The sequence below is a fragment of the Pantoea brenneri genome (assembly GCF_038594305.1).
Taxonomy (GTDB): Bacteria; Pseudomonadota; Gammaproteobacteria; order Enterobacterales; family Enterobacteriaceae; genus Pantoea; species Pantoea brenneri.
Genome location: NZ_JBCGBG010000004.1, coordinates 1 through 57671, shown reverse-complemented (window position 1 = coordinate 57671; position 57671 = coordinate 1). Strand labels below are relative to the sequence as shown.

Genomic DNA, 57671 nt, shown 5'->3' with positions numbered 1-57671 from the left:
ACGAGTTGGACGCTGAACTAACTCCACCACCACGACCGAGCCCATGCGGGCATTCATGGTTTCTTCCGGTGGGATCAGGATGTCAAAGCTCAGACGGCTGTCGTCCGGCACCACAAAGCCAGCACCGGCGTCGGTGAAGTAACGGCCAACGATCTGGTTATTGCGTGGTTCCTGTACCCGCACCACGCGCGCTTCGCGACGGCCTTTACGATCGGCACCCAGCGGCTGGGCCAGAATGACGTCGCCGTGCATGCAAAACTTCATCTGTTCGGCGGAGAGGTAGAGGTCGTCCTTCTGACCTTCTGCCCGCAGGAAGCCGTAGCCATCACGGTGGCCTATGACCTTCCCGCGTAGCAGATCCAGACGCTCCGGCAGGGCATAGCATTGACGGCGGGTGAACACCAGCTGACCATCACGCTCCATGGCGCGCAGACGGCGACGCAGCGCCTCAATATGCTCTTCTTCCTGCAGGTTCATCTCTTGCGCCAGCTCTTCGCGGCTGGCCGGTTTTTCGCGTTTTTCTAATAGCGCCAGAATAAATTCACGGCTTGGAATGGGGTTTTCGTATTTTTCAGCTTCTCTATCCTGAAAAGGATCTTTTGACATAGCGGTTCCTCCGATGTCATTGAGTATTTATTGCCACCGGCGGTTCGGACAATATGATTTCATAAAGTGGGGTATTCCCTTCAACCAAATCCGCCAGCGTGTAGCTATCCAGTTCCTGCAGGAAGCGCTGTACCGCGTCATGTAGCGCCTTCTTCAGGCGACAGGCGGGCGTAATGGAACAGGATGCGCAGTCCACTAATTGTAGCGGTTCCATCTTACGCACTACGTCGCCAATCACAATCTGACTGGCCGGCATGCCAAGACGAAGCCCGCCATTTTTGCCGCGCGTTGCTGCGATATATCCCGCCCGGCTCAGTTGATTAATGATTTTGACCATGTGATTACGTGACACACCATAGGTGTTGGTCACTTCAGTGATGTTGGTCTGCTGGCCTTCGGGCAACGCGGCCAGATAAATCAGGGCCCGTAAACCATAATCAGTAAAACTCGTCAGCTGCACAGTAACCTCAGTGAATCATCAAAAGTGGCATCGCATAACCCGCCTTGCGATTGATGTCAGGAATAAATCGGATCGCCATGCGAGTGGCTACGATGATAAACCAGAGTCTGATTAACCGTGCGTTTTTTTAAGCCAGCACCGGGTTGGACAAGCGAAGGGGAATTAAGTGGCATCAAAGAGTGGAAAAACAAAGGCCGGACAAGGTCCGGCCTGGGTGATTATGCGTCGAACGGATCGCGCAGAATCATCGTTTCACTGCGGTCCGGGCCGGTTGAGATAATATCAACCGGAACACCCGTCACTTCTTCTACACGCTTGATATAGTCGCGGGCAGCTTGTGGTAAGCCCTCCAGCGTCTTCACACCAAAAGTAGTCTCGCTCCAGCCCGGCATCGTTTCATAGATCGGCTCAATGCCTTCCCAGTTCTCTGCCGCCAGCGGCGTGGTGGTGACTTCACGGCCATCCGGCATCCGGTAAGCCACGCAGATTTTGACCTCTTTCAGGCCATCCAGCACGTCCAGTTTAGTCATGCAGAAACCGGACAGAGAGTTGATCTGCACCGCACGACGCACGGCAACCGCATCCAGCCAGCCGGTACGACGACGACGGCCGGTGGTGGCACCGAACTCGTTACCCTGCTTACACAGGAACTCACCGGTTTCGTCAAACAGCTCGGTCGGGAATGGACCAGCACCGACGCGGGTTGAGTACGCTTTCACGATACCCAGCACGTAATCGACATAGCGCGGGCCAATGCCTGAGCCGGTCGCTACGCCGCCAGCGGTGGTGTTGGACGAGGTAACGTACGGATAGGTACCGTGATCGATATCCAGCAGCGTACCCTGCGCACCTTCGAACATGATCAGATCGCCACGCTTACGCGCGCCGTCCAGCAGCTCAGAGACGTCAACCACCATGCTGGTCAGGATGTCGGCAATCGCCATCACATCGTTCAGCACTTTATCGAAGTCGACCGCTTGCTCTTTGTAGTAGTGCACCAGCTGGAAGTTGTAGAAATCGACCACTTCTTTCAGCTTGGCGGCAAAGGTCTCTTTGTTGAACAGATCGCTGACGCGCAGTGCACGGCGTGCGACTTTATCTTCATAAGCCGGACCAATACCGCGGCCAGTAGTCCCGATCGCCTTAGCACCACGCGCTTTTTCGCGCGCCATGTCCATGGCAACGTGATACTGCAGAATCAACGGACAGGCTTCAGAAATCAGCAGACGTTCGCGTACCGGAATCCCGCGCTCTTCGAGGCCTTTCATCTCTTTCATTAAGGCTTCAGGAGAGAGCACTACGCCGTTACCAATAATGCTGGTGACGTTATCGCGCAGAATGCCAGAAGGGATAAGGTGGAGGACGGTTTTTTCACCGTTGATGACAAGTGTGTGGCCCGCATTGTGGCCGCCTTGATAACGCACAACGTAATTCGCGCGTTCAGTCAGAAGGTCTACAATCTTACCTTTACCTTCGTCACCCCATTGGGTGCCCAGTACGACGACGTTCTTACCCATTTCTCAAAATCACCGATTGCTTAAAAAAGGATTCTACCATCTGATCCGGTGGTTTTCAGCACTTTTAGCATACGATTGCGCGCTTTTTTGCCAGCATTTTGATCACTACAACATGTTGGGGAAAACAGGCGCAGCAGGCACAATTTGTGCACCAGGCCAGCAGTTGTTACAGGTTGCCGTGCAGGCTAAGCATGCAATAGATTACCATTCCGGCTACCACCAGCCCGCCGCCAAAACGGTGCAACAGGCGATCGGGCAGCTGCGTCATCGCCAGAATCATGCGGCGCCAGGCGCGTGGCATGAACATCGGTCCCAACCCTTCCAGCACTAATACCAGCGCCAGTGCCATCCAGATGCTTGTTTTCATACTGATACCCAAAAAAAAGGCCGACAACATTGTCGGCCTGTAGGTTATATCAGTTCTTAACGTGTCGCGTTAGAGGGCGCCTTCATATATCGGAAGAAGTCGCTGTCCGGGCTTAACACCATCACATCCTGATTGTCATTGAAGCTGTTTTCATAGGCACGCAGGCTACGAATAAAGGCGTAGAAGTCCGGGTCCTGACTGAATGCCGCAGCAAACAGTCGCGCCGTTTCCGCATCACCGTCACCACGGGTAATCAGCGCTTCACGCTGGGCTTCGGCCAGCGTACGCGTTACCTGGTAATCAGCCTGGGCGCGCAGTTTTTCTGCTTCTTCCTGACCTTGTGAACGCTGGCTACGTGCTACGGCTTCACGCTCTGCACGCATACGGTTGAAGATCGCATCTGAAACTTCGGTCGGCAGGTTGATCTGCTTAATCCGTACATCTACGACCTGAATACCTAACGCCGCCATACTGTTCGGGTTCGGTGCCGGTTCGCTGCTGTTAGTTTCACGCTCTACGCGGGCCGCTGCACTGGCAATCGCATCATCGGCGGCCGGGGTGGCGATTTCGTCATCGCTGCCTGCACTACCGGTGTTCAGCGCATCACGCACGTCGGTGGTCAGACGACCACGCGAATCGGTCACAATGTCTTTAACATCCAGACGCCCCATTTCAGAACGCAGACGGTCACTGAACTTACGTTTCAGCAGTACTTCCGCCTGAGACACATCGCCGCCACCGGTGGCCAGATAGTAACGACTGAAGTCGCTGATACGCCATTTGATGTAGGAATCGACGATCAGATCTTTCTTCTCTTTAGTGACGAAGCGATCGGCCTGGTTGTCCATGGTCTGAATACGAGCATCCAGTGTTTTAACCGTTTCCAGGAATGGGATCTTGAAATGCAGACCCGGTTCAAACACCTGCGGTTTGTTTTCGTCATCGCGCAGAACTTTACCGAAGCGCAGTACGATGCCGCGCTGACCTTCCTGCACCACAAACAGCGACGCATAGAGCGCCACCAGCACGACGATGATTAATACTACTATTGGCTTACGCATCGATTACTCTCTCCCTTCGCGCTGGCTGTCGTTGCGCAGAGCGTTAGCCCGACGCTGATCCATGATGCTGTCCGGACTGTATGACGACGTGTCACTGCGGCTGGCGCTGCGATCGGAGAGCGCAGGCTGCGATGCGGCACTGCCCCCTTTCTGACCGTTGTGGCCGGTTGACGCCTGACCGCCACGCATCAGTTGATCGAGCGGCAGCACCATCAGGTTATTACCCCGATCGTTAACCAGTACTTTACGGGTATGGCTGAGCACGCGTTCCATCGTTTCGATATAGAGACGCTCTTTGGTGATTTCTGGTGCCGCTTTGTACTCAGGCAGGATTTTGGCAAACCGCGCCACTTCACCCTGCGCTTCCAGCACCGTCCGCTCTTTATACGCACGGGCTTCTTCCAGAATACGCTGCGCCTGACCGTTAGCTCGTGGCTGAACTTCGTTGGCGTAGGCTTCCGCTTCGCGGACATACTGCTCGCGGTTTTCACGTGCGGCAATCGCATCATCAAACGCAGACTTCACCTCTTCCGGTGGACGAGCCGCCTGGAAGTTTACGTCCAGCACCGCGATGCCCATATTGTAAGGGCGAATCGTTTCGTCGATTTCACGCTGGGTATCGCTACGGACCACAGTACGACCTTCGGTCAGGATACGGTCCATGGTGGAACGGCCAATGACGCCGCGCAGTGCGCTGTCGGTGGCCTGACGCAGACTGTCATCCGCGCTGGTAACGGCATAAAGATAACGTTCCGGATCGGTAACCCGGTACTGGACGTTCATCTCAACCCGCACCACGTTCTCATCCGAAGTCAGCATCACGCCTGACGCGGCCAGTTCACGTACCGCTTCAACGTTAACGGCACGCACCTGATCGATAAAGGTCGGTTTCCAGTTCAGACCTGGCTCAACCAGATGACTGAACTTACCGAAGCGCGTTACCACGCCACGTTCCGCTTCTTTGATGGTGTAGAAACCGCTTGCTGCCCAGATCACGACAGCTGCAACCGCTACGATGCCAACAATTTTGCCGCCGCTGCCGGAGCCGCGCTGACCGTTGTCGTTCTGTTTGCCACCGCCCAGACCACCAAGCTTCTTGCTCAGCTTACGGAAGATATCATCCAGATCAGGAGGCCCGGATTCCCGTCCTCCTTTATTCCCCCCAGAGTTGCCGCCTTGATTATTGCTGCTTCCCCACGGGTCGCGGTCCTGTCCGTTATTTCCGGGCTGATTCCACGCCATGTCTCTACTCCATTTATTGTATTTGCGGTTTTTACCCTTCATCTTTCGGATTGCAGCGGTGTTGGCTGCCTTCGCTCACTCCGGTCACTTACCTGCGTAAGCTCCCGGGGATTCACTCAGTTGCCGCCTTGCTGAAATCCGAAATACTCGGGTAACGCCTGCGTATTCGGGTCTGCAACGAAAGTGCGACAATCTTCAATTTTTAAGGTAAATGCGTTTGGGCAATATCAAACAATATAACTGGTCAGCGACGGTTCCTGTTTGCATAAGCGCAACCATTCAATGATTGGCATACGAATCTGCAATCCTACACTGCCGTCTTCCTGATTCCACTCTTTCTCAATCGCCTGCAACTGGTAGAAACGGCTGCGCAAGCGCCCCGCTTCGGGTGGCAGACGTAATTCGTATTGGGCAATTTCACCCGACAGCCGCTCAGACAGCGCCTGCCATAATAACGGAATACCGGCACCGGTCTGGGCAGACAGCCAGACGCGAATCGGCAGGTTTTCTTCGTTACGATCGATGCGTGGTTCAAAGCCATCGAGCATATCGATCTTATTCATGACCAGTAAGGTGGGAATTTCGTCAGCGTCGATCTCTTCCAGTACCGTATCAACGGCTTCAATATTTTCTGTGACGCGAACGTCAGCACCGTCAATCACATGCAGCAGCAACGTCGCCTGGCGCGTCTCCTGAAGGGTCGCTTTAAAGGCAGCAACCAAATCGTGAGGAAGATGGCGGATAAAGCCGACCGTATCCGCCAGCACCACTTCACCGACATCGGCGACATTCAGGCGGCGCAGCGTCGGATCAAGGGTCGCAAACAGCTGATCGGCAGCAAAGACGTTGGCTGAGGTCACGGCGTTAAACAGCGTCGATTTACCGGCGTTGGTATAGCCCACCAGCGACACGGTTGGCACATCGGCCTTGGCGCGTGCCTGACGTCCCTGCTCACGCTGTTTCTCTACCCGTTCCAGACGGGATAAAATCTGGCTGATACGGCCGCGTAATAAGCGACGGTCAGTTTCTAACTGCGTTTCACCCGGACCGCGTAAGCCGATCCCGCCTTTCTGGCGTTCAAGGTGCGTCCAGCCGCGTACCAGACGCGTGGCAAGATGGCGTAGCTGTGCCAGCTCAACCTGCAATTTACCTTCGTGGGTGCGTGCGCGTTGCGCGAAGATATCGAGAATTAAGCCGGTACGATCAATCACCCGGCATTCGCACAGGCGCTCGAGATTTCTTTCCTGAGCGGGCGTAAGGGCATGATCGAATAAGACGACCGATGCTCCTGTTGTTTTTACCGCATCGGCAATTTCAACGGCCTTTCCTTCACCGACAAAATACTTGGGATGTGGCGCTTTGCGGCTGCCAGTGATCACTTGCAGCGCGTCAACGCCAGCAGAAGAAACCAGGGTTTCAAATTCCTGAAGATCTTCTACTTCTTTGTCTTGGGAGAACCAGATGTGTACCAGTACGGCCTGCTCACCGGCATCATAACGGTCAAACAAGCTATAACCTCGCTAAAATAAAAGACCAGGACGGAAAACCATTCATGCTCTCCGGTCCTGGCTGTACGGCGACGCGTTATTCTGCGTTATCACCGTCTTGTTGTGGCTGTGGCTGCGCAGATGTGTTGCTGCCGCCATGATGGTAATTGTTGCTGCCGCCACCGGTATTATTGCTATGGTGAGAAACCGGGCGCGAAGGAACAACGGTAGAAATGGCGTGTTTATAAACCATCTGACTTACCGTGTTTTTCAGCAAAATTACAAACTGATCAAATGACTCAATCTGACCCTGCAGCTTGATACCGTTAACCAAATAAATCGAAACCGGAACACGTTCACGACGCAGTGCGTTCAAAAACGGGTCTTGTAATGATTGCCCCTTAGCCATTCTATCTTTTCCTTATATGCTTGTTGTTTGTTGCTTGTAGAACCTATGGTTCTGAAAAAACTGCGTAAAAATTTGCGCACGATAACCCGTCAATTGTACACAATCACCCATGCTTCGCACTAAGAACCTGTAGCACCCTGTCACGTGCCAGTTGGGGCTCGTCACTGTCTAACCAGTGAACGTTTTCCCAGCCGCGTAACCAGGTAATCTGACGCTTAGCAAGTTGCCGGGTTGCGCAAATTCCCCGATAAACCATCTCGTCATAATCGATTTCGCCCGATAAATAAGACCACATCTGGCGATAACCAACACAACGAATGGAAGGCATGTCCGTATGCAAATCACCTCGTGCAAACAGGGCCCGAGACTCCGCTTCAAATCCTGACGCCAACATCTGCTCAAAACGCAACGCGATGCGCTGGTGTAACAGCTCGCGGCTCGCAGGGGCGATGGCAAACTGGTACACATCGTAGGGTAACGCTTCACCGGACGTTTTTGTCAGTTCCGTTAAAGTTTTACCCGAAATGAAAAAAACTTCCAGTGCTCGCGAAAGTCTCTGCGGATCATTCGGATGAATACGACTGCCGGCAACCGGGTCGATTTCACACAGCTGGCGGTGTAAAGCTTCCCAGCCTTTTTCACGCGCCGTTTGCTCTATCCGCTGACGAACCTCGGGATCGGCCGAGGGCAACGGCGACAATCCTTCAAGTAACGCCTTGAAGTAGAGCATGGTTCCACCAACAAGCAACGGAATTCGTCCGGCCTGAACGATATCCTCCATTTCTGCTAACGCATCGCGTCGAAACTCGGCCGCCGAATAGGCTTCCGCGGGATCGCGTATGTCCAGCAACCGATGGGGCGCCACTGCTAACTCCTCAGCCGACGGTTTCGCCGTGCCAATATCCATCTGACGATAGATTAAGGCAGAATCTACGCTGATTAGTTCCACTGGCAAATGCTTACGCAGCTCAATCGCTAATGCCGTCTTGCCAGACGCCGTGGGTCCCATCAAAAATATAGCCTTTGGCCGGCCAGCCTGGTTTAGTTCACTCATGCTTCAACGCGTCAATCGCGCTCTCAATCTCTATGGCCTGTATCAGACCTGAAGGCGGCGATTTTAATAACTGTGGACAGAGCCGTTCCAGCTCAGCCAGCAGGTTAATCGCCTGTGAGTGATTCCAGTCAGATGACTCTGCATCCTGACGTCGCGCCAGCCACTGGGCCAGTTGCGTCGCAGAGTTATCTTGCTGCCGGGCGAGATAGCCTAACAGTTCAGGAATCAAGATTTGTAAATTTTGTGTTCGTAACGGTAAAGGAACCGCGCGCAGAGTCACGTGGTCGCCCTCCAGCTGCAGTTCTATTCCCATCTGATTGAGCAGACTGCTGTTTTTCTGTGCAGCCTGCCGCTCGGTCTGGGCAATTTTAAGCCGCACCGGGATCAATAACGGCTGCGGTTTTAAGCCGGTTTCGCCGGGCTGAAGCTGCGCCTGTTTTAACCAGCGCGCCGCCACCGGCAGAGACAGCAGCAGCAGTCTCTGGTCCTGCTCCAGCAACGCATAGTGGTGATGCAGCACCGTCAGTACCCGGCCAAAACTCTGGGCATGCGCCGCCAGCGGTGACGCCTGGACGACGGCTCGCGGTACCGGTTCAGCCGGCTTCGCTGGTGGCGCGCCCGTGGCAGGCGTTTTTAGCAACTGCTGATACACCGCGCCTTCCCGCTGACGATAACCGCTCTCTTTGTTCTGCCAGGCTGGCGCTGGTCCCGGCGTCGGTGCTGCCGGCGCTGACTCGCTGCGACGCGCGGCGGGCTGTGAAAAATGGTTCCCCCCGGCCGCCTGACGATTCTCGGGTTGCCAGCGCGGCGCGGGCTCCTCTGCCTGCAGCGTCGGCAATACCGGGGCCGCGCTCGCCTGTAACACACTCATCACACCCTGATAGATAAAATCATGCACCAGCCGCGACTGATGAAACCGCACCTCATGTTTTGCCGGATGAACGTTGACATCCACCTGGTGCGGATCGATTTCCAGATAGAGCACATAGGCGGGCTGCTGGTCCTCCTGCAGCTGGGTCTGGAAAGCCTGGCGGATCGCGTGATTGATCAGTTTGTCGCGCATCATGCGGCCGTTTACGTAGCAATACTGCAGGTCGCTGACCTGACGCGAACCGGTCGGATCGGCTACCCAGCCGCGCAGTGACAGATCGTCGTGCTGCCAGTCGATGCGTAACGCATGCTGCATAAAGGTCACGCCACAGATGGCTGCCAGCCGTCGTTCGCGCTGGCTCTCTTCACTCACCGCCCGATACTGACGCATCATTTTGCCGTTGTGACTGAGTGAAATCGCCACGTCAAAGCGGGCCAGCGCGATGCGGCGAATCACTTCGTCGATGTGACCAAACTCGGTTTTTTCAGTGCGCATGAATTTGCGGCGTGCCGGGGTGTTGTAAAACAGATCCAGCACTTCCAGCGTGGTGCCGCACGGATGCGCAGCAGGCTTGACCGTCACGGCCATATCTCGCCCTTCGGCATAGGCCTGCCAGGCTTCAGTTTGATCGGCGGTACGTGAGGTCAGAGTCAGGCGAGAGACCGAGCTGATACTGGCCAGCGCTTCGCCCCGGAAACCGAGGCTCATGATCGCCTCCAGGTCATCCAGTGAGGCAATCTTGCTGGTGGCATGGCGGGCCAGTGCCATCGCCAGTTCGCTTTTTACGATGCCGCATCCGTTGTCACGGATGCGTATCAGCTTCGCGCCGCCCTTTTCAATCTCAACATCAATGCGCGTTGCGCCAGCATCAAGGCTGTTTTCCACCAGCTCTTTCACAACCGATGCAGGACGCTCGACCACTTCACCCGCCGCGATCTGGTTCGCCAGTTGCGGCGGTAAAATTTGTATCGGCATGGTGGATATCCTTTTAGCTGATAGCCCGGCGCAGTGGCCGGGCAAACATTCAGGATGCAGGAATTTTCAGGTTCTGCCCCAACATTACGTTGGTCGACTTCAGATTATTGGTCTGCATTATCGCCTTCGGGCTGACGCCGTAGTGGGCGGCAATGCCGGTCAGCGAGTCGCCACGTACCACTTTATGACGGACCACACCGCGCGTGGTGGCTCGCGTGGTCCGGCTGACGGCAGCGCTGGCCGGGACTTTAAGGCGTTGCCCAACCCATACCACATCGCGCTTCAGCGTATTCATCTCACGCAGGGTGGCCATGCTGACGCCATACTTCGCGGCGATGCCAGACAGCGTCTCGCCGCGCGTCACCGTGTGGCGCTGAGTGGCACCGGTATATTGCGTCACGCCGGTCGCCGGGTTGCTGGCGACGCTAACCGCTGGCGACGAGCCCAGCGGCCGGTTTTCCTCCTTTGGGATGGATTGCAGCGGGTGCGCCAGGAAATAAGTGCGCAGACCTTTATAGATCGACTGCGCAATCTTATCCTGGTGTGCGCTACTGCCAAGCAGTCGCTCCTCCGAGGAATTACTGATAAAACCGGTTTCCACTAACAGCGAAGGAATATCCGGCGAACGCAGCACGCCAAGGCTGGCATGCTCTGGTAAGCGTTTATGCAGCGAAGTGACGCCGCGTAATTGCTGCAACACGCGCTGGGCAATGTCATAACCGACACGCTGTGAATGACCAAACTGCAGGTCGAGCACCGCCTGGCTGAGATAAGGGTCCGCCTGACTGTTCGCCAGCAGATCGCCTGCGCCGCCCAGCAGTTCAGACTGTTTCTCTTTCTGCTCCAGCCAGTTAGCCATTTCACTGTTGGCGCGACGGTTCGACAGCACCCAGACCGACGCACCGGTCGCCGCATGGCTTGGCGCGGCATCGGCGTGAATTGAGACCAGCACGTTGGCATTCGCTTTACGCGCCACGTCAGAACGGCCCATCACCGAAATAAAATAGTCGCCATCACGGGTCAGTACGCCTTTGAACATCGGATCGTTATTCAGTAACACCCGCAGCTTACGGGCGATAGCGATGGTGACATTCTTCTCTTTCAGCCCGCGCTGTCCGATAGCGCCGGGGTCCTGACCGCCGTGTCCGGCATCAATCGCCACGATCACCGTGTCGTTGCGGCTGACCGCGCTGCCCGGACGTACCGTGCTGGCTGTGCTGGTGACGGCGGTGACTGGATTGGCGTTAAACGGGTTCGCGGCGGCTGCGCTCTGAACCGGGGCGCGGACCGGCGCAGGATCGGGCGTCGGCGTCGGGCGGGTTACGGCCGGCCGTGAGCCGGTAATGGTAAACACCACGCTGTAGCTGCTGCCGTTACGCTGCGTCACCGCCCGGGTTTTGCCCGGCTGCGTCAGCTCAAACACCAGCCGTACGCTCTGTTTGTCTTTCGCCGTGCTGGTCCGGATGCGCTTTACAATGTTTTCTCCGCTGAAGTTCAGCGGCAGTCCCTGCACCACTCCGCTCTGGCGCACGTCCAGCACCACCCGGTCCGGGTTGCGTAGCGGGAAGAAACCATACACTGGCTGCCCGGCAAAGCTCAGGGTCACCGTGGCCTGGCTATCGCCGTTGGCGACTTTGATATCAGACAGGGTGGCCGCAAACAGCGGCGCGCAGACCAGCAACAGCAGGGTCACTAAGGCTAATTTCATCCGTGACTTCATGCCGGGTCCCTGTGTTGTGCGAGTGACGCAATCCACTGCTCTGCCAGCGGCGTATGGGCCGCCAGCTCCGCTTCACGCGCATCATCGACGTAGCGCAGCGTTAAGGAGAGATCGGGCGGCGGCAGAAACCCTTCGCCCTGCTGTGGCCATTCAACCAGACAGATGGCGTCACCGCTGAAATAGTCGCGGATGCCCATAAATTCCAGCTCTTCCGGGTCGGCCAGCCGATAGAGATCAAAATGATAAAGTGAGCGCTCACCCAGGGTGTAAGGCTCGACCAGCGTGTAGGTTGGGCTTTTTACGTTGCCCTGATGTCCCAGCGCCTGCAGAAAGCCGCGGCTGAAGGTGGTTTTACCCGCCCCCAGATCGCCATAGAGATAAATGACCGCCGCGTTGCCACAGGCACGCGCCAGTTGAGCGCCCAAACCGAGCGTAGCCGCCTCATCGGGCAAAGAAATAACACAGGTCTTCATGCTTCTTGATTCATCTCAGGATTAACAAATTGCCACAGCAGCTCAAGTAAATCAGTTGCCAGCATACCGCGCGTGCCACGTTGTGCCGCCACCGCATCGGCTGCGGCGCCGTGCGCGACGCAGCCGGCACAGGCAGCCTCAAACAGCGCCAGTTTCTGGCCCACCAGCGAAGCGATAATCCCACTCAGGAGATCGCCCATGCCGCCGGAGGCCATACCGGCATTGCCTACATCGGCAAACGCCATTTCACCCTGCTCGCTGGCGATCAGGGTTCCGGCACCTTTCAGTACCACCACGCCGCCGTAGCGCTGGGCTAAGCTCTGCGCTGCATGTAAGCGGTCACTCTCAACTTCACTGGTCTTGATGTTGAGCAAGCGCGCCGCTTCGCCAGGATGCGGCGTAATGATGCGATTCTGACGTTTCTCTGCACTGATTGCCAGCAGGTTAAGTGCATCCGCATCCCAAAGCATCGGCTTTTCGCATTCCGCGACCCGTTCCAGCGCCCGCTTGCCCCAATCCCGCTGCCCAAGGCCCGGTCCAATCGCAATCACATCCGCCCATTCCAGGGCCGCGCTGAGCTGTTCATCGGTTAGTTCATCGACCATGATTTCCGGCCGCGCCGTCAGGATCGGGATAATATTATCCTTGTGAGTAAGTACTCGCACTAACCCGCTGCCGCTGCGTAGCGCTGCTTCTGCCGTCATCCGAACCGCGCCGGCGGTACCGGCATCACCGCCCACCACCAGCAGGCGACCATGATCGCCTTTATGCGAGGTCGGCTTACGCGGTCTGAGCCACTGTGCAAGCGCGCTGGCATCATAGCGCGCCATCGGAGCGGTTTCCGCCGCCAGAAAAGCCTGCAGGCCGAGATCGGCATAGAACAGCTCGCCGATAAAGTCCCGCGCTTTGCCGGTAATCTGGCCCGGCTTAAGCGCCACCACGCTCAGGGTGTGCGTGGCCTGTATCACCTCGCCGGGCGCACTGCCGGTGCTGGCGACTAAGCCGGAAGGCATGTCGATAGCAAGGATCGGCGCAGCATGGGCATTCGCCTGCTGAATCAGGGTGCGGTAAGGTTCGCCCGGCGCGCGATTAATGCCGGTTCCCAGCAGCGCATCGACGATGACCCCGACCTGCTCTGGCCAGGCGGCATCGGCGGCATGAATTTCGCCGCCCGCATCCAGCCAGGCGTCGCGGGCACGTTGCGCCTCCTCGGGCAGCGGTTTCTCACCGTCACAGGCCAGCAGAGTGACCTGCCGGCCCGCCGCCTGCCCCAGACGGGCCACCACGTAGCCATCGCCGCCGTTATTGCCATGACCACACAGGATTAGCCAGTGTCTGGCGTCAGGCCAGCAGGCGTTAAGATGTTCATAGGCTGCCTGTCCGGCGCGCAGCATCAGTTCATATAAGGTGATGCCGAGCGCATCAGCGCCTTCACGCTCCAGCTGCGCCACAGCCTGCGCAGGCCAGACAGAATATGGTAAACTGCGGCTGTTTTTCTTCGAACCCTGGTCACTCATGTCATACCCTCTCGATCTTCATCAACTCGCACAACAGATTAAACAGTGGGGATTGGATCTCGGCTTTCAGCAGGTCGGCATCACCGATACCGATCTGAGTGCGGAAGAGCCGCGTCTTCAGGCGTGGCTGGACAAGCAATATCATGGCGAGATGGAGTGGATGGCGCGCCACGGTATGATGCGGGCGCGTCCGCATGAACTGCTACCCGGTACGCTGCGCGTCATCAGCGTTCGCATGAACTACCTGCCGGCCAAAGCGGCTTTTGCCAGTACGCTGAAAAATCCCCGGCTGGGCTATGTCAGCCGTTATGCACTTGGTCGTGATTACCACAAAGTATTGCGCAATCGACTGAAAAAGCTCGGAGAAATGATCCAGCAGCATTGCGGTGAGCTTAATTTCCGGCCGTTTGTTGACTCCGCCCCGCTGCTTGAGCGCCCGCTGGCGGCCAAAGCCGGACTGGGCTGGACCGGTAAACACTCTTTGATTCTTAATCGCGAGGCGGGTTCATGGTTTTTCCTCGGCGAGCTGCTGATCGATCTGCCGCTGCCGGTGGATACGCCTCAGCCGGAGCAGTGTGGACGCTGCGTCGCCTGCCTGACTATCTGCCCGACCAACGCCATCGTTGAACCCTATGTGGTCGATGCGCGGCGCTGCATCTCCTACCTCACTATCGAACTCGAAGGGGCCATTCCGGAAGAATTTCGTCCGCTGATGGGCAACCGGATTTATGGCTGTGACGATTGTCAGCTGATCTGTCCGTGGAATCGTTACGGGCAGCTCAGCGATGAAAGTGACTTTTCGCCGCGCGCCGCCCTGCATGCGCCCGAACTGATCGATCTGTTTCAATGGGATGAAGCAAAGTTTCTGCGTATTACGGAGGGATCGGCGATTCGGCGCATCGGTCATTTACGCTGGCTGCGCAATATCGCCGTGGCGCTGGGTAATGCGCCCTGGTCATCGGAGATTATTCCGGTGCTGGAGCAGCGGCTGGGTGAGAGTGATTTGCTGGATGAACATATCCGGTGGGCCATCGCCCGGCAGCAGGATAAGCGTCAGCAGGTGGTTATCGACGTGCAGCCCGCACAGCAAAAGCGCCTGGTTCGTGCAGTCGAGAAGGGATTACCGCGTGATGCATGAGTGTACAGCCAGCCGGCAGAATCGCGTTTTCCACATGCTGTGAATAAAAATAAAAAGCCGTTGTCTTTCAACTGCCATAAGGCTGATAACGCAGGTAAATAACAATCTGAAATATTTTCATATCGTTAATTATCAACTATTTACTGAAAAGTTGTGTTTATTTAATAATGAGTCTATCGCTTCGGTTAACAGATAAAGCTGTGGATAACTCTGTTCAAAAGCATTTTACAGATCGGGGAATAAGGCGTAAATGAGGGCATGCAGCGCTGTGGATAACCTTCTGGAAACTATCCGGGCCCGCAACAATTAATAACCTGATAATTACTTAATAGGGTCTGACGTAAAACTGGAGCGGGAAACGAGACTCGAACTCGCGACCCCGACCTTGGCAAGGTCGTGCTCTACCAACTGAGCTATTCCCGCATAGAAGGGCACTGCTAAAAAATCTGGAGCGGGAAACGAGACTCGAACTCGCGACCCCGACCTTGGCAAGGTCGTGCTCTACCAACTGAGCTATTCCCGCAAAGAGGGTACTGCTAATTAAATCTGGAGCGGGAAACGAGACTCGAACTCGCGACCCCGACCTTGGCAAGGTCGTGCTCTACCAACTGAGCTATTCCCGCGCCTTGTACCGTTAATAAATTCTTCACCGGTACGGGGTGCGCATTATACGAGAAATCGTTGCTGCTGCAAGCCTCTGAAAGCAAAATTTTGCGCTTTCAGCGCGATTGCCGATTAAAGCAGCAATCTGTCGATTTCCTGCGCACCCGTTGTCGATTAAAGCTGCAAGAAGTGCTCACGGTAGTAAGCCAGCTCCGCCACTGATTCGCGGATGTCATCCAGCGCCTGGTGCGAACCGCTCTTTTTAAAGCCGGGCAGGATATCGGGCTTCCAGCGGCGCGCCAGCTCTTTCAGCGTGCTGACGTCCAGATAACGATAGTGGAAGTAGGCTTCCAGCTCAGGCATGTATTTGAACAGGAAACGCCGATCCTGACCAATGCTATTACCGCAAATCGGCGAGGTGTTGGCCGGTACCCACTGCTGCAGGAAGGCAATGGTCGCCTGCTCCGCTGCCCGATCGTCAATCTGGCTCGCCTTCACCCGCTCCACCAATCCGCTGTTGGTATGGGTGCGAACATTCCAGTCATCCATCAGCGCCAGTTGCGCATCGGACTGGTGCACCGCCATCACCGGGCCTTCCGCCAGGATGTTTAAACTGGCGTCCGTTACCAGGGTGGCAATCTCAATAATACGATCGCGCTCCGGATCCAGTCCGGTCATCTCAAGATCAATCCAGATCAGATTCTGTTCATTTCCAGTAGCCATGCTGTTTCCTGCGGTTGCTGTAGTCGTCATTCAGGATGAATAAGGTGTATCATAGACGTTTTGCCCAGCCGGGCGAAATCTGGCTAACGCTGTGAGGGTGAGTGAGCAAAAATAAACTGTCGAAGGGCCAACAACGTCGCGTAAGCGCTAACCACGATCGCCGTCTCAACCAACGCAGAGAGCCTCCGGATGCGGATGATAATCTGTTTGGTGAAACTGCAGATGGGGTCGTTGTCAGCCGTTTTGGCATGCACGCCGATGTCGAGGACAGCGCAGGCGTCGCCCACCGCTGCAATATTCGCCGCACGATCCGCTCGCTGGTAACCGGCGACCGCGTGATGTGGCGTCCGGCGCTGAGCGGCGGTAAAGGCATTGTCGAGGCGGTACATGAACGCACCAGCGTGTTAACCCGTCCCGATTTTTATGACGGCGTAAAACCGATCGCCGCCAATATCGATCAGATCATTATCGTGTCGGCGATCCTGCCGGAACTGTCGCTTAACATCATCGACCGCTATCTGGTCGCCAGCGAAACGCTGGATATCGAACCGCTGCTGGTGCTGAACAAAACCGATCTGCTGGATGATAAGGCGCGCGCTTTTGTTGATCAGCAGATGGATATTTATCGCGAGATTGGTTATCGGGTGGTGATGGTTTCCAGCCGGGCGAAAAACGGCCTTGATGAGCTGGAAGCGGCGTTAACTGACCGCGTCAGCATCTTCGCCGGCCAGTCTGGCGTCGGCAAATCCAGCCTGCTGAATGCTCTGCTCGGCCTCGATAAAGAGGAGCAGGTCGCCATTCTGACCAATGAAGTGTCGGATGGCTCCGGACTGGGCCAGCACACCACCACCGCCTCGCGCTTGTACCACTTCCCGCACGGCGGCGATGTGATCGATTCGCCAGGGGTACGTGAGTTCGGTTTATGGCACCTTGAACCGGAACAAATCACCCGTGGATTTGTCGAATTTCGGGCCTACCTCGGCGATTGCAAATTCCGTGACTGTAAGCATGGCAGCGATCCCGGCTGTGCGATCCGTGAAGCGGTAGAGCAAGGTAAAATCAACGTTTCCCGTTTTGATAACTACCACCGCATTCTGGAAAGCATGGCGCAGGTAAAAACGCGTAAAAATTTCCCTGACGGCGATAGTTAACCGGTATAACCGCGTCCTGACCTCAGAGTTTCATCCGCCGCGCGGCGCGACCTACAGCAAAGGGTCGCCGGGCCACAGTGCCACGCGCGGATCGGCCTGCGGCCGATGATTCGCCGCGCGCCATAAATCGGCTATAGTCGCCATCTGACCGGGGCGCTGCTACAATCCGCTCCCTTTTTTATCAACGTCATGAAAATAGCCAGGAGGCTAAGGTGTTTGATCGTTTGAAACTCGGCTTGAATCATATTCTCCCGAAGAAATGGCTGACTGAACTCGCCGGTTGGGGCGCCAGTCGCCGCGGTGGTTGGTTGACCAAACTGGTCATTGACATCTTTGTCTGGTTTTACAAAGTCGACATGGCGGAAGCGCGCAAGCCTGACACCGCCAGCTATCGCACCTTTAACGACTTCTTCGTCCGTCCGTTAAAAGACGATGCGCGTCCGGTGGATGCTGACGCCAACCTGATCGCCCTGCCCGCTGATGGCGCAATCAGCCAGCTCGGCCACATTGATGGCGACCAGATTTTCCAGGCGAAAGGTCATCACTACACGCTTGAAGCCCTGCTGGCCGGTAATGAGCAGATGGCCGCCCGCTTTGTCGACGGCGAGTTCGTGACCACCTATCTGGCACCGCGCGACTATCACCGGGTGCATATGCCGTGCAACGGCATCCTGCGTGAGATGATTTACGTACCTGGCGATCTCTACTCGGTTAATCCGCTGACCGCGCGCAATATTCCTAACCTGTTTGCCCGTAACGAGCGCGTTATCTGCTATTTCGAAACCGATATCGGACCGATGGTGCAGATTCTGGTCGGTGCCACCATTGTCGGCAGCATCGAGACGGTGTGGGCCGGTACCATTACGCCGCCGCGTGAAGGGGTAATTAAGCGCTGGCATTATCCGGCGGCCGATGATGAAGGGGCGGTGGTGCTGCTGAAAGGCCAGGAAATGGGCCGCTTTAAGCTGGGCTCAACCGTTATCAACCTGTTCGCACCTGGCCGGGTTAAACTGGCTGAAAGCCTCGAAGCTGAGAGCAAAACCCGTCTGGGTCAACCGCTGGCAATTGCCCTGCCGGTAGCAACAGACGTTTCCGACGTTATCGTCGACTAAGTTGAGTATCTCCTGTGCGTTCGATTCTCCTCCTGCTGCTGAGCCTGTGGCTCAGCAGCCCGGCCCTTGCGGCCAGCCTGCCTGACGCCAGCCAGCTTAAACAGCAACTGGAAGAGACTAAAGCTGCCAAAAGCTCACCGGCCCAGGCGGAACAAATCCAGTCGATTGAAGCAGCGTTAAACTTCCTCTCTGAACGTGATGACTCGCTGGAGCGCGCCGCGCAATACCAGCAGGTTATTGACGATTTTCCGCGTCTGGCACGCGAGTTACGCCAGCAGATCGCCACGATGGGCGACAGCGCGAAAACCGTGCGCAGCAACATGAGCAGCGCCGAACTGGATCAGGAGATTCTGCAGGTCAGCAGCCAGCTGCTGGAAGAGGGTCGCCAGGCGCAGCAGGAGCAGGATCGGGCGCGCGAGATCAGTGACTCACTGTCGCAGTTGCCGCAGCAGCAGACCGAAGCACGCCGCGCCATGACCGAGAGTGAGCGTCGTTTGCAGGGTGCCAGCAACAGCACTTCGCCGCAGGGCCAGCTACAACTGGCGGCCCGTCAGGCGGAAAATGCCGCCAATAAAGCGCGCGTCGATGAGCTGGAACTGGCGCAACTCTCCGCCAACAATCGTCAGGAACTGGCGCGGATGCGGGCCGAAGTGCACCAGCGTAAGGCTGCCCAGCTGGATAACTATCTGCAGGCACTGCGCAATCAGCTCAACGATCAACGTCAGCGTGAAGCCGAACTGGCGCTGGCGCGTACCGAACAGCTGGCCGAAAACAGTGGTGATTTGCCACCGGCAATCAGCGATCAATTCCGCATTAACCGCGATCTCTCCGTCGCCCTGAATCAGCAGGCGCAGCGGATGGATCTGGTGGCGTCGCAGCAGCGGCTGGCCACCAATCAAATTATTCAGGTGCGTCAGGCGCTCTCTACCCTGCGCGAACAGTCCCAGTGGCTGGGTGCCTCCAATCTGCTGGGCGAAGCGTTGCGCGCCCAGGTGGCGCGCCTGCCGGAAATGCCAAAGTCTCAGCAGATTGATAATGAGATGGCCCAGTTACGGGTTCAGCGTCTCTCCTATGAAGATCTGCTGGAGCGCCAGGAGGCGCTTCGTAAGGGTCACCAGGCCGATGGCCAGCCCTATACCAGCGAGCAGAAGCGCATCCTTGATGCCCAGCTTCGTACCCAGCGCGAACTGCTTAACTCGCTGATCTCCGGTTGCGATACCTTGATCCTGGAGATCACCAAGCTGAAGGTCGGCAATACACAGCTGCAGGATGCGCTGACCGAAGTGAAAGATGCCACCCACCGTTATCTGTTCTGGACCGCCGACGTCAGCCCGATCGGCCTGAGTTACCCGCTCGATCTGGCTAAGGATCTGTCACGCCTGCTGTCGCTGGATACGCTGGGACAGCTCGGCAAAGCGATGGCAATGATGTTTACCAGCCGCAGCACCGTGCTGCCGATCATTGCCGCCCTGCTGCTGGTCGGCTTTAGCATCAGCTCACGGCGTCACTTCAATGCCTTCCTTGAGCGCTCCGCCAGTAAAGTCGGCAAAGTGACGCAGGATCGCTTCCGGCTGACCATCCGTACCGTTTTCTGGTCGATTCTGGTGGCGCTGCCGCTGCCGGTGTTGTGGGGGACGCTGGGTTATGGTTTGCAGAACGCCTGGCCCTACCCGATTGCGGTCGCCATTGGTGACGGGATTACCGCTACGCTGCCCCTGCTGTGGGCCTTTATGATCAGCGCCGCCTTTGCCCGCCCCAACGGTCTGTTTATCGTTCATTTCCGCTGGCCGCAGAATCGCGTGGCGCGCGCCATGCGCTATTACTCCCTGAGTATCGGGCTGATTGTGCCGCTGATCATGCTGTTAATCGCCTTCAGCAATCTGGAAGATCGCCAGTTCTCCTCGTCACTGGGACGTCTCTGCTTCATTCTGATCTGCGGCGCGATCAGCATCGTCACCGTCAGCCTGAAACGCGCCGGCATTCCGCTCTATCTGGATAAAGAGGGCAACGGCGACAACATGGTCAACCGCATGTTGTGGAACCTGATGATCGCCATGCCGCTGATGGCAGCCCTCGCCTCGGCGATTGGTTACCTGGCGACGGCACAGGCTTTGCTGGCAAGGCTGGAAACCTCGGTAGCCATCTGGTTCCTGCTGCTGGTGATCTATCACATCATCCGCCGCTGGATGTTGATTCAGCGTCGTCGTCTCGGCTTTGACCGCGCCCGTCAGCGTCGTGCTGACATGCTGGCTAACCGTGCGCGCAGCGAAGAAGAGAAAGAGCAAGGCGCACAAAATACCGACGCGATTGAAATCGAAGAGCCGGTAATCGATCTGGATGCCATCAGTGCCCAGTCACTGCGGCTGGTGCGCTCAATCCTGACGCTGATTGCGCTGGTGTCGGTGATCGTACTGTGGTCGGAGATTCACTCCGCGTTCGGCTTTCTGGAGAATATTCAGCTGTGGGATGTCAGCACCTCGGTGCAGGGCGTGGAGTCTATTCAGCCGATCACGCTGGGGTCGGTGCTGATCGCGATTCTGGTGTTTATTATCACTACTCAGCTGGTGCGTAATATGCCGGCGCTGCTGGAGCTGGCACTGCTGCAGCACCTTAACCTGACGCCCGGTACCGGCTACGCCATCACCACGCTGACCAAATATCTGCTGTTGCTGATTGGCGGGCTGATTGGCTTCTCGCTGATCGGCATTGAGTGGTCGAAGTTGCAATGGCTGGTGGCCGCGCTGGGTGTCGGACTGGGTTTTGGTTTGCAGGAAATTTTCGCCAACTTTATCTCGGGTCTGATCATCCTGTTTGAGAAACCGATTCGCATCGGCGATACCGTCACCATTCGCGAGCTGACCGGCAGCATTACCCGCATCAATACGCGCGCTACGACCATTACCGACTGGGACCGCAAAGAGATCATCGTGCCGAATAAGGCCTTTATCACCGAGCAGTTCGTTAACTGGTCGCTGTCAGATTCGGTGACGCGCGTGGTGCTGACCATTCCTGCGCCAGCGAAGGTGAGCAGTGAACAGGTGACCACCATCCTGAAACAGGCTGCTGAACGCTGCAGCTATGTACTGGATACGCCGCCGCCTGAGGCGTTTCTGGTCGATTTACAGCAGGGGATCCAGCTGTTTGAACTGCGCGTGCATGCAGCAGAGATGGGACATCGCATGCCGCTGCGTCACGAACTGCATCAGCTGATTCTGAGCGGATTTGAGCAGCACGGCATTGAGATGCCGTTCCCGCCATTCCAGATGCGGATGGAAACACTGGGCAAGAAGCTGCCGGCCAGCAATGGGGCACCGGCCGCACGCGCCTATAAATCGGGCGGCCTGTAAACGACAACGCCCGGCTTAGCCGGGCGTTGTTGGGTTTACGCGGTGATTACTGCTTCACGAACGTTTCGCCCTGCTCAATATCTTTCTTCAGCGTCTCCAGCATACCGTTCAGCGCCTGCTGCTCGAATGGGCTCAGGCTACCAATCGATTTGCGTTCGGCAATGCCATTTTTGCCCAACAGCAGCGGCTGTGAGAAGAAACGCGCATATTCGCCGTCCCCTTCAACATAAGCACACTCCACCACGTTGGACTCGCCGTTAAGCGCCCGCACCAGCGATAAACCGAAGCGTGCCGCAGCCTGTCCCATCGACAGCGTAGCAGAACCGCCACCGGCTTTGGCTTCTACCACTTCGGTCCCGGCATTCTGGATGCGTTTAGTAAGATCAGCCACTTCCTGCTCGCTAAAGCTGACGCCTGGCACCTGCGACAACAGCGGCAGGATGGTCACGCCGGAATGGCCGCCGATAACCGGTACCTCAATCTCACCCGGTTGCTTGCCTTTTAACGCCGCGACAAAAGTATTGGCGCGAATGATATCCAGCGTGGTAACACCGAACAGCCGATTTTTGTCGTAGACGCCGTGTTTTTTCAGGACTTCAGCCGCAATCGCCACCGTGGTATTGACCGGGTTGGTGATCACGCCGATTAACGCTTTTGGCGCGGTGGTCGCCACCTGATCAATCAGGTTGCGCACAATGCCAGCGTTAACGTTGAACAGGTCGGCGCGGTCCATACCGGGCTTACGTGCCACACCGGCGGAGATCAGTACCACATCGGCACCCTGCAATGCTGGCGTGGCGTCTTCTCCACTAAATCCCTTGATAGCCACCGCAGTAGGAATATGGCTGAGATCGACGGCAACGCCCGGCGTTACCGGCGCGATGTCATACAGTGAAAGTTCTGAACCTGCGGGAAGCTGGGTTTTGAGTAGAAGTGCGAGCGCCTGGCCTATGCCGCCAGCGGCACCGAGTACGGCAACTTTCATTCTTAACTCCTTATTAAGGTGGGGCAGAGAAGAGCCGGAATTCCATCTGTGTCAGACCTTAATCAACAGCTCAGGTGATGACGCGTATCCGTTGTTAATTCTACGTATTTTCACACGTGATCTCCGGATTCAAAAGTTACATATCATCTTAATACCTGAATGACCGACAACTTTGCCGTCGGCAGACAGAGAACGGCTACGTGCGTTTTCTGTTACTACACCACCAATAATATAACAACTTTGCAACCTTCGCCTTTCGGTGCTGTGACAGGGGTTTTGGTCTGAGACGATTTCTTTGCTATTATCGCCGCCCGCTAGCCGCCCGAACCCTGCTCATCAATCAACCGATTGCATAAAAATGCATTTAAATGCATAATCACCACTCTGCCGCGGGCGGATGTGCGGTTATTCCCTCTATTTATTGGTAACCTATGCGAAACCCATCGAAACAAGACGATCTGATCAAGGCTTTCAAAGCCTTATTAAAAGAAGAAAAATTCAGTTCCCAGGGCGAAATCGTTCAGGCGCTCCAGGATGAAGGCTTCGAGAACATTAACCAGTCAAAGGTTTCTCGTATGCTGACCAAGTTTGGCGCGGTACGCACCCGCAATGCCAAGATGGAGATGGTTTACTGCTTGCCCGCCGAGCTTGGCGTGCCGACCACCACCAGCCCGTTAAAAAACCTGGTTCTCGACATCGATTACAATGATGCGCTAGTGGTGATTCATACCAGCCCAGGCGCTGCGCAGCTGATTGCGCGCCTGCTCGACTCACTGGGTAAATCGGAAGGCATCCTCGGCACCATCGCTGGCGATGACACCATCTTTATCACCCGCGCGCGCGACTTTACGGTTAAGCAGCTGCACGGGGCGATTCTTAACCTGTTTGAACAGGAACTCTGATAACAGGGTGGTTGATCGGGCCTCACGCGACCGTTCAACCGCCCTTTCTGCTCGCCCTGCCACTTACCCTGCCCTATTCTCCAGTAGATCAAACAGTTAATCCGCACTCTGTCCTGCTTTCGCCAATGCGAATATTGGTCATACCTTTTGGTCTGCTTAACCTTTTGCGGTATTTTACACTGCTTTACATCACCACTCTGGCGACATTACCCAGATCTAAATCAAAGACCAGTCTGATCGACCACGTATTTTCGCACAAAAAGATAAAGTGATTTATCTGCCTGTTTTTGCAATAAAAAACAGCGAAAAGGTCATTTTTCCGCCGTTTTTTATAACGTTGAGTTATTAAAAGTAGCCATAAGGATAAAGAATCACAAAAAAACATTATTAGCGGGGTATTAATTTCTTCCGTTATTAGTTCTATACTTCTTTTCGTGATGCAAATCACACCAATTAAAAAGATAAAAATTGACGACGAGGAAAAATACATGAACGTAAAAACTACTATCGCAACCCTGAGCATTCTCTCTGCCCTCTCTTTTGGTGCTGTAGCAGCAGAATCTGTCACCGCTGCGCAGGCGCAGGATCTGCAACCGGCGGGTACCATTAGCGTCAGCGGCGTAGCGGGCTCACCGATGGAAATTAATCAGCAGCTGAGCGAAAAAGCCGATCAGCAGGGTGCAAAAGCCTACCGCGTGATTGAGGCTTACAACAACGGTAACTATCACGCTACCGCCCGTCTGTACAACTAAGCCCAGCGCAACCCAATATCGCCAGCAGCCCACTTTTTGACGCGCGGTTATGCGCCTCGGTGGGATGAGGCAACACAGTTTCAGGAGAGTTGATCATGAAAACTACATTTGCTATTGCCGTACTCAGTCTGGCCTCCGTGTTCTCAGTCGGTGCCAGCGCAGCCAGCCTGGTCTCAAACCAGCAGGCACAGAGCCAGAATCTGCAACCGATGAACCAGACCATCAGCGTCAGCGGTCGTGACGGCGATCAGACCAATATCCGTCAGGTCCTGTCTGAGAAAGCCGATGCGCAGGGTGCCAGCCACTATCGCATCATCGAAAACAACCAGGATGACACCTATCACGTCACCGCTGAGCTGTATAAATAATTAACCGTTATGACGCCGTGAAAGGCGCATGAGAGACAAGAGTCGACGACCCGCTTCTTCTTTTCACCGCAGGTTGTTGAACGTATTGAGGAGACGAAAAATGAAAATCAAAACAACCATCGCTACAGTCAGCCTGCTTTCCGTTATGGCGTTCGGCGCATCTGCCGCACAGCTGGTAACCGGCGAGCAAGCGCAGAATCTGCAGCCTGCGGGCACCGTAACCATCAGCGGTACAGCGGGTGCCCCCATGGATTATCGCGCTGAGCTGTCTCAGAAAGCCGATGAACAGGGTGCCAGCGCCTATAAAGTGATTGAAGCGCGCACCGGTGATAACTATCACTTCACCGCTCAGCTGTATAAGTAATTCCTCGTCAGATTTATGACGAACCCTTTGGCCCCGCTCGCCGGGGCCCTTTTTCATCTGACGTTAAAATGCAGCTGGCCTTCCAGCTCCTCTTCCGCTTCATCAAATAGCAGAATCAGCGCGCCATAACGTCGTCGCTGCCCTTTCCCCAGGTTCACAAACTCAATTTCCAGCGGCATCGGCAATGATTCGCCAGTGACCACATCCCATAATCCATCCAGGTCGCAGATCCGCCGCTCCTCCAGCGCAAAGCGCTCGCTGAACTGGCGAAAGAAGTGGGCCTGATCGACGATCTCATTGAAATCAAAACGCTCGGTTTTCATGCTGACGGCTCCCATCCTCCGTCTGCGGGCGACCCGCGCCGCCCGTTCATATCCGCTAGCCCAAACCGCCCAGGTGCAGCGCTTTGACCTCCAGATACTCTTCCATGCCCAGCACTGAACCTTCGCGGCCCAGGCCAGACTCTTTCACGCCACCAAACGGCGCCAGTTCGGTCGATACGGCACATTCATTAATGCCGATCATGCCGCTTTCCAGCGCGGCAGAGACGCGGAATACCCGCTGCAGATTCTGGGTGTAGAAGTAGGCCGCCAGACCGAATGGCGTGTCGTTGGCACGGCGGATCACCTCATCTTCTTCATCAAAACGGAAGCAGGCGGCGACCGGGCCAAAGGTCTCTTCCTGCGCCAGCTGCATCTCTTCGTGCGCCTCGGTAATTACCGTCGGTTGCCAGAAGTTGCCGCCCAGCGCGTGGCGTTCACCGCCTGCCAGCAGTTTACCGCCTTTGGCGACCGCGTCCTGCACGTGCTGCTCCACTTTTTCCAGCGCAGAGGCTTCAATCAGCGGCCCGACGATCACCCCTTCGTCCATGCCATTGCCGACTTTCAGCTTGTTCACTTCCTCTGCCAGCTGGCGGGTAAAACGGTCATAGATGGCGTTATGAATGTAGAAGCGGTTAACGCTGACGCAGACCTGGCCAGCATTTCGGAATTTGTTAGCGATGGCGCCCTGCACCGCCGCATCAATGTCCGCATCCTCGAACACGATATAAGGCGCGTTGCCCCCCAGCTCCATTGAAACCTTTTTCATGGTTTCTGCGGCATTGCGCATCAGTAGCTTGCCGACCGCTGTCGAACCAGTGAACGAGATTTTACGCACGGCTTTACTGGCCATGATGGCGTCGCTGATAGCATGCGTATCACCTGCCACCGCGTTGAGCACCCCATCCGGCACGCCCGCCTGTTTCGCCAGCGCCAGCAGTGCGAAGGCCGAGAGCGGCGTATTATTCGCCGGTTTGATGATGCCGGTACAACCCGCTGCCAGCGCCGGACCCAGCTTGCGGGTCAGCATCGCCATCGGGAAATTCCACGGCGTGATAGCGGCGACGACGCCAATCGGTTCACGCGTTGCCAGGATACGGGAACCCGGTTTGGCTGGTGGGATAATTTCCCCGTTGGCGCGTTTTGCCTGTTCAGCAAACCACTGGATAAAGCTGGCGGCATACTCGACTTCGCCTTCCGCCTCTTTCAGCGGCTTGCCCTGCTCGGCAGTCATCAGCTGGCCCAGCCAGCGTTTGTTCTCAATCATCAGCTGATACCAGCGATAAAGGATCTCAGCGCGCGCTTTGGCCGTCCGGGCACGCCAGCCGGGGAATGCCCGTTCGGCGGCAGCAATCGCCTGTTCGGTTTCTGCTTTGCCCGCTTTAGCGACCTGCGCGATCACCTCGCCGGTGGCGGGATTGGTGACGTCAAAAGTGGTGGAGGTGCGATGCCATTGACCATCGGCTAAATAGCCAGTCTGGAATAGTTCGCTTGATTGCAGTGATGTCATTGATTCGCTCCTGTCATTTTATCCTTCCGTCCGAAGAGTATAGTTGGCAAAAGCGACAGGTTTTGTGACGGGATGGCATTGAGCAGGCCGCTGCGGCGGGCAGCGGCCGGTTTCAGATTTGGATGAGGGTGTTCTGATACTTGTTCAGCATGGTCGCCAGCCGTTTTACCGGTTCGGTGACGCTAATCGGCGCGTCGTAATGCACCAGTTTTTCCTGATATACCTCCAGCTCCTGCAGCAGACGCTCGAAATAGTGGCGGCGCTTGTCGTCACTGCTGGCGGAGATCACCCGATCGGCGGTGTAGCGCAGTTGCCGGTGGTAGGCTGACAAATCATCATTCACCGGTATTTCCGCATTGCGTAACCGCTGATGTCCAATAATCAGCGTCAGCGCGATACGGTATTTGTCGATATCGCCGGGGAACAGATTCAGCAGCAGAAACAGTTGCTGATAGAGCGCCGGCAGATGGTTTTCACGGCGGCGCGCCTGATTGGTGGTCATCGCCGACACCGCAGCATACATAAAGCGGTTAAGCAGTTTGCGGCCGGTACGCGCTTTAGATTTATCGCGGATCAGCAGGATCACCATCATTGCCACGAAGCAGCCAATCACCTGGCCGAGCACATTATCGAGGAAGACGTTAAATTCGAACTTCATCGGATTATCCAGCACCAGCACGTTGATGGTACCGATTAACGCACCCAGGGTGCCAAGCTGCCGTCGCTGAATGAAGATCCCGCCAACAAAGCCCAGCAGGCCGATAGCGATACAGAGCAGCAGCGCGCTCTGCTGAGTATTGGGCAGCACATAGATGAAGTAGAGTGCACCGAGCGGCACCGCCACCGTCATGCCGTAGAGGAAATCTTTCGCCATCATCAGCGGATTCGGCATGCGCATCGCCAGCGCGGTAATCACTGCCAGCATCACCATGCAGCCGCTGCCGGAAGTCCAGCCGGTGTATAACCAGAACAGCGATCCCAGCGCGGTAGCCACAAAGGTGCGGATGCCGTTGATCATCGCATGATGGGTCTCAGCCGATCGCGCCTGAATCAGCACCTCGCGCTGCAGGATTTCCTCCTCCAGCGGGGTGATACGGCTGTTACTTTTAATGCCGTTACGCAGCAACAGGTATTCTGTCGCCGCACCGACCCAGCTCACCAGCGTAACCGGCGTGGTTTTGCCGCTGGCGCCAATCACCCGCCGCATTACTTTCATCCGCTTATGAACCTCGTCAGCCGTTGTGGCCTCTTTTTCAATCAGCAAACGGTACTGCGGTGGAATGTAGTCAGGTCGTGAGTTCTGGATCAGAAAGGTTTCTGCCGCCTGAGTAATCAGGGTCAGAGAGAGGGTGTTGAGCATCTGTAAGCGACGGTTGCTGTTCTGCCAGCGCGAAGATTCCATCATCAGCTGGCTGCGCATGCTGTTTAACGCCGTGGTACGCCGTACCAGCGCGCTCCAGGCTTTATCGACTTCCTCTTTATCGCCGTGCGCCACGCACAGTTGCAGCAGCTGATAATGCGCCACCAGCAGGGAATCCACTTCAGCGTCGATCACTTTTTTAATCGAGCGCGGCGAGAAGATCATATCCGCCAGAATGGCGCACAGAATCCCGAGCACGATCTCACTGCAACGCTCTACCGCGTACTGCGGTGCCAGCGTCAGGCCACCGCTGGCGTCGGCGGTGACCACGATAATCAGCGCGGTGTAGCCCGCCAGCCCCAGCGCGTAGGAGTTTTCAACTTTGATCAGCGAAGAGAGCCAGACGCAAAGCCCGGCCCAGATGCAGCAGAGCAGCAGCATCACCACCGGCGCGCGCACCGTGGCAATCATGATGGTCAGCGCGGCGATACAGCCGATGAAGGTCCCGATAATACGCAGAATGCCGCGATAACGCAGTGCGCCTGAATAGGGATCACCACCGGCTGCGAAGGCGGTACCGCCGGCCACAATGCCCGCGGTCATCACCGCCCAGCGGGGCGTTTCAAGATTAAGGTGAAAGCCAATCATCAGCGCTGCAAGCAGCGCGAAGGTCAGCTTCACCGGGAAACGCAAAAACTCGATCATATCGCCCTCTTAACCAAACTCACGCAGGCGATTGAACAGTCGGGTCATTGGCGAAACCTGCTCCGGCTGGCGATCGGCCTGACCGGTGATGACCACCGTTGCCGTCGTGCCTGCCGGGAAGCGGTTGCCTGGCTGTTGATCAAGACGAATACGTACCGGCACACGCTGCGCCAGACGGACCCACTCCAGATTAGAATCGATGGTTGCCATGCCTTTGCTGTCGACCGAGCTGCTGCTGTTGGTGACGCCGGCAGCCACGCTGTCTACCGTACCGCGCAGCACTACATTACTGCCAAGCGGCGTCACTTCAGCGCGGAAGCCGCGTTCAACGCCGTGCAGTTTGGTCTCTTCCAGGTAGGCCAGCACGTAGAAGGAGTGCTGCTGAACCAGCGCCACCGCCACCGAGCCGCGGGTGATGAACTCCCCTTCGTAGACATTCAGGTTCGTCACCCAGCCATCGGACGGCGCTTTCACGGTGGTGCGTTCCAGATCGATCTTCGCCAGATCGCGGGTCGCCACCGATTTCGCCAGCTGATGTTCGCTGGTTTGCAGATCGTTGTTAGCCTGGTCGATCGCTTCGCGTGACATGGCCGAGGTGCCCAGCTGGTTACGACGTCCCGCTTCACGGCGTTTCTCGCTGACCAGCGCCTGGTAATATTCGACATCAGCCTGTGCCTGATCCAGCGCTTTCTGGTAGCGCGGCCGATCGACCACAAACAGGGTATCGCCCTTCTTCACCAGCTGGTTGTCGTGAACCGGGACGTCGGTAATCAGACCGGTGACATCGGGTGAGATGGCGACGACATCGGCAGCGAATTTTGCGTCACGGGTCCAGGGTGATTCGGTATAAAACACCCAGGCACGGAAAATAATCACCACAGCAATGATGACCAGCAGGATCGTAATCGCGTAACGCGCGATTTTTCTTATGAGTGCTTTCACTTAAACCTCAGACAAATAAACGGGATACAAGGTAAAACACACAGCAGTAAAGTGCTGTATTAAAAAGTGCCGGATGCCAGACAAGATCATAAATACCGCTCGGCGTCAGCACGCGTTTCACTAACCAGAACAGCATTAGCGAGATAATTAATTCGATGAAAACGGGCGGAAAAGAGAGCCCAAACATGACAAATACCGGAAGCACACTCATCAGAAATCCTTAGTTCGACCTTGCCGGAAGACTCCTTTGCCTCGTCAGATGCCGCAGGAAAACCCACTGGCTGCTCTATCCGAACCCCAGCTGGCTTAATAATAGCGTATCATCGAAGGGCATCAGGCAATGAAGAATCACCGGGAGATACCCCGGCGCGCTTATAGTAACGCGCCTGACTATAAGTTTTCTACAGAATGTGATCTAAATCACTTTTAAGCCAGAGTAAATAATGGAACGACTGAAGGGCATGTCCATTTTCGCCAAAGTGGTTGAACTGGGTTCATTTACCGCTGCCGCGCGCCAGCTTCATCTGAGCGTCTCTTCTATCAGCCAGATAGTGGCAAAACTGGAAGATGAGCTGCAGGTTAAACTGCTTAATCGCAGTACCCGCAGCATCGGCCTGACCGAAGCGGGTAAAATTTATTATCAGGGCTGTCGTCGCATGCTGGCCGAAGCCACTCAGGTGCACGAGCAGCTTTATGCCTTTAACAACACGCCGATTGGCGTGCTGCGTATTGGCAGCTCCTCGACCATGGCGCAGAACGTGCTGGCCGGCATGACCAGCGATATGCTGCGTGAGTATCCGGGACTGAGCGTTAATCTGGTCACCGGCATTCCGGCCCCGGACCTGATCGCCGATGGACTGGATCTGGTGATTCGGGTCGGAGCGTTAAAAGATTCCAGCCTGTTTTCGCGGCGCCTTGGGGCAATGCCGATGGTGGTGTGCGCAGCTAAGAGTTATCTGGCGCAGCACGGCACGCCGGAAAAACCGGGGGATATCGATAATTTTGCCTGGCTGGAATACAGCGTACGTCCCGATAATAACTTTGAGCTGATTGCGCCTGAAGGTCTGGTGACGCGACTGGCGCCGCAGGGACGGTTTGTCACCAATGATTCCCTGACCCTGATTCGCTGGCTGAAGGCGGGTAACGGCATCGCTTATGTGCCGATGATGTGGGTTATTGATGAGATCAACGCCGGTGAGATCGATATTCTGTTTCCGCAGTATCAATCCGAGCCCCGTCCGGTCTATGCGCTCTATACCGAAAAGGATAAGTTGCCGCTTAAGGTGCAGGTCTGTATCGACTATCTGACCGGCTATTTCCAGCAGGTGGCGGAACAGTATCAACAGCAGCGTAAAAGCTAACAACCCGCCTGCCGGCGGGTTGTTAACAGACTATCAGGCGGTGCCGCCAATCGTCAGTTTATCCAGCTTCAGAGTGGGCTGACCGACGCCAACCGGCACGCTCTGGCCTTCCTTGCCGCAAACGCCAACGCCTTTATCCAGCGCCAGATCATTACCCACCATTGAGATTTGCTGCATCGCTTCAATGCCGGAACCAATCAGCGTCGCCCCTTTCACCGGTTTGGTGATTTTGCCCTTTTCAATCAGATACGCTTCTGAGGTTGAGAAGACAAACTTGCCTGAGGTGATGTCCACCTGGCCGCCACCAAAGTTGGGCGCATACAGACCATATTCAACGCTTTCGATGATCTCCTGCGGCGTCGACTTACCGGCCAGCATGTAGGTGTTGGTCATGCGCGGCATCGGCAGGTGGGCGTAAGATTCACGACGACCGTTACCGGTAGGACTGACGCCCATCAGGCGCGCATTGAGTTTATCCTGCATGTAGCCTTTGAGTACGCCGTTCTCAATCAGCATGTTGTACTGACCCGGAACGCCTTCATCATCGACCGCCAGTGAACCGCGCAGTCCTTCAATGGTACCGTCATCAACCACGGTACAGAGTTCTGACGCCACCAGCTGGCCCATCTTGCCGCTGAATACCGAGGTGCCACGACGGTTGAAGTCGCCTTCCAGTCCGTGTCCGACGGCTTCATGCAGCAGGACACCCGGCCAGCCTGCGCCCAGCACCACCGGCAAGGTACCGGCAGGTGCCGCCACAGCAGAGAGGTTAACCAGCGCCATCCGCACCGCTTCACGCGCCCAGGCATCAGCCCGCACATCGCCATTTTCATCGGCGAGGAAAAATTCATAACCGGTACGTGCACCGCCGCCGCTTGAGCCGCGTTCACGTTTACCCTGATCTTCAACCTGCACACTGATCGAGAGACGTACCAGCGGACGAACATCGGCTGCCAGCGTGCCATCCGTCGCGGCGACCAGCACCTGCTCGTACACACCGCTCAGGCTGGCGTTGACCTCCTGCACCCGCGGGTCGGCAGCGCGGGCCACCTGATCGACACGGTGCAGCAGGGCAATTTTATCTTCACGCGTCAGACTGCTGAGCGGATCAACGGTGGAATAGAGCGAGCGGTTCATCACCGCGGAAAGGGTATGCGCCTTACCGTTGCCCTGTTCGCGAACAATGCTGCGCGCCGCTTCCGATGACAGACGCAGCGCATTCAGCGTGATCTGATCGGCGTAGGCAAAGCCGGTTTTCTCACCGCTGACGGCGCGCACGCCGACGCCCTGGTCAATATGGTAAGAGCCATCTTTAATGATTTTGTCTTCCAGCACCCAGGATTCGTGGAAACTGGACTGAAAATAGAGATCGGCATAATCCAGACGACGTTCTGAAAGCTGCCCTAACAGGGAAAAAAGGTCCTGCTGATTAATGCCGTTAGCAGTTAGTAACTGCTCACTTACCAGGTTCAGAGTCATCGTTTCTCACTCATTATGTGCTCGGATAATCATAGCCTGCGGTAATTCCGGTACCGCGTCAAATTCACTTGTTGTCAGTTTCACGCGGTTTACGCAGTACTTCATTGATTTCCGGTTTATCCAGCGGGCCACTGATGTGATAACGCAGCAGCGATATCCGGTTCCATACCGGTCCCAGAACTTTACTGGCGGCGAACACCGCCGCGCCAATCACCGGATTAACCACGAACGCCGCCGCGACACCGACCGAGGCAGAAATTTCCGGGGTGATGACGGCTTCCATATCGATCCGACGCTTAACCAGGTCCATATTGCCCTGCATGGCGATGTCCGCTTCCAGTCCATCAACCTGCAGGTTATCGGTGCGCATCACGCCATTTTCGATCCAGGCGGTACCGTTAATCGAATCAAAATAGAAGCCATCGTTAAAGGTGTCACTGAAATCGAAGCGCAGTTTGCGCAGCAGCGCGTCGAAGCTGAACAGACGCAGGATTTGTCCGGCGGTACCGGTGTTCACATCCGCAATCTGGCCTTTGCCAAAGTGGGTTTTCAGGGTGCCGCTCAGGGTTTCGGCTGACGGCTGCCACGGTGCCGCACGCCAGTGCAAATCGTAATCGATATTGAACGGCGCATCGCGCAGCGGGGTATTCACGCCAAACCAGTTGGTGGCGTTATTGATATTAGGCCCTTTCAGCGTGCCTTTCAGTGAGGTGCGCGGGTCATCGTGACGGTTAACCCATTCACCCTTAATTTTCAGCTGCGAGCTGCCGGTATCTACCGTGCCGTTAGTCAGTGCTAACGTATCGCCTTTCGGTTGCAGCGTCGCCGCGACTCGTCCATATTTCTGTCCCAGCACCCAGCACTCCGCGCAGCGCAACTGCAAGGCTGGCCAGCCGCTGAAATTAATCTGGCTGGCTTGCTGAGAGCTGGCGTTGCCGCCCTGCTGTGCCTCATGGTCCCATTGCGGATTGTAATAGAGGTAATCCAGCCCGATCTGCCACGGCGCCTTCGCGGCTATTTCCAGCTTACCGCGTATTTCCTCGGCGTTAATGCTGACCTGCGCATTGCCACCGGCCGTTTCTGCCAGCGTCGCGTCTACCGCATGCCACTGCTGCCCCGCCAGCGTTACCGCCGGGCTGCGCAGTGTGAGGTTGCCCGGCAGCGTCACGCCGCCCAGCTGACGTTCTCCGCCGCTGCCGCCAGCGCTACCACTTCCGCCAGCCATCATCGCTACCCAGGCTTCGCCATCCAGCGGTGGCAGATTAAGCACCATACCGGCATGATCGGGAAGCGCCGGCGTTTTCGCTGCGTCATTCAGCCAGATGCCGCGATCAACGCGTAAGGTCGGCTCCAGCAGCCAGCGGCTGTTAAACCGATGGCGTGCAGCCACGCTGCCACTGAGATCGAAATGCTGCAGGTCGCCGCTGGCTTTGATAGCAATCGGCATCGCCTCACCGGCCTTTTTATCCAGCGGTGAAGGTAAGCGACTGCTCACTTCTTTGCCATCGCCGTTCAGCTCTACTTCGTACCGCGCGCCGCCGCGATGCGGCAGCGTGATATCCACGTCGCCCTGCCACGGCAGATGTCCAGCGAGCTGGCGGCTTACGGTGGCAGGAATCTGGCTGATTTTAGCCGGTTGCCAGTCCCCCAGCAGTTTCACCTTAACGCCAAAATCATCCGGGTTCTCTTTGGTGCTGAAACTGACGCCCAGCGGCTGACCGAACCACCGCGCCTGCATCTCTTCACTCTCCAGATTACCGTTGTTGTAACGGAAACGACCGGTAAGGTTGGTCAGCGTGGTTTTTAGCGGCTTGATAAACAGCGCGTTATTGTTCATGACCACGTTACCGCTGGCGTGGACCTGCTGACCATCAAGCGGGATATCGAGATTCAGGTGGCCCCGGGTGGTACCTTTAATTTCCAGCTGCTCCAGTGCTGCGCCGAGTGACGCTTTCAGCGGCGTCTGCTGGAAGTAATCGGCGATTTGTTTCCCTTCTCCGCTGATGTCGCCATCAATAATCAGCTTCTCTTTCAGGTAGTCCGGGATAACGGCGCTAACGTTACGCGCCTCAACGTCGCCAAGGCGAGCGGTCGGGGCGTTCATCCATAAGCCGTCGTTCAGGAAGTTAAGATCGATATCCAGATTGCTGAGCGCCGGCCATTTGGGCTGGAAGGCATAGGTCGCCTGCCGCAGCGGAACCCAGACCTGGAACATACCGTCGTTGTGCTTGAACGGGAATAGCGCCGGGTTACCGGCAAACAGCAGCGTGGCGTTATCCACTTTACCGCCCTTCACCGCTCCGCTCAGATAATGCGTCAGCCCGTTGCCCATCAATGGCACCGGGAAATAGCGCCAGGCATCGCCCGCATCGGTTATCCGGATACCAGCAAGAATGTCCAGCCGCGGCTCGCCTCCGCTGTTTTGCTGATAGCTGAAGTCACCCCGCGCCCACAACGAGCGCGCCTGCAGATCGAGGTTTTCGCCCGTCAACGTCAGGCCATGTTCATCGCGCTGCCAGCGCACGGCACCGGTAACCTGTTTAATCTCGAGCGGAGCCTGGAAAACATCGCCATAAGGCACGGTCGCCGCGCCCATATCAACGCTGACCTGGCCATGATTCAGGCTGCCACGCGCTTCGCCGCTTAAGTGACTGATGCCAGGCAGAAGCTTCCAGTGCTGCCAGCTGAAGTCGCGCCATTTCACCTGCAGACGGGTCTGGTCAGGCTGCTGTAACGGAATATCCAGGGCGAGGCCATCAATGGTGCCCTGCGGCCGCAGCGTACGCCAGTTCTCAAACAGCGCTGGCGAGAGCGGCGCAAACAGCGGCACGATCGGTGCAATATGATCCAGCGCCAGTTGGGTGGCGCGTACCCGCACTTCAGGCTGACCATTGGCACCCAGCATCTGCTTATCTTCCGGTCGCCATAACAGCGAGAAGTGACCGGCCGGCCACGGATTGCCATCGGTGCTGAGGCGGGTTTGTGGCACATTCACCACCCAGCCGTTCTGGAAGCGCGACAGGTGCGCCGTCAGGCCGTCCACCTGCAGCGTATGCTGGCCCGTTTCGCCCTGCCAGCTGGCACCGCCGCGGCTCAGCAGCAGGTCACCGGCATAAATATCGCCGTCGCGCAGGTTAACCCAGGCAGCCAGGCTAAAACGGGCGCTGTCCAGCCGGGTATTATCCCGCATCCAGCGGCCCAGCCACGGACGCATATCCACGTCATCGGCCTGCATCCAGATGCGGCCATCATTCAGCAGGCCGTTGCTGTCATTAAGATCGAGCCGTACCTGAACCACGCCGTGCTGGCCGGTAAAGCTCGACAGGCTGACTTCACCTTCTGCCCGATGGCGGGTTTTCTCATTCAGCCAGGTGAGTCGCGGAATAGCCAGCTCGGCATGCTGCCCGGAAGGCGTACGAAAACGAATGGTGCTGTCACGCAGGTCGAAGTGGTCAAACTGGCGCAGGAACAGTTCATTGATTTGCGCCGGCCGGAAGCTGTTCTTCTCTTTGTCGCTGTCCAGCAGCGGGCGGTTGCTGTCGAGATGCAGCTGCCAGAAAGTGAGGTCGCGGAATTGCCAGCGCCAGTGCAGCAGGGATTGCCAGACGTCGAGCGCCAGATTGATGCGGGCGATGGTCAGCTTGCCGTTTTCCTGCAGATCGACGCTGAGATCCCGGACCTGCAGAGTGGGGCCAAAATTCTCCCACTTTCCCTGCAGCTTACTGGCGTGAACCGGCACGCCGGTGCGATCCGAGACGAATTGCAGAAGGTTATTGCGATAGCTGTCGAGATGCGGCATCACCAGACGCAGCCCGCTGACCAGCAGCGCGACAATCACGATGATCGCGGCGACCAGCAGTAACAAGATCCTCGGCAACTGCCTCACTCACATCTCTCCTTGCCTTCCGTAAACGACGGATAGTTAGTTCTGTTACCCGGCCGTCTTCAGACAACTGCGCCGGAAAGACGCATGTTATCCCAGACAAGGGCGATTTTTTAGCCCGACGATTTGAGCAAAGCCGGTCGGGCTGACGGGTCTGATATTACATCATCACCACGTCAAACTGCTCCTGGGTATAGAGCGCTTCAACGTGGACTTTGACCTGTTTGCCGACAAAGATTTCGACCTCTGCCAGCGCATGAGACTCATCGGTTTTCAGCGCTTCGCCGACGGTCGGCGAGACGTAGACCAGGAAGCGGTCAGCATCATAGGCATGATGTACCCGCACAATCTCACGCATGATTTCATAACAGACCGTTTCAACCGTCTTCAGCGTGCCGCGTCCTTTACACACCGGACAATCCTCACACAGCACGTGCTCAATACTTTCACGCGTCCGTTTGCGCGTCATCTCCACCAGGCCCAGCGCCGAGAAACCACTGATGCCGGTCTTCACCCGATCTTTGCTGAGGGCGGTCTCCAGCGAGTGCAGCACCCGACGGCGATGCTCTTCGTTACTCATGTCGATGAAGTCGATAATGATGATGCCGCCAAGATTACGCAGTCGCAGCTGACGCGCTATCGCCTGAGTGGCTTCAACATTGGTATTAAAAATAGTCTCATCAAGATTGCGATGGCCGACAAAGGCACCGGTGTTGATGTCGATGGTGGTCATCGCTTCGGTTTGATCGATGATCAGGTATCCGCCAGACTTTAGTTCAACTTTGCGATCCAGCGAGCGCTGAATCTCATTTTCTACATCAAACAGATCGAATATCGGCTGTTTGCCATTGTAGAGCTCCAGCTTACCGGCCATTTCCGGAATATATTCACTGGTAAACTCCACCAGCATATCGCAGGTCAGACGCGAATCGACCCGGATGCGGTCCAGCGCTGCGCCGGCGAAATCGCGCAAAATACGCTGGGCTAAGGCCAGCTCACCGTAGAGCAGACAGCGGGTCTGGTTGCGCTTTTTGCGCTCGCTGACTTTGGTCCACAGACGCTTGAGAAACGCTGCATCCTGCGCCAGCTCCTCTTCGCCGATGCCTTCTGCGGCGGTGCGGATAATAAAACCGCCCAGATGATCGCAATAGTCGGCGACCACCGCCTTAAGACGTTCGCGCTCTTTTTCACTGTCGATACGCTGAGAGACGCCCACGTGCGACGCGCCTGGCATAAACACCAGATAGCGCGACGGCAGTGTAATATCAGTGGTCAGGCGTGCACCTTTAGTGCCCAGCGGATCTTTCACCACCTGCACCACCAGATCCTGCCCCTGACGCACCAGCTCAGCGATATCGCGTACGATGAAGTTTTTCTTTTCATCACCCGCCACACATTCGGTGTGCGGCATGATGTCTGAGGCGTGCAAAAACGCGGCTTTATCCAGACCAATATCGACGAACGCGGCCTGCATGCCCGGCAGCACCCGGCTCACCCGGCCTTTATAGATATTACCGACGATACCGCGTCGGGCTTCGCGCTCAATGTGGATTTCCTGCAGTATGCCACCATCAATATAGGCAACACGCGTTTCAGAAGGCGTGACGTTAACCAGTAATTCAGCCGTCATGTTGACCCCTTACGGCACGCAGTGACTGAAAATGGCTGAGCAACTCTTCGGTCTCAACCAAAGGCAGTCCAACCACCGCGTGGTAGCTCCCATTAATTTTGCGGACAAAGTTCCCGCCCCTGCCCTGAATGCCGTATGCGCCGGCTTTATCCATCGGCTCACCGGTTGCAATATAGTCGGTGATATCGGATGCGGTTAAGGTGCGAAATGTCACATCGGTGGTAACCACGCAATCCAGCGCCTGATGACGATCGGCCAGTGCCACTGCGGTCATCACCTGATGAGTCTGCCCGGAGAGCTTATGCAGCATTTCGGCCGCATGGGCCGCATCGTGCGGCTTTTCCAGTACTTCACCGTTCAGCACGACGATCGTATCGGCACCCAGCACTGGCAGATCCTGCGCGGCCAGCCGGACGCCCGCCTGCGCTTTGTCATTGGCCAGGCGACGAACATAGTGTTCAGCCACTTCATTTGGCTGCCGCTGTTCTTCAACGTCAGTCACGATGCGCTCGAAGGTCAGGCCAAGCTGCGTTAACAGCTCACGCCGACGCGGTGAACCGGAAGCAAGATAAAGGGTTACCATAAATTTCCTTATTGAACAGCAAACTGACGACGAATCTTTCTCATGAGTAAGAATAGCCATGGCCAGAGGATACCGTCGACGACACTGCTCCAGAAAATTTCAGGTCGGAATGAAACGTTGATAACCAGGAATTCCGCCCAGAAGACAATCACATCCATAGCCAGAGACAGCACCATAACCATTAACGCTTGCTGCCACAACGCTAAGTTGCGGAATAACTGGAACTTAAAGGCGATCAGGTAGGCGATGATGCTGAGCGCCAGCGCACGCACTCCGAGGGTGGAGCCGGCGATCAGATCCATAATGGCGCCCATCAGGAAGCCGCTGCCGACGTTAACCCGATGCGGCAGGGCGAGCACCCAATAGATGAGGATCAGTAATAACCATGAGGGCCGGAACATATAAATCTGATCCGGCCACGGCATGATTTGCAGGACCAGCGCAACCAGGAAAGAGAGCCAGATGACCCAACGTCCCTGGCTGCGATATCGACTCAAGGCTGACCTCCGCGTGAACGCGAAGTACTGCCCTGTCCGGCACTGCTGCCGTTCGCCGGTGCCGGCGGACCCATCTGGGCGGCTGGCGCTGGCGGTCCCATTTCTCCGGCTGGCGGCAGAACCTGCGGCATCATTTGCATCAGTCGTTCGTTGGCGACGCGATGCACTTCATCCTGCGGCAGCGGCATATCGCCATTACGGTCGGCGCCCCACAGCAGCAGCAGATAGCGCAGACGCTGCAGGCCGGCGGTCGGATGTGCCTGAATCACGGTATAAGCGCGTTGGGTATCGACTTTAACCGAGGAAACCACACCCACCGGATAACCTTCCGGGAAGCGGCCGCCAATACCGGAAGTCACCAGCACGTCACCGACCCGGATATCAGTATTACCCGGCAGATGCTCAAGCTGGAGATCTTCGGTACAGCCATTACCGGCGGCAATGACGCGAATGTCATTACGCAATACCTGGATCGGCAGCGCGTGCGATGCATCGCAAATCAGCAATACGCGGCTGGTCAGTTGACTGACCGCAATCACCTGTCCGACCACCCCTTTATCACTGATGACCGGCTGACCTTCATAGACACCGTTAACGCTGCCTTTGTCGATCACCACCTGGTCGGTATAAGGGTCAGTGCCGGTCGAGATGACCTGCGTTACCATCTTTTGCTCATCCTGACGCAGCGGTGAACCCAGCAGTTCACGCAGGCGTGCGTTTTCCTGCTTGTATTGCCCCAGCATTAGCAGGTTACTGTTTTTCAGGAAGAGCTCGCGACGTAAGGCTTTGTTTTCCTGCTCAAGCTGCTGACGTGACGCCAGCGACTCCGACACGCCATCCAGAATCTGGCGCGGCCCATTGGCCAGGAAGTAAAACGGACTGACCGACGTATCCAGATAGTTGCGTATTTGGGTAAAAGAACCCACACGGCTGTCAGCAATGATAATGGCAATCGCCACGATGACGGCCAGGAAAAGACGCAACTGCAGGGATGGTCCCCTGCTAAAAATCGGCTTCATATAATCTGCGTGATCCTCGACGACAGGTAAGGAAACCCGGTATGACACCGCGCTTCCCTGAGCTGGACGCATTGCACCGGCGCATAGTGCGCCGGTTGACACGCGACTCCCTGCGCATCGTCATGACGTTCTCAGCCGGTTGAGGCAATTATTCTTCGCTGAACAAATCGCCGCCATGCATGTCGATCATTTCCAACGCCTTGCCACCACCGCGTGCCACACAGGTCAGCGGATCTTCAGCGACAACCACCGGAATGCCGGTCTCTTCCATCAGCAGACGATCCAGATTACGCAGCAGCGCACCACCGCCGGTCAGCACCATGCCGCGCTCGGAGATATCCGACGCCAGCTCTGGCGGACACTGTTCCAGGGCGACCATCACCGCGCTAACGATGCCGGTTAACGGCTCCTGCAGCGCTTCGAGAATTTCATTGGAGTTCAGCGTAAAGCCGCGCGGTACACCTTCAGCCAGGTTACGGCCACGAACTTCAATTTCGCGAACTTCATCGCCCGGATAGGCTGAGCCGATCTCATGCTTGATACGTTCTGCGGTAGCTTCACCAATCAGTGAACCGTAGTTACGACGCACATAATTAATAATAGCTTCATCGAAACGGTCACCACCAATACGCACCGACGAGGAGTACACCACGCCGTTCAGCGAGATCACCGCCACTTCTGTGGTACCGCCACCGATATCGACTACCATTGAACCGGTCGCTTCTGATACCGGCAGGCCAGCGCCAATCGCCGCAGCCATTGGCTCTTCAATCAGGAAGACTTCACGTGCGCCAGCACCCTGAGCAGACTCACGGATGGCGCGACGTTCTACCTGCGTTGCCCCGACGGGTACGCAGACCAGCACGCGCGGGCTGGGACGCATGAAACTGTTGCTGTGAACTTGTTTGATGAAGTGCTGCAGCATCTTTTCGGTGACGAAAAAGTCAGCGATTACGCCATCTTTCATCGGGCGAATAGCTGCGATATTGCCTGGCGTTCGGCCAAGCATCTGTTTTGCGTCATGACCAACGGCCGCGACACTTTTCGGTGAACCGGCACGATCCTGGCGAATAGCGACCACGGAAGGCTCGTTCAGCACGATGCCTTGTCCTTTCACATAAATCAGGGTATTCGCGGTACCCAGGTCAATGGACAAGTCATTGGAAAACATGCCACGAAATTTTTTAAACATACTAAGGGATAATCCTGCAAGCTGGGGGCGGAAAATAAAATCCGCTTACTTTACCAACCACACGAAGCTGCCACAAGGCGCAAAAACGTTCTGCTTCGGTGAAAAAAGACGCCAAATTGCGTTTAAGTCATCGGAACCGGCCATCATTGACAGCGGAATGGCGATAAGACGCCATCGGTGCCGGTTTTTATCGCCTTTCAGGCCTGGGTTTCCGACATAAAATCTAACATTTCCGACAGCCAGTTTTGCGACCCGACCCGGACTCAAGGCTAAAAAAAGCCTGCGTCACCGTCAAAAAGGGCGCAATCCACTAAATACGGTAACGTTGAGAATACTTTTTCACATTACTGTTTACCGGCTGCGAAGGGGCAAAGAAGTCGCCCTGTCCACCTGCCACTCCTAACGCCACCAGCGTTTGCCACTCCGCTTTAGTGCGGACGCCGGCAGCAAACACCTGGGTATTGGTCGATTTACACACTTCCAGCAGGCTCTGTACAAACAGCTGATTTTCAGTGCGACGCTCAATATTGCGTACCAGACCGGCATCAAGTTTGATCAGTTCCACCGGCAGCTGGCGAATGTAGGCACTGCTGACCACGGTTAAACCGGCCTGATTAACCGCGACACGACAGCCAAATGCCTTAAGGGCGCGGAACACCGGCGTTAAACGGCTGATGTGTTGACAGACATCTGCCTCGGCAAGTTCAAATAAAAATCGCTTTCTTTGTCCTTTGGGGCATTGCAGCAACATATTCTGCAACCAGAGCACGAAAGATCGGTGCAGCAGCGAGTCGATAGTGACCGGTATCACCAGCGTCTCTTCCGGCCAGAGTTCAGATAAGGCGGCAATGCGGGTGACCAGCTGGCGATCCCAGCTATCGGCCATGCCGAGCTGCTGGACCAGCGGCATATATTCTGCTGCCAAAACCTCTTTATCACCGTCAAAGATACGGGTCAGCATCACGCGATGCTGCACCTTGCCTTCCATATTGACGGCTGGTTTCTGGTACAGGCGCGGACCACCGCGACTGAGGGTGTTTTCCAGCAGGGTACGCCAGCGCACGCTTCCACGTCCGGCATCCTGAGGATTACCGGCTCCGTTGGTCCAGTTGTTGCCCCCTAACAGCGCCGCGCGTCGGGTCGCCATTTCGACATTTTCCATCACCTGCGGCACCGTCTGCCCGCTGTGCCAGGCGCTGATACCAATGTGAATAAGATCATCGCGATTGACCATTCGCATCGGCGGCAGCGAATCGACGGCGTTGATCAGCTGATCGGCGATGCTGTTGGCCTCTTTCAGGCTGCGATGCGGCAGTAGCACCGCAAAATCACTGCGGAAATAGCGCGCCAGCAGAGCACCGGGATAACGCAGCACAAAGGTGGAGAGCATGTTGACGATGTTAAACAGATACTCATCGATCAACCCTGGCTCCAGCGTTTCGCTCAACGTGTCCAGATCCGGCAGCCGTACCATCATGACCACGCCATGGGTACCGACATCCTCCTGATCCTCCAGCAGCGTGGCGAGCTGACTGTCAAAGAACAGGCGATTATTCAGACCGGTACGGCTATCCTGAGCAGCAAAGGTGCGGATCAGCGTATCGATACGCAAACGCTGTTCACCCGCTTCCTGTAAATCGGATAGCAGTACATCCAGCGCGCGGCTCGCCCTGGGCGGCCACTCATCCAGATTACGTTTCGGTACTACCCCACGCTCACCGTCAATAATCGCCTCTGCGCGTATTTCCAGGTGCTCCATGCCGCGCCACTGGCGACGTAACCAGCGGTGCAGAATAAACAGCAGCAGGCTCATCACCAGCACCACCGTTGATACCGTGCCCATCGCATAGGTCCCGATAATGGAGCGCAGCCAGGTGCGGGCAGGATCGAGGGTGACCACCCGCACATGCACTCCAGGCTGATGGATTAACGGCACATCAAACTGGACGAAGCGATTGGGCTGATGGTCGAGCATCAGGTTTTCGTGACGGGAGAGAGAGAAAAAGATGTGGTCGCCGCTGTAGAGTTGAATCTGCTCGGCGTTGATAATCGGCATTAATCGGGTAATCCAGCTGTGCAGCTGGTCGGGCGACTGGATAAGCAGCGCCTGATCCACTTCGGTTGCCAGCACCTGCGCGCGCTGTTCGACCCGCTGATGACTGAACCAGAAAACGCTAAAAGCACAGCCCACCAGCATTAATAACATTGCCAGTATGCTAAGAAAGGTAATAAACGCAGATAGTTTTGTGGTTAATCGCATCCCTGTGCCTGTGTTACTGCGGTGATAACCGGATCACCCACCCTTGTACCGTCAGCCTGACGAAAACGCGAGCAAAATAGCATAATTTGCGTTTAGCGACAGCGCCGTGACGACTGAAGCGGAAGTATATCGTCGGGAAAGGGGCGCTGGCGTTGATCCCAGCGCTTTTCGGTGCATTCTCATCGTCTCCGGCAGCCAGGAAATTTCACATTTTAACGGCGAAACTGGCTGCAATCGGTAATAGTCATCATGCTGGTCAATAAGACCACGGCTGGAGAGTGCACTATGAAGCGCAACACTGATCTGACGGAAGCCGACGTAACGCCGGAAAACATTTTTAATATGAAGCGCCGCCAGGTGCTGAAAACGCTGGGACTGAGCGCGGCGGCGATCGGTCTGCCGGGCGTAGCCAATGCGGACATTCTCAGCTGGTTCAAGGGCAACGATCGCCCGCCCGCCCCCGCCGGTCGGGCGCTGGACTTTAGCAAACCGCCACAGTATCAGGCCGACCTGACCTTAACGCCGGCAGAGAAGGTTTCTGGCTATAACAACTTTTATGAGTTTGGTCTGGATAAAGCCGATCCCGCGGCCAATGCCGGCACGCTGAAAACCGATGGGTGGAAACTGACGATTGATGGCGAAGTGGCGAAACCGATCACCCTGGACATGGATGACATTTTCAAACGCTTTGCCATGGAGCAGCGTATCTACCGCATGCGTTGTGTAGAGGCCTGGTCGATGGTGGTACCGTGGGTCGGCTTTGAACTGAATAAGCTGATTTCTCTGGCCGAACCCACCAGCAAAGCGCGTTTCGTCGCCTTTCAGACGCTGTACGATCCTGAACAGATGCCGGGCCAGAAAGACCGTTTTATCGGTGGCGGGCTTAATTATCCCTATGTTGAAGGGCTACGGCTGGATGAAGCGATGCACCCTCTGACACTGCTGAGCACCGGCGTTTACGGTAAGGCGCTTCCGCCGCAGAACGGCGCGCCAATTCGCCTGACGGTGCCGTGGAAATATGGCTTTAAAGGAATTAAATCGATCGTCAAAATCACCCTGACCGGGAATCAGCCACCGACCACCTGGAATCAGATTGCGGCAGATGAGTATGGCTTCTATGCCAACGTTAATCCGCACGTCAATCATCCGCGCTGGTCGCAGGCTACCGAGCGCTTTATTGGCCCCGGCGGCAGCCTGAAAGTGGAGCGTCAGCCTACGCTGCTGTTTAACGGCTATGCAGAGCAGGTCGCTTCACTCTATCGCGGACTCGACCTGCGGGAGAATTACTGAGTGGTACGCCTGTCGTTAAAACAGATCACCTGGCTCAAGGTGATCCTGCATCTGGCGGCCCTGCTGCCGCTGGTTTATCTGATCCTGGCTGCCCTGCAGGGCGGATTAAGTGCGGACCCGGCGAAAGATATTCAACATTTTACCGGGCGCATGGCGCTGAAACTGCTGCTGGGCACGCTGCTGGTGTCGCCTCTGGCGCGCTATGGCAAACAGCCGCTGTTGATCCGGACCCGCCGTCTGCTGGGTGTCTGGACCTTTGTCTGGGCCTCTCTCCATCTGCTGAGCTACTACCTGCTGGAACTGGGTGCCGATAATCTGCGACTGCTCGGCAGTGAGTTAATTTCTCGTCCCTATCTGACACTGGGGATTATCAGCTGGCTGATACTGCTGGCCCTGACGCTGACCTCCTTCCAGCGGGCGCAGCGTAAGCTCGGCAAACGCTGGCAAACTCTGCATAACGCCGTCTATCTGGTGGCGATCCTGGTGCCGATTCACTACATCTGGTCGGTCAAAACCTTGTCGCCCCAGCCACTTATCTATGCCGGACTGGCCGCCTTGTTGTTAGCGTGGCGTTACAAAAAGTTCCTCAAATGGTGGCCTCGCTAGTCCTTCTGTGGTTGTTTTCCTCCCTGACTATCTGCTAAAAGATGTGGCCTTCGGGTCACATCCGATCATCTTCGCAGATAAGACCAGTATTTTGCTGCGAAATGACACGAAACGGATATAATGCCCGGCTTTATTGCAAAGCGGGTCTTGTTTTTCATCGTGAAAGGTGACAAATGGAGATTGGCAAGGTATTTTACGCGATGCCTCAATGATTGCGGGAGATGGCAGCAAGATGGCGCATAAATTACATATTCTGCTTTTAAACGGACCCAACCTGAATTTGCTGGGAAGCCGTGAACCTGACAAGTATGGTCACACCACGCTGCAGCAGATTGTGGATGATCTTACACGTCAGGCAGACCAACTGAATGTGGAGTTAAGCCACTTGCAATCCAACGCTGAGTTTCAGCTGATTGATCGCATTCATGAGGCCAAAGGCAATGTGGATTACATCATTATCAATCCTGCCGCGTTTACCCATACCAGCGTCGCGCTGCGTGATGCCCTGTTAGCGGTTTCGATTCCGTTTATTGAGGTTCATCTCTCAAATGTGCATGCACGCGAGCCCTTCCGCCATCACTCCTATCTTTCTGATGTATCTGCTGGCGTCATCTGTGGGCTTGGCGCTGACGGCTACACATGGGCTTTACAAACGGCAGTAAAACGCCTGTCTCAAACTAATTAATCAAACTGAGTACGGAACCCCACTCATGGATATTCGTAAAATTAAAAAACTGATCGAACTGGTTGAAGAATCTGGCATCTCCGAGCTGGAAATCTCCGAGGGCGAAGAGTCCGTTCGTATCAGCCGTGCACCTGCAAATGTTGGTTATCCGATGATGCAGCAGGCGTATGCTGCGCCGGTACAGCAACCTGCCCTGGCGACTGCCGTGGCACCGGTGGCTGCCATCGCAGAAGCAGCGCCCGCGGAAATCAGCGGCCACATCGTGCGTTCGCCGATGGTCGGGACTTTCTATCGCACCCCGAGCCCGGACGCAAAAGCCTTCATCGAAGTGGGTCAGAAAGTTAACGCCGGCGATACTCTGTGCATCGTCGAAGCCATGAAGATGATGAACCAGATCGAAGCCGACAAATCTGGTGTGGTGAAAGCCATTCTGGTCGAGAGCGGTCAGCCGGTCGAGTTTGACGAGCCACTGGTTGTCATCGAATAACGGGGCGGACCATGCTGGATAAAATTGTTATTGCTAACCGCGGTGAGATCGCGCTGCGCATTCTGCGTGCCTGTAAAGAACTGGGCATCAAGACTGTGGCGGTACACTCAAGCGCGGACCGTGACCTGAAGCACGTGCTGCTGGCGGACGAAACCGTCTGCATCGGCCCGGCGCAGTCAGTCAAAAGTTACCTCAACATCCCGGCGCTGATCTCCGCAGCGGAAATCACCGGCGCGGTGGCGATTCACCCTGGCTACGGCTTCCTGTCTGAGAATGCCGATTTTGCCGAGCAGGTTGAGCGCTCTGGCTTTATCTTTATTGGCCCGAAAGCCGATACCATTCGCCTGATGGGCGATAAAGTGTCCGCAATTAATGCGATGAAGAAAGCCGGTGTGCCAACCGTTCCTGGTTCCGACGGCTCGCTGACCGATGACATGGAAAAGAACCGTGCCTTCGCTAAGCGCATCGGTTATCCGGTGATCATCAAAGCCTCCGGCGGCGGCGGCGGTCGCGGTATGCGCGTGGTGCGCAGCGACAAAGATCTGGAACAATCCATCAACATGACGAAAGCGGAAGCCAAAGCGGCTTTCAACAACGACATGGTTTATATGGAGAAGTATCTGGAGAATCCTCGTCACATCGAGATTCAGGTACTGGCCGACGGTCAGGGCAACGCCATCTATCTGGGCGAACGCGACTGCTCAATGCAGCGTCGTCACCAGAAAGTGGTGGAAGAAGCGCCAGCGCCAGGCATCACGCCGGAACTGCGTAGCTTCATCGGCGATCGCTGTGCTAAAGCTTGTATTGAGATTGGCTACCGCGGTGCAGGTACTTTCGAGTTCCTGTATGAAAACGGCGAGTTCTACTTCATTGAGATGAACACCCGTATTCAGGTAGAGCATCCGGTGACCGAGATGATTACCGGCGTCGACCTGATCAAAGAGCAGTTGCGTATCGCTGCCGGTCAGCCGCTGTCGATCAAACAGGAAGATGTGATTATTCGCGGACATGCGGTTGAATGCCGTATCAATGCTGAAGATCCGGTCTCTTTCCTGCCAAGTCCGGGCAAAATCACCCGTTTCCACGCGCCAGGCGGTTTTGGCGTGCGCTGGGAGTCGCATATTTACTCCGGTTACAGCGTGCCGCCTTACTACGATTCCATGATCGGCAAGCTGATCACCTACGGCGAAACCCGTGAAGTGGCGATTGCCCGCATGAAGAATGCACTGGCGGAACTGATCATCGACGGTATCAAGACCAACATTGAACTGCAGATGAAGATCATGTCCGACGAAAACTTCCAGCACGGTGGAACCAATATCCACTATCTGGAGAAAAAACTCGGCTTGCACGAGAAGTAATCGCAACGCTGAGATAGTCTGAGGCCGGTTAATCCGGCCTTTTTCTTTTGCCGCTGGCGTTAAGGTTGAAACATGGATGCTCGTTTTATACAGGCGCATAAAGAGGCCCGCTGGTCACTCTATCTGACCCTGCTCTGGCTGGCCGTTTGGGGGTTTTCCGCCTGGCTGGGCGGGAGCGAAACGGGGATCACCGGCTTGCCGCGCTGGTTCGAACTTTCCTGCGTGTTTGCTCCCCTGCTGTTCATTTTTTTATGCTGGCTGATGGTCCGCGTGATTTTCCGCGACATGTCGCTGGAGGATAAAAATGAATTTTGAAATTATCCTGCCTTTATTAATTTATCTGGTGCTGATTGCCGGACTGTCCGTCTTCGCGGTCCGTAAACAGCGTCAGGGCAACTTTCTGACCGAATACTTCCTTGGCAGCCGCTCCATGGGCGGGTTCGTTCTGGCCATGACTCTCACCACCACCTATATCAGCGCCAGCTCGTTTATTGGCGGGCCCGGTGCCGCCTACAAATATGGTCTGGGATGGGTTTTGCTGGCGATGGTTCAGGTTCCTGCCGTCTGGCTATCACTCGGCGTGCTGGGCAAGAAATTCGCTATTCTGGCGCGTAAGCACAATGCGGTAACGCTGAATGACATGCTCTATGCGCGTTATCAAAGTCCGCTGCTGATCTGGCTGGCCAGCCTGAGCCTGCTGGTCGCGTTCATCGGGGCCATGACGGTGCAGTTTATCGGCGGCGCGCGGTTACTGGAAACGGCAGCAGGCATCCCGTATGACACCGGCTTACTGATTTTCGGTGGCACCATTGCGCTCTATACCGCCTTTGGCGGTTTCCGTGCCAGCGTGCTTAATGACGCGATGCAGGGCGTGGTGATGCTGATCGGCACGTTCCTGCTGCTGTTCGCCGTGATCCACCAGGCAGGCGGACTGGGCACCGCAGTGCAAAAGCTGCACGCTATTGATCCGCAGTTGCTGTCGCCGCAGGGACCGGGCGAGATCATTACCCCGACCTTTCTGAGTTCGTTTATCGTGCTGGTCTGCTTTGGCGTAATTGGCCTGCCCCATACTGCTGTGCGCTGCATCTCCTATAAAGACAGCAAGGCGGTGCATCGGGCGATCATTCTGGGCACCATCGTGGTGGTGGTCCTGATGCTGGGTATGCATCTGGCGGGTGCGCTGGGCCGGGCCATACTGCCCGATCTGACGGTGCCGGACCGGGTGATCCCGACGTTAATGATTACCGTGCTTCCGCCGCTGGCGGCCGGGCTGTTTCTGGCGGCGCCAATGGCGGCGATTATGTCGACCATCAATGCCCAGTTGTTGCAGGCATCCGCTACGCTGATTAAAGATCTCTATCTGCGCGTGGCACCGCAGCAGATGGAAAATGAGCCGCGGCTGCGACTGTTGTCTGGTGCCATTACCTTTGCGCTCGGCATCCTGTTGCTGATCGCCGCCTGGAATCCGCCCGATATGATTATCTGGCTCAATCTGCTGGCGTTTGGTGGCCTGGAAGCAGTCTTCCTCTGGCCGCTGGTGCTGGGCCTTTACTGGGAACGCGCCAATGCTGCGGGCGCGATTACCGGCATGGTCACCGGCGGCGGCTGTTACGCGTTTCTGGCGAGCCTTAACCTGCAAATCATGGGATTCCACCCGATTGTGCCTTCCCTGCTTTTAAGCCTGCTGGCATTTTTAGTCGGCAACCTGTTTGGACGCGCGCCGCAAACTGCCGACGCGCCGCAACACTGAATGTAAGAGAGACGTTATGCCGTGGATTCAAATCAAGATAAACAGCTCGGGTGAGCACGCTGAAACGCTGAGCGATGTGCTGATGGAGACCGGTGCTGTTTCGGTCACTTTTCAGGATACCCATGACAACCCGGTCTATGAGCCGCTGCCGGGTGAAACCCGCCTGTGGGGCGATACCGACGTTATTGGCCTGTTCGATGCAGAAAGCGATATGGCGGCCATCGTCGCTGAACTGGCGCAACATCCGCTGTTAGGTGCCGATTTCCGGCACAAGATCGAACAAATCGAGGATAAAGACTGGGAACGCGAGTGGATGGAAAACTTTCACCCGATGCGTTTTGGCGAGCGGCTGTGGATCTGTCCAAGCTGGCGCGATGTGCCGGATCCAGAGGCGGTGAACGTGATGCTCGATCCGGGCCTGGCGTTCGGCACCGGCACGCATCCGACCACGTCGCTGTGCCTGACCTGGCTGGATGGGCTGGATCTGACCGGTAAAACGGTGATCGACTTTGGCTGTGGCTCCGGGATCCTGGCGATAGCTGCGCTGAAGCTCGGTGCGGCGCAGGCGATTGGTATCGATATCGATCCACAGGCGATCCAGGCCAGCCGCGATAACGCTGAGCGCAATGGCGTCTCCGATCGTCTGTCGCTCTACCTGCCCCACCAGCAGCCGGAAAACCTGCAGGCGGATGTGGTGGTCGCCAATATCCTGGCAGGCCCGTTACGCGAGCTGGCACCGCTGATTAGCGTACTGCCGAAGCCAGGTGGCCATCTGGGACTTTCTGGTGTACTGGAGAGCCAGGCGGAGGGCGTCTGTGAAGCCTATGCAGCGCAGTTCGCGCTTGACCCGGTGGCCGTCAAAGAAGAGTGGTGCCGGATTACCGGTGTGAAAGCCTGAATCCGCGAAGTGCGGTCGTCGCCTGAACGCTCTTCAGGTCAATGCTGTTAGGGCTTAACAGCATATTCAGCCAGCCCGTAGCGTAAGTTGCGGGCTTTCTGCATTCTCAATGGTTGCTTGTATCGTTAATCACGGCATGTGACGTTTATTATCTGGCTAACGCATCTGCTTTTTCGGAAAAACGTTTGCTCACAATTTCAGCATAAATCTCTAATCCAATGATATTTAAGCTTAATTTGTAAGTCGAGTGGTAATGACCCGGATTTCATTGATCTTTCTTGCCAATTGTTCAAAGTTTGGCCTTTCATCTTCCGGAAAAAATGCGTAATATACGCCGCCTTGCAGACACAGTATGGCCATTCTGACTTCATGCGTATTGGAAACCTCCAGCTGAGAAATCGACTGATTGCAGCACCGATGGCCGGGATTACCGACAGGCCATTCAGGACGCTGTGTCATGAAATGGGTGCAGGCATGGCGGTCTCTGAGATGTTGTCTTCGAACCCGGAAGTCTGGGCCAGCGACAAATCTCGTTTACGTATGGTGCACAGCGATGAGCCAGGCATTCGCGCCGTGCAAATCGCCGGTTGCGATCCCAGCGAAATGGCGCAAGCTGCACGGATTAATGTTGAGGCCGGTGCACAGGTTATCGACATTAATATGGGCTGCCCTGCCAAGAAGGTTAACCGCAAAATGGCGGGTTCAGCCTTGCTGCAATATCCCGCCGTGGTGGAGTCAATCCTCTCCGCAGTGGTCAATGCAGTGGATGTGCCGGTAACACTGAAAATTCGTACTGGCTGGGATCCTGAAAACAGGAACTGTGTCGCGATTGCCCAATTGGCTGAACGCTGTGGTATTCAGGCTCTGACGATACATGGCCGCACTCGTGCCTGCCTGTTCAACGGGGAAGCTGAATATGACAGCATTCGGACAGTTAAGCAGAGTGTTTCTATTCCGATTATCGCGAATGGAGACATAACTGACCCGCATAAAGCCAGAGCGGTGCTCGACTATACAGGGGCCGATGCTCTGATGATAGGACGCGCTGCTCAGGGAAGACCGTGGATCTTCCGGGAAATCCAGCATTATCTGGACACTGGGGAGCTGCTTGCCCCGCTGCCAATGGCAGAGGTCAAGCGCTTGCTTGTTTCGCATATACGTGAGCTGCACGACTTTTACGGTTCAGGCAAGGGATACCGTATAGCGCGAAAGCACGTCTCCTGGTATCTGCAGGAGCACGCCCCGAATGACCAGTTTCGGCGCACATTCAACGCCATTGAGGATGCCAGCGAACAGCTGGAGGCGTTGGAGGCATACTTCGAAAATCTTGCGTAACGAAATAAAGAGCTGAAAGAACTATGTTCGAACAACGCGTAAATTCTGACGTACTGACCGTTTCTACCGTTAACTCACAGGATCAGGTAACTCAAAAACCTTTGCGTGATTCGGTTAAACAGGCACTGAAGAACTATTTTGCTCAACTGAACGGTCAGGATGTCAGTGACCTGTATGAGCTGGTTTTGGCTGAAGTCGAGCAGCCTCTGTTGGACATGGTGATGCAGTATACCCGTGGCAACCAGACCCGTGCTGCCCTGATGATGGGTATCAACCGCGGTACGCTGCGTAAGAAATTGAAAAAATACGGCATGAACTGATTCTGGTTCTGTCTGTTAATTACGCCAGCCTTCGGGCTGGCGTTTTTATTTGTGCGCTGTTCCACAAAGCGTCGGGAAAACGAGTGAAACAGTTATCGTCAATATGGTAACTATAGTTGCAATCGCTGACGTGATATTTCACTGCCTCGCTTTCTTAACCTTCTCTTCTGACGCCTCCGGCCCGCCGCGTCTGCCCGCCAGCTATTCCCGGCCAGCACTGGCTTCTGTGATCCTGTACACCTTTCAAAGCAAAGCCTCTTCTACGTACATTTCCGCCTGAGCGATGGCTCACATTGCTTCCATATAGTGAAACTAATTGCACTAAATGTGATCGGGTCGACTCGCATTGCTTCCTTTTGGTGCGCGATATTAGCGGAACTTTCAAATCACTTCCGATTATTAACCGTACTTTCATGAGAATTCAGGCTTCTGCAAACTTGGCATCAGCTTTGCAGAGTCGTGAATGGCTGACCGCCACAGACAGGAAAAACGCACATTAAAGTGCGCAAACATAACAACATGATTCTCCTCCACACAGGATGCTTTATGAAAAAGATGATGCTCTCTACGCTGGTTGCTGCGGCCTCGCTGTTGGCCGTTGCTCAGCAGGCTCACGCCGGCACGACGCTGGATGCGATAAAGAAGAAAGGCTTTGTCCAATGCGGTATCAGTGATGGCTTACCTGGCTTCTCCTATGCAGATGCCAGCGGCAAATTTACCGGTATCGACGTTGACGTCTGCCGCGCGGCGGCCGCAGCCGTGTTTGGCGATGCGACCAAAGTGAAATATACCCCGCTGACAGCCAAAGAACGTTTCACTGCGCTGCAATCCGGCGAAGTCGACATCCTGTCGCGCAATACCACCTGGACCTCCTCACGTGATGGCGGCATGGGTTTCCTGTTTGCGGGCGTCAACTATTACGACGGCATTGGCTTCCTGACTCACCAGAAAGCCGGGCTGAAAAGTGCTAAAGAGCTGGACGGTGCCACCGTCTGTATTCAGGCAGGTACCGATACCGAACTGAACGTGGCTGACTTCTTCAAAGCCAATAAGATGCAGTACACGCCGGTGACTTTTGACCGCTCTGACGAGTCCGCCAAGGCGCTGGACAGCGGTCGCTGCGATACGCTGGCCTCTGACCAGTCTCAGCTCTATGCGTTACGCATTAAACTGGGCAAACCTGATGAATTTATCGTGCTGCCGGAAGTGATCTCAAAAGAGCCGCTGGGCCCGGTAGTCCGTCGCGGTGATGATGACTGGTTCACCATCGTTAAATGGTCGCTCTACGCCATGCTGAACGCTGAAGAGATGGGCATTTCATCGAAAAATGTTGATCAGATGACCGCCAAACCAACCACGCCAGATATGGCACACCTGCTGGGTGCTGAAGGTGATTTTGGTAAGGATCTGAAGCTGGACAATAAGTGGGCCTACAACATCATCAAGCAAGTGGGCAACTATCAGGAAAGCTTTGATCGTAACGTCGGTAAAGACAGCGCCCTGAAGATCGCTCGCGGTCAGAATGCGTTGTGGAACCAGGGCGGCATTCAATACGCACCGCCAGTACGTTAAGTCTCCCTCGCCAATCGGGCACCGTATTCTGCGGTGCCCTACCCCAGCTTTCGTTACTGAGGTTTCAACATGTCACAACGCCCAACCGTGAAAAGGGATTTTTCATTCGGTAATCCCACGGTTCGCGCCTGGCTTTATCAGTTAATAGCGATAGTCGCGGTGCTTGGTGTGGTGGGTTATCTGGTTCATAACACCATTATTAACCTGGCTAACCGCGGTATCACCTCCGGGTTTGGATTTCTTGAGCGCACTGCCGGTTTCGGTATCGTTCAGCATTTGATTGATTACACCGAGGGAGATACCTACGCCCGCGTGTTTATGGTCGGATTAACCAACACCCTGCTGGTCTCTGCGCTCTGTATCGTTTTTGCTTCTATTCTCGGTTTCGCTATTGGTCTGGCGCGCCTTTCCGACAACTGGCTGCTGCGGAAACTCTCGAATATCTATATCGAAACCTTCCGTAATATTCCGCCGCTGCTGCAGATCTTCTTCTGGTACTTTGCGGTGTTACGCAATCTGCCGGGCCCGCGTCAGGCACTGAATGCCTTTGACCTGGCGTATGTCAGCAATCGTGGCTTATACGTCCCGTGGCCAACCTATGCGCCCGGCAGCTGGCCGTTTGTGATCGCGCTGCTGCTGGCGATAGCCGCCAGCTATGGGCTGTACCGCTTTAACCGTAAGCATCAGTTGAAAACCGGCCAGCTGCGTCGCTCGTGGCCGGCGGCTATCGTGATGCTGATTCTGTTCCCGCTGATTGCGCATCTTGGTTTTGGCGCGGCGACCCACTGGGACGTGCCACAGCTACGCGGTTTTAACTTCCGCGGAGGCTCGGTGATGATTCCTGAGCTGGCGGCGCTGACCCTGGCCTTGTCGATCTATACCTCGTCATTTATTGCTGAGGTGATTCGCTCAGGAATTCAGTCGGTGCCGTACGGGCAGCATGAGGCGGCCCGATCGCTGGGCCTGCCTAATCCGGTGACCCTGCGACAGGTGATTATCCCGCAGGCGATGCGTGTGATCATTCCTCCGCTGACCAGCCAGTATCTGAACATCGTGAAAAACTCCTCACTGGCTGCCGCCATCGGGTATCCCGATATGGTGTCGCTGTTTGCCGGGTCGGTACTCAATCAGACCGGACAGGCGATTGAGACCATTGCTATCACCATGGGCGTTTATCTGATTATCAGCCTGCTGATTTCACTGCTAATGAACCTCTACAACCGCAAAATCGCGCTGGTTGAGCGTTAAGAGAACGGGATGACTATGTCTGTTACTACACATGAAACGCCCCCCGTCCCGACGAATCTGGCGAGTCGCGCCTGGCGTTGGGCGCGTAAGAATTTATTCTCCAGCTGGTTTAATTCCCTGCTTACGCTGTTTTGCATCTGGGTCATCTGGCACGTGATTCCGCCTGCGCTGAACTGGCTGATCTTTCAGGCTAACTGGTTCGGTACTACCCGAGCCGACTGTACCAAAGAGGGTGCCTGTTGGGTGTTTATCCATGCCCGTTTCGGTCAGTTCATGTATGGACTCTATCCGCATGAACTGCGCTGGCGAATTAACCTGGCGCTGGTGATTGGGCTGCTGTCGATCGTTCCGATGTTTATTAAAAGCCTGCCGTATCGTGGACGCTACATCGCGCTCTGGGTGGTCGTTTATCCGGTGATTGTCTGGTTGCTGCTGTATGGCGGCTATCTGGGACTGGAGCGGGTCGAAACCCGTCAGTGGGGTGGATTAACCCTGACGCTAATTATCGCTTCGGTCGGGATTGCCGGCGCCCTGCCGCTGGGGATTTTACTGGCGCTGGGACGTCGTTCAAAGATGCCGGTGGTGCGTACGCTGTCGATTATCTTCATCGAGTTCTGGCGCGGCGTTCCCCTGATCACCGTGCTGTTTATGTCATCGGTGATGCTGCCGCTGTTTATGGCTGAAGGCACCACCATCGACAAACTGGTACGTGCGCTGGTTGGGGTGATTTTATTCCAGTCCGCCTATGTCGCTGAAGTGGTGCGGGGCGGTTTGCAGGCGCTGCCGAAAGGTCAGTATGAGGCCGCCGAGTCACTGGCGCTGGGCTACTGGAAGACGCAGATGCTGGTAATTCTGCCGCAGGCCCTCAAGATGACCATCCCGGGTCTGGTGAATACCATCATTGCGCTATTTAAAGATACCAGCCTGGTGATCATCATCGGCCTGTTCGATCTGTTCAGCAGCGTCCAGCAGGCTACCGTCGATCCGACGTGGCTGGGCATGTCGACCGAAGGTTATGTCTTTGCCGCGCTGGTCTATTGGATTTTCTGTTTTAGCATGTCGCGCTACAGCCAGTATCTGGAAAAGCGCTTTCACACCGGGCGTAAATCGCACTGAGGTTTTACATGACACACTCTATGACACACTCTTCCGACGCGTTGATGATTTCGCTTGAGAACGTGAATAAATGGTACGGGCAGTTTCACGTACTGAAAGACATCAACCTGCAGGTTAAACCCCGCGAGCGCATCGTGCTGTGTGGCCCATCGGGCTCCGGTAAATCGACCACCATTCGCTGCATAAACCATCTTGAAGAGCATCAGCAGGGACGCATTGTCGTCGATGGTATTCATCTGAATGATGATGTGCGCAACATTGAACGGGTTCGAACCGAAGTGGGCATGGTCTTCCAGCACTTTAATCTGTTTCCGCATCTGACCGTGTTACAGAACTGTACGCTGGCCCCTTCCTGGGTCAGAAAGATCCCGAAGAAAGAGGCCGATGAGCTGGCGATGCATTATCTGCAGCGAGTGCGTATTGCCGAGCATGCGCACAAGTTTCCTGGCCAGCTCTCCGGTGGTCAGCAGCAGCGTGTAGCCATTGCCCGATCGCTCTGCATGAAGCCAAAAATTATGCTGTTCGATGAACCGACGTCAGCGCTCGATCCTGAGATGGTGAAGGAAGTGCTGGATACCATGATCGGCCTGGCTGAAGATGGTATGACCATGCTGTGTGTTACTCACGAAATGGGCTTTGCCCGCACCGTTGCCGACCGGGTGATCTTTATGGATCGGGGTGAGATCGTTGAAGTAGCGCCACCGCAGGAGTTCTTCGCTCATCCTAAATCAGAACGTACCCGCGCCTTCCTGTCGCAGGTGATTCACTGATTTAGCGTGCAAGCTCTTATCACCCGGCCTGGTGCCGGGTTTTTTATTGCCGGCAAAACAGGCTTTTGCTGAATGCGGTGGTTAGCAGCGGGGAAAGAGGAGGTATTCTGGCGGTTGCCACAACGAAAAAAGCCCTTCGCATACGCGAAGGGCTTTCTCTTATTTGATGCCTGGCAGTTCCCTACTCTCGCATGGGGAGACCCCACACTACCATCGGCGCTACGGCGTTTCACTTCTGAGTTCGGCATGGGGTCAGGTGGGACCACCGCGCTACAGCCGCCAGGCAAA

Annotated in this window: 51 protein-coding genes, 3 tRNA genes and 1 rRNA gene (1 of these 55 running past the window's edge); 23 read left to right on the top strand and 32 right to left on the bottom strand. The window is 55.8% G+C overall.

Annotated features, from left to right (window positions below):
* The 13 genes from rnr to nnr all read right to left on the bottom strand — a co-directional run.
* On the bottom strand, positions 1 to 606 hold the 5' portion of the coding sequence (gene rnr / locus AABB92_RS16360) for a ribonuclease R (protein ID WP_046289271.1). It extends 1887 nt beyond the left edge of the window; only the first 606 of its 2493 coding nucleotides appear in the window; its start codon is at positions 604 to 606; the stop codon falls past the left edge of the window.
* A 16-nt stretch (positions 607 to 622) separates the two neighbouring features.
* The gene (nsrR, locus tag AABB92_RS16355) at positions 623 to 1066 is read right to left on the bottom strand and encodes a nitric oxide-sensing transcriptional repressor NsrR (protein ID WP_031376416.1); all 444 of its coding nucleotides are present in this window, start codon (positions 1064 to 1066) and stop codon (positions 623 to 625) included.
* Positions 1067 to 1284: 218 nt separating this feature from the next.
* The gene (locus AABB92_RS16350; protein ID WP_031376417.1) at positions 1285 to 2583 is read right to left on the bottom strand and encodes an adenylosuccinate synthase; all 1299 of its coding nucleotides are present in this window, start codon (positions 2581 to 2583) and stop codon (positions 1285 to 1287) included.
* 166 nt (positions 2584 to 2749) lie between these two features.
* Entirely contained in the window at positions 2750 to 2950 is a 201-nt protein-coding gene (locus tag AABB92_RS16345; RefSeq protein ID WP_031376418.1) for a DUF2065 domain-containing protein, read from the bottom strand.
* Between the two features lie 56 nt (positions 2951 to 3006).
* The gene (gene hflC / locus AABB92_RS16340) at positions 3007 to 4011 is read right to left on the bottom strand and encodes a protease modulator HflC (RefSeq protein WP_031376419.1); all 1005 of its coding nucleotides are present in this window, start codon (positions 4009 to 4011) and stop codon (positions 3007 to 3009) included.
* Positions 4012 to 4014: 3 nt separating this feature from the next.
* Positions 4015 to 5253, bottom strand: a complete 1239-nt coding sequence (gene hflK, locus AABB92_RS16335) for an FtsH protease activity modulator HflK (RefSeq protein WP_046289272.1) — start codon at positions 5251 to 5253, stop codon at positions 4015 to 4017.
* Between the two features lie 227 nt (positions 5254 to 5480).
* Positions 5481 to 6761 carry a ribosome rescue GTPase HflX gene (gene hflX, locus AABB92_RS16330; protein WP_031376420.1) on the bottom strand — a complete coding sequence of 427 codons (1281 nt, stop codon included), beginning with the start codon at positions 6759 to 6761 and terminating at the stop codon, positions 5481 to 5483.
* A gap of 76 nt (positions 6762 to 6837) precedes the next feature.
* Positions 6838 to 7149: an RNA chaperone Hfq gene (gene hfq, locus AABB92_RS16325; RefSeq protein WP_009087468.1), complete on the bottom strand. Its 312-nt coding sequence runs from the start codon at positions 7147 to 7149 to the stop codon at positions 6838 to 6840.
* Positions 7150 to 7252: 103 nt separating this feature from the next.
* The gene (gene miaA / locus AABB92_RS16320; RefSeq protein ID WP_046289273.1) at positions 7253 to 8203 is read right to left on the bottom strand and encodes a tRNA (adenosine(37)-N6)-dimethylallyltransferase MiaA; all 951 of its coding nucleotides are present in this window, start codon (positions 8201 to 8203) and stop codon (positions 7253 to 7255) included.
* Positions 8196 to 10049, bottom strand: a complete 1854-nt coding sequence (gene mutL / locus AABB92_RS16315; protein WP_031377854.1) for a DNA mismatch repair endonuclease MutL — start codon at positions 10047 to 10049, stop codon at positions 8196 to 8198. Before mutL ends, miaA begins: the two co-directional genes overlap by 8 nt.
* 49 nt (positions 10050 to 10098) lie before the next feature.
* The gene (gene amiB / locus AABB92_RS16310; protein ID WP_031377855.1) at positions 10099 to 11769 is read right to left on the bottom strand and encodes an N-acetylmuramoyl-L-alanine amidase AmiB; all 1671 of its coding nucleotides are present in this window, start codon (positions 11767 to 11769) and stop codon (positions 10099 to 10101) included.
* Positions 11766 to 12242: a tRNA (adenosine(37)-N6)-threonylcarbamoyltransferase complex ATPase subunit type 1 TsaE gene (tsaE, locus tag AABB92_RS16305; protein WP_031377856.1), complete on the bottom strand. Its 477-nt coding sequence runs from the start codon at positions 12240 to 12242 to the stop codon at positions 11766 to 11768. Before tsaE ends, amiB begins: the two co-directional genes overlap by 4 nt.
* Positions 12239 to 13759 carry a bifunctional ADP-dependent NAD(P)H-hydrate dehydratase/NAD(P)H-hydrate epimerase gene (nnr, locus tag AABB92_RS16300; protein ID WP_031377857.1) on the bottom strand — a complete coding sequence of 507 codons (1521 nt, stop codon included), beginning with the start codon at positions 13757 to 13759 and terminating at the stop codon, positions 12239 to 12241. Before nnr ends, tsaE begins: the two co-directional genes overlap by 4 nt.
* On the opposite strand from nnr, the gene queG reads away from it, so the two are divergent.
* Entirely contained in the window at positions 13758 to 14897 is a 1140-nt protein-coding gene (queG, locus tag AABB92_RS16295) for a tRNA epoxyqueuosine(34) reductase QueG (RefSeq protein WP_031377858.1), read from the top strand. The two genes, nnr and queG, sit on opposite strands and share 2 nt — an antisense overlap.
* Before the next feature lie 347 nt (positions 14898 to 15244).
* Here queG and AABB92_RS16290 read toward each other — a convergent pair.
* The 4 genes from AABB92_RS16290 to orn form a co-directional block, all read right to left on the bottom strand.
* Positions 15245 to 15320 (bottom strand) — tRNA-Gly (locus AABB92_RS16290).
* A 24-nt stretch (positions 15321 to 15344) separates the two neighbouring features.
* Positions 15345 to 15420, bottom strand: a tRNA-Gly gene (locus AABB92_RS16285).
* Positions 15421 to 15444: 24 nt separating this feature from the next.
* Positions 15445 to 15520: transfer RNA gene (locus AABB92_RS16280), tRNA-Gly, on the bottom strand.
* Between the two features lie 154 nt (positions 15521 to 15674).
* Positions 15675 to 16223, bottom strand: a complete 549-nt coding sequence (gene orn, locus AABB92_RS16275) for an oligoribonuclease (RefSeq protein ID WP_031375106.1) — start codon at positions 16221 to 16223, stop codon at positions 15675 to 15677.
* Between the two features lie 101 nt (positions 16224 to 16324).
* Here orn and rsgA point away from each other — a divergent pair, with 101 nt between their 5' ends.
* The 3 genes from rsgA (at position 16325) to mscM (ending at position 21833) form a co-directional block, all read left to right on the top strand.
* Positions 16325 to 17374: a small ribosomal subunit biogenesis GTPase RsgA gene (gene rsgA / locus AABB92_RS16270; protein ID WP_031375107.1), complete on the top strand. Its 1050-nt coding sequence runs from the start codon at positions 16325 to 16327 to the stop codon at positions 17372 to 17374.
* 212 nt (positions 17375 to 17586) lie between these two features.
* Entirely contained in the window at positions 17587 to 18486 is a 900-nt protein-coding gene (gene asd, locus AABB92_RS16265) for an archaetidylserine decarboxylase (RefSeq protein WP_031375108.1), read from the top strand.
* A gap of 14 nt (positions 18487 to 18500) precedes the next feature.
* On the top strand, positions 18501 to 21833 hold the full coding sequence (mscM, locus tag AABB92_RS16260; protein WP_046289274.1) for a miniconductance mechanosensitive channel MscM: 3333 nt from the start codon (positions 18501 to 18503) through the stop codon (positions 21831 to 21833).
* Positions 21834 to 21879: 46 nt separating this feature from the next.
* Here the strand turns inward: mscM and mdh are convergent, their stop codons facing one another.
* Positions 21880 to 22818, bottom strand: coding sequence for a malate dehydrogenase (mdh, locus tag AABB92_RS16255; protein ID WP_031375109.1), 939 nt, complete (start codon positions 22816 to 22818; stop codon positions 21880 to 21882).
* A 431-nt stretch (positions 22819 to 23249) separates the two neighbouring features.
* Between mdh and argR the strand changes: the two genes are divergently transcribed.
* From argR to yhcN (AABB92_RS16235), 4 genes are all read left to right on the top strand, one after another.
* A complete protein-coding gene (gene argR / locus AABB92_RS16250; protein WP_031375110.1) occupies positions 23250 to 23720 on the top strand; it encodes a transcriptional regulator ArgR in 471 nt (156 codons plus the stop codon).
* A 488-nt stretch (positions 23721 to 24208) separates the two neighbouring features.
* Entirely contained in the window at positions 24209 to 24472 is a 264-nt protein-coding gene (yhcN, locus tag AABB92_RS16245) for a peroxide/acid stress response protein YhcN (RefSeq protein WP_031375112.1), read from the top strand.
* A 95-nt stretch (positions 24473 to 24567) separates the two neighbouring features.
* Positions 24568 to 24840, top strand: coding sequence for a YdgH/BhsA/McbA-like domain containing protein (locus tag AABB92_RS16240; RefSeq protein ID WP_031375113.1), 273 nt, complete (start codon positions 24568 to 24570; stop codon positions 24838 to 24840).
* 100 nt (positions 24841 to 24940) lie between these two features.
* Entirely contained in the window at positions 24941 to 25204 is a 264-nt protein-coding gene (gene yhcN / locus AABB92_RS16235) for a peroxide/acid stress response protein YhcN (RefSeq protein WP_031375114.1), read from the top strand.
* Positions 25205 to 25257: 53 nt separating this feature from the next.
* Here yhcN (AABB92_RS16235) and AABB92_RS16230 read toward each other — a convergent pair whose 3' ends face one another.
* From AABB92_RS16230 to aaeX, 5 genes are all read right to left on the bottom strand, one after another.
* A complete protein-coding gene (locus tag AABB92_RS16230) occupies positions 25258 to 25527 on the bottom strand; it encodes a barstar family protein (RefSeq protein WP_031375115.1) in 270 nt (89 codons plus the stop codon).
* 55 nt (positions 25528 to 25582) lie between these two features.
* Complete coding sequence (locus AABB92_RS16225) at positions 25583 to 27034, bottom strand: NAD-dependent succinate-semialdehyde dehydrogenase (RefSeq protein ID WP_046289275.1); 1452 nt, start codon at positions 27032 to 27034, stop codon at positions 25583 to 25585.
* A gap of 112 nt (positions 27035 to 27146) precedes the next feature.
* Positions 27147 to 29099 carry a p-hydroxybenzoic acid efflux pump subunit AaeB gene (gene aaeB, locus AABB92_RS16220; RefSeq protein WP_031375116.1) on the bottom strand — a complete coding sequence of 651 codons (1953 nt, stop codon included), beginning with the start codon at positions 29097 to 29099 and terminating at the stop codon, positions 27147 to 27149.
* Positions 29100 to 29108: 9 nt separating this feature from the next.
* Positions 29109 to 30041, bottom strand: coding sequence for a p-hydroxybenzoic acid efflux pump subunit AaeA (gene aaeA / locus AABB92_RS16215; RefSeq protein ID WP_031375117.1), 933 nt, complete (start codon positions 30039 to 30041; stop codon positions 29109 to 29111).
* Positions 30042 to 30048: 7 nt separating this feature from the next.
* Complete coding sequence (aaeX, locus tag AABB92_RS16210; RefSeq protein ID WP_031375118.1) at positions 30049 to 30252, bottom strand: p-hydroxybenzoic acid efflux pump operon protein AaeX; 204 nt, start codon at positions 30250 to 30252, stop codon at positions 30049 to 30051.
* A gap of 232 nt (positions 30253 to 30484) precedes the next feature.
* Between aaeX and aaeR the strand changes: the two genes are divergently transcribed.
* The gene (gene aaeR, locus AABB92_RS16205) at positions 30485 to 31402 is read left to right on the top strand and encodes an HTH-type transcriptional activator AaeR (RefSeq protein ID WP_031375119.1); all 918 of its coding nucleotides are present in this window, start codon (positions 30485 to 30487) and stop codon (positions 31400 to 31402) included.
* Between the two features lie 33 nt (positions 31403 to 31435).
* On the opposite strand, the gene tldD is transcribed toward aaeR, so the two are convergent.
* The 8 genes from tldD to csrD form a co-directional block, all read right to left on the bottom strand.
* Positions 31436 to 32881 (bottom strand): metalloprotease TldD, encoded by a 1446-nt coding sequence (tldD, locus tag AABB92_RS16200; RefSeq protein ID WP_031375120.1) that lies wholly within the window; start codon positions 32879 to 32881, stop codon positions 31436 to 31438.
* A gap of 64 nt (positions 32882 to 32945) precedes the next feature.
* Complete coding sequence (yhdP, locus tag AABB92_RS16195; protein ID WP_031375121.1) at positions 32946 to 36767, bottom strand: AsmA2 domain-containing protein YhdP; 3822 nt, start codon at positions 36765 to 36767, stop codon at positions 32946 to 32948.
* A gap of 157 nt (positions 36768 to 36924) precedes the next feature.
* Positions 36925 to 38394: a ribonuclease G gene (gene rng, locus AABB92_RS16190; RefSeq protein ID WP_046289276.1), complete on the bottom strand. Its 1470-nt coding sequence runs from the start codon at positions 38392 to 38394 to the stop codon at positions 36925 to 36927.
* Positions 38384 to 38977 carry a Maf family protein gene (locus AABB92_RS16185; RefSeq protein ID WP_031375122.1) on the bottom strand — a complete coding sequence of 198 codons (594 nt, stop codon included), beginning with the start codon at positions 38975 to 38977 and terminating at the stop codon, positions 38384 to 38386. The genes rng and AABB92_RS16185 overlap by 11 nt, the downstream gene beginning before the upstream one ends.
* 8 nt (positions 38978 to 38985) lie before the next feature.
* A complete protein-coding gene (mreD, locus tag AABB92_RS16180; protein ID WP_031375123.1) occupies positions 38986 to 39474 on the bottom strand; it encodes a rod shape-determining protein MreD in 489 nt (162 codons plus the stop codon).
* The gene (gene mreC / locus AABB92_RS16175; protein WP_031375124.1) at positions 39471 to 40493 is read right to left on the bottom strand and encodes a rod shape-determining protein MreC; all 1023 of its coding nucleotides are present in this window, start codon (positions 40491 to 40493) and stop codon (positions 39471 to 39473) included. Before mreC ends, mreD begins: the two co-directional genes overlap by 4 nt.
* Before the next feature lie 148 nt (positions 40494 to 40641).
* Positions 40642 to 41685: a rod shape-determining protein MreB gene (gene mreB / locus AABB92_RS16170; RefSeq protein WP_003855260.1), complete on the bottom strand. Its 1044-nt coding sequence runs from the start codon at positions 41683 to 41685 to the stop codon at positions 40642 to 40644.
* Positions 41686 to 41995: 310 nt separating this feature from the next.
* Positions 41996 to 43945 (bottom strand): RNase E specificity factor CsrD, encoded by a 1950-nt coding sequence (gene csrD / locus AABB92_RS16165; RefSeq protein WP_046289277.1) that lies wholly within the window; start codon positions 43943 to 43945, stop codon positions 41996 to 41998.
* A gap of 285 nt (positions 43946 to 44230) precedes the next feature.
* On the opposite strand from csrD, the gene msrP reads away from it, so the two are divergent.
* The 14 genes from msrP to AABB92_RS16095 all read left to right on the top strand — a co-directional run bounded on the left by msrP (position 44231) and on the right by AABB92_RS16095 (position 57383).
* Positions 44231 to 45235 carry a protein-methionine-sulfoxide reductase catalytic subunit MsrP gene (gene msrP / locus AABB92_RS16160; protein WP_031375125.1) on the top strand — a complete coding sequence of 335 codons (1005 nt, stop codon included), beginning with the start codon at positions 44231 to 44233 and terminating at the stop codon, positions 45233 to 45235.
* A complete protein-coding gene (gene msrQ, locus AABB92_RS16155) occupies positions 45236 to 45841 on the top strand; it encodes a protein-methionine-sulfoxide reductase heme-binding subunit MsrQ (protein WP_031375126.1) in 606 nt (201 codons plus the stop codon).
* A gap of 232 nt (positions 45842 to 46073) precedes the next feature.
* A complete protein-coding gene (aroQ, locus tag AABB92_RS16150) occupies positions 46074 to 46526 on the top strand; it encodes a type II 3-dehydroquinate dehydratase (RefSeq protein WP_031375127.1) in 453 nt (150 codons plus the stop codon).
* A gap of 25 nt (positions 46527 to 46551) precedes the next feature.
* Positions 46552 to 47013, top strand: coding sequence for an acetyl-CoA carboxylase biotin carboxyl carrier protein (gene accB, locus AABB92_RS16145; protein WP_031375128.1), 462 nt, complete (start codon positions 46552 to 46554; stop codon positions 47011 to 47013).
* Positions 47014 to 47024: 11 nt separating this feature from the next.
* Positions 47025 to 48374 (top strand): acetyl-CoA carboxylase biotin carboxylase subunit, encoded by a 1350-nt coding sequence (accC, locus tag AABB92_RS16140; protein ID WP_031375129.1) that lies wholly within the window; start codon positions 47025 to 47027, stop codon positions 48372 to 48374.
* Positions 48375 to 48446: 72 nt separating this feature from the next.
* Positions 48447 to 48689 carry a YhdT family protein gene (locus AABB92_RS16135; RefSeq protein ID WP_031375130.1) on the top strand — a complete coding sequence of 81 codons (243 nt, stop codon included), beginning with the start codon at positions 48447 to 48449 and terminating at the stop codon, positions 48687 to 48689.
* Positions 48679 to 50124 carry a sodium/pantothenate symporter gene (gene panF, locus AABB92_RS16130; protein WP_031375131.1) on the top strand — a complete coding sequence of 482 codons (1446 nt, stop codon included), beginning with the start codon at positions 48679 to 48681 and terminating at the stop codon, positions 50122 to 50124. Before AABB92_RS16135 ends, panF begins: the two co-directional genes overlap by 11 nt.
* Positions 50125 to 50140: 16 nt before the next feature.
* Entirely contained in the window at positions 50141 to 51022 is an 882-nt protein-coding gene (prmA, locus tag AABB92_RS16125; protein ID WP_031375132.1) for a 50S ribosomal protein L11 methyltransferase, read from the top strand.
* 369 nt (positions 51023 to 51391) lie between these two features.
* Positions 51392 to 52357 (top strand): tRNA dihydrouridine synthase DusB, encoded by a 966-nt coding sequence (gene dusB, locus AABB92_RS16120; protein ID WP_031375133.1) that lies wholly within the window; start codon positions 51392 to 51394, stop codon positions 52355 to 52357.
* 23 nt (positions 52358 to 52380) lie between these two features.
* Positions 52381 to 52677: a DNA-binding transcriptional regulator Fis gene (gene fis, locus AABB92_RS16115; protein ID WP_003855228.1), complete on the top strand. Its 297-nt coding sequence runs from the start codon at positions 52381 to 52383 to the stop codon at positions 52675 to 52677.
* A gap of 546 nt (positions 52678 to 53223) precedes the next feature.
* Positions 53224 to 54249 carry an amino acid ABC transporter substrate-binding protein gene (locus AABB92_RS16110; RefSeq protein ID WP_031375134.1) on the top strand — a complete coding sequence of 342 codons (1026 nt, stop codon included), beginning with the start codon at positions 53224 to 53226 and terminating at the stop codon, positions 54247 to 54249.
* 69 nt (positions 54250 to 54318) lie between these two features.
* The gene (locus AABB92_RS16105; RefSeq protein ID WP_031375135.1) at positions 54319 to 55497 is read left to right on the top strand and encodes an amino acid ABC transporter permease; all 1179 of its coding nucleotides are present in this window, start codon (positions 54319 to 54321) and stop codon (positions 55495 to 55497) included.
* 15 nt (positions 55498 to 55512) lie between these two features.
* Complete coding sequence (locus AABB92_RS16100; protein ID WP_031375136.1) at positions 55513 to 56613, top strand: amino acid ABC transporter permease; 1101 nt, start codon at positions 55513 to 55515, stop codon at positions 56611 to 56613.
* Between the two features lie 8 nt (positions 56614 to 56621).
* Positions 56622 to 57383, top strand: a complete 762-nt coding sequence (locus AABB92_RS16095; protein WP_031375137.1) for an amino acid ABC transporter ATP-binding protein — start codon at positions 56622 to 56624, stop codon at positions 57381 to 57383.
* Positions 57384 to 57551: 168 nt separating this feature from the next.
* Here AABB92_RS16095 and rrf read toward each other — a convergent pair.
* A 5S ribosomal RNA gene (gene rrf, locus AABB92_RS16090) occupies positions 57552 to 57667 on the bottom strand.
* Between the last annotated feature and the right edge of the window lie 4 nt (positions 57668 to 57671).

Bases quoted from the DNA above. Each gene is read 5' to 3' on its own strand.
- argR (WP_031375110.1), top strand. From the start codon at position 23,250: ATGCGAAACCCATCGAAACAAGACGATCTGATCAAGGCTTTCAAAGCC.
- msrP (WP_031375125.1), top strand. From the start codon at position 44,231: ATGAAGCGCAACACTGATCTGACGGAAGCCGACGTAACGCCGGAAAAC.
- mreC (WP_031375124.1), bottom strand. From the start codon at position 40,493: ATGAAGCCGATTTTTAGCAGGGGACCATCCCTGCAGTTGCGTCTTTTC.
- nnr (WP_031377857.1), bottom strand. From the start codon at position 13,759: ATGAGTGACCAGGGTTCGAAGAAAAACAGCCGCAGTTTACCATATTCT.
- accB (WP_031375128.1), top strand. From the start codon at position 46,552: ATGGATATTCGTAAAATTAAAAAACTGATCGAACTGGTTGAAGAATCT.
- AABB92_RS16225 (WP_046289275.1), bottom strand. From the start codon at position 27,034: ATGACATCACTGCAATCAAGCGAACTATTCCAGACTGGCTATTTAGCC.
- AABB92_RS16100 (WP_031375136.1), top strand. From the start codon at position 55,513: ATGTCTGTTACTACACATGAAACGCCCCCCGTCCCGACGAATCTGGCG.
- AABB92_RS16135 (WP_031375130.1), top strand. From the start codon at position 48,447: ATGGATGCTCGTTTTATACAGGCGCATAAAGAGGCCCGCTGGTCACTC.
- aaeX (WP_031375118.1), bottom strand. From the start codon at position 30,252: ATGAGTGTGCTTCCGGTATTTGTCATGTTTGGGCTCTCTTTTCCGCCC.
- mutL (WP_031377854.1), bottom strand. From the start codon at position 10,049: ATGCCGATACAAATTTTACCGCCGCAACTGGCGAACCAGATCGCGGCG.
- AABB92_RS16110 (WP_031375134.1), top strand. From the start codon at position 53,224: ATGAAAAAGATGATGCTCTCTACGCTGGTTGCTGCGGCCTCGCTGTTG.
- csrD (WP_046289277.1), bottom strand. From the start codon at position 43,945: ATGCGATTAACCACAAAACTATCTGCGTTTATTACCTTTCTTAGCATA.
- hflK (WP_046289272.1), bottom strand. From the start codon at position 5,253: ATGGCGTGGAATCAGCCCGGAAATAACGGACAGGACCGCGACCCGTGG.
- aaeR (WP_031375119.1), top strand. From the start codon at position 30,485: ATGGAACGACTGAAGGGCATGTCCATTTTCGCCAAAGTGGTTGAACTG.
- AABB92_RS16185 (WP_031375122.1), bottom strand. From the start codon at position 38,977: ATGGTAACCCTTTATCTTGCTTCCGGTTCACCGCGTCGGCGTGAGCTG.
- AABB92_RS16105 (WP_031375135.1), top strand. From the start codon at position 54,319: ATGTCACAACGCCCAACCGTGAAAAGGGATTTTTCATTCGGTAATCCC.
- accC (WP_031375129.1), top strand. From the start codon at position 47,025: ATGCTGGATAAAATTGTTATTGCTAACCGCGGTGAGATCGCGCTGCGC.
- panF (WP_031375131.1), top strand. From the start codon at position 48,679: ATGAATTTTGAAATTATCCTGCCTTTATTAATTTATCTGGTGCTGATT.
- AABB92_RS16230 (WP_031375115.1), bottom strand. From the start codon at position 25,527: ATGAAAACCGAGCGTTTTGATTTCAATGAGATCGTCGATCAGGCCCAC.
- hfq (WP_009087468.1), bottom strand. From the start codon at position 7,149: ATGGCTAAGGGGCAATCATTACAAGACCCGTTTTTGAACGCACTGCGT.
- AABB92_RS16240 (WP_031375113.1), top strand. From the start codon at position 24,568: ATGAAAACTACATTTGCTATTGCCGTACTCAGTCTGGCCTCCGTGTTC.
- fis (WP_003855228.1), top strand. From the start codon at position 52,381: ATGTTCGAACAACGCGTAAATTCTGACGTACTGACCGTTTCTACCGTT.
- rng (WP_046289276.1), bottom strand. From the start codon at position 38,394: ATGACGGCTGAATTACTGGTTAACGTCACGCCTTCTGAAACGCGTGTT.
- tsaE (WP_031377856.1), bottom strand. From the start codon at position 12,242: ATGAAGACCTGTGTTATTTCTTTGCCCGATGAGGCGGCTACGCTCGGT.
- mdh (WP_031375109.1), bottom strand. From the start codon at position 22,818: ATGAAAGTTGCCGTACTCGGTGCCGCTGGCGGCATAGGCCAGGCGCTC.
- aaeB (WP_031375116.1), bottom strand. From the start codon at position 29,099: ATGATCGAGTTTTTGCGTTTCCCGGTGAAGCTGACCTTCGCGCTGCTT.
- aroQ (WP_031375127.1), top strand. From the start codon at position 46,074: ATGGCGCATAAATTACATATTCTGCTTTTAAACGGACCCAACCTGAAT.
- queG (WP_031377858.1), top strand. From the start codon at position 13,758: ATGTCATACCCTCTCGATCTTCATCAACTCGCACAACAGATTAAACAG.
- AABB92_RS16350 (WP_031376417.1), bottom strand. From the start codon at position 2,583: ATGGGTAAGAACGTCGTCGTACTGGGCACCCAATGGGGTGACGAAGGT.
- miaA (WP_046289273.1), bottom strand. From the start codon at position 8,203: ATGAGTGAACTAAACCAGGCTGGCCGGCCAAAGGCTATATTTTTGATG.
- yhcN (WP_031375112.1), top strand. From the start codon at position 24,209: ATGAACGTAAAAACTACTATCGCAACCCTGAGCATTCTCTCTGCCCTC.
- prmA (WP_031375132.1), top strand. From the start codon at position 50,141: ATGCCGTGGATTCAAATCAAGATAAACAGCTCGGGTGAGCACGCTGAA.
- hflC (WP_031376419.1), bottom strand. From the start codon at position 4,011: ATGCGTAAGCCAATAGTAGTATTAATCATCGTCGTGCTGGTGGCGCTC.
- tldD (WP_031375120.1), bottom strand. From the start codon at position 32,881: ATGACTCTGAACCTGGTAAGTGAGCAGTTACTAACTGCTAACGGCATT.
- mreB (WP_003855260.1), bottom strand. From the start codon at position 41,685: ATGTTTAAAAAATTTCGTGGCATGTTTTCCAATGACTTGTCCATTGAC.
- yhcN (WP_031375114.1), top strand. From the start codon at position 24,941: ATGAAAATCAAAACAACCATCGCTACAGTCAGCCTGCTTTCCGTTATG.
- amiB (WP_031377855.1), bottom strand. From the start codon at position 11,769: ATGAAGTCACGGATGAAATTAGCCTTAGTGACCCTGCTGTTGCTGGTC.
- AABB92_RS16095 (WP_031375137.1), top strand. From the start codon at position 56,622: ATGACACACTCTATGACACACTCTTCCGACGCGTTGATGATTTCGCTT.
- orn (WP_031375106.1), bottom strand. From the start codon at position 16,223: ATGGCTACTGGAAATGAACAGAATCTGATCTGGATTGATCTTGAGATG.
- dusB (WP_031375133.1), top strand. From the start codon at position 51,392: ATGCGTATTGGAAACCTCCAGCTGAGAAATCGACTGATTGCAGCACCG.
- AABB92_RS16345 (WP_031376418.1), bottom strand. From the start codon at position 2,950: ATGAAAACAAGCATCTGGATGGCACTGGCGCTGGTATTAGTGCTGGAA.